The organism is Xenorhabdus bovienii (assembly GCF_024721015.1).
GTDB classification, from domain to species: domain Bacteria; phylum Pseudomonadota; class Gammaproteobacteria; order Enterobacterales; family Enterobacteriaceae; genus Xenorhabdus; species Xenorhabdus bovienii.
Map to the genome: position 1 here is coordinate 1 of NZ_JANAIF010000025.1, position 54,155 is coordinate 54,155.

Consider the following 54,155-nt stretch of genomic DNA (forward strand, 5'->3'; position numbering starts at 1 on the left):
GGTGGGTCGTGCAGGATTCGAACCTGCGACCAATTGATTAAAAGTCAACTGCTCTACCGACTGAGCTAACGACCCATTTTAAATATCAATGTGATACTGCGAAACAATCTGATGAAGTGGTGGGCGATACCAGATTCGAACTGATGACCCCCTCCTTGTAAGGGAGATGCTCTACCAACTGAGCTAATCGCCCACTTCAATGACTACAACGACATCAATACCACTGATTTATGATTGGTGGGCGATACCAGATTCGAACTGATGACCCCCTCCTTGTAAGGGAGATGCTCTACCAACTGAGCTAATCGCCCAATCAAAAAATCATTTTTTATCACTACATTTATCACTACGAGAGAGATGGTGGGCGATACCAGATTCGAACTGATGACCCCCTCCTTGTAAGGGAGATGCTCTACCAACTGAGCTAATCGCCCGTCGTGATGGAGTCGCATTATAGGGATAGTTCAAGGTGAGTCAACGGTTTTTATTATTAAAATCTTCGTTCGTCGTAAAATTAAACAGAATGAAACAATTATAATCACGTTAGGGTATCATTTAAGCAATAGATATTGGCTTTTCTCAATAACCTACTGTTAACGCCATTGAGGAATTGAAGTGCAGTGATAAAATACCCCCCACTATTGTTACTTTGACCATCCAAAACGTTCTCTAAAAAATGAAACGTAATTAAGGCAATTCCCGATGAGTAAAATGAAAACCCGTTTTGCACCAAGTCCTACTGGCTATCTCCACGTTGGTGGTGCGCGTACTGCTCTTTATTCCTGGTTATACAGTCGCCACAACAAAGGTGAATTTGTACTACGAATTGAAGACACCGATCTGGAGCGTTCCACTCAAGAAGCCATCGATGCAATTATGGACGGAATGAACTGGTTAAATCTGAATTGGGATGAAGGCCCTTATTATCAGACCAAACGTTTCGACCGTTATAACCACGTTATTGATGAAATGCTGGAGCAAGGTACTGCTTACCGCTGCTACTGTTCCAAAGAGCATTTGGAACAACTGCGCGAAACCCAGATGGCGAATGGCGAAAAGCCACGTTATGATGGCTGCTGCCGTGATAGCGAGTGCCAGCATAGCCATGATGAGCCACACGTTGTGCGTTTCCGCAATCCTCAGGAAGGTTCCGTCATTTTTAATGACAGCATCCGTGGCCCAATTGAGTTCAGCAACCAGGAGCTGGACGATTTGATCATTCGCCGTACCGACGGAGCGCCAACTTATAACTTCTGTGTTGTGATTGATGACTGGGATATGGAAATCACGCACGTTGTACGTGGTGAAGACCACATCAATAACACGCCACGCCAGATTAATATTCTGAAAGCCCTAGGTGCTCCTGTTCCAGAATATGCCCACGTTTCCATGATCCTGGGTGATGATAGTAAAAAACTGTCCAAGCGTCATGGCGCGGTCAGTGTGATGCAATACCGTGATGATGGCTATCTGCCGGAAGCGCTGTTGAACTATTTGGTTCGTCTGGGTTGGTCACATGGCGATCAGGAAATTTTCAGCGTTGAAGAAATGGTCAAGCTGTTCAGCCTTGATGCCATCAGCAAATCAGCCAGTGCATTCAATACTGAAAAGCTGCAATGGTTGAACCATCACTACATCAATACCCTGCCAGCTGAACAAGTCGCGGTTCATTTGGCATGGCACATTGAGCAGCAGGGTATCGATACCCGTACTGGCCCAGAACTAGTTGCTCTGATCAAACTACTGGGTGAGCGCTGCAAAACACTGAAAGAAATGGCAGGATCCTGCCGCTACTTCTACGAAGAATTTGCAGAATTTGATGTTGATGCCGCGAAGAAACATCTGCGCCCGGTTGCCCGTCAACCACTGGAAGTTGCGCGTGCGAAACTGGCTGCTATCACTGAATGGACACCAGAGAATATCCATCACGCCATTCAAGCAACGGCTGACGAACTGGAAGTAGGCATGGGTAAAGTCGGTATGCCACTGCGTGTCGCGGTCACCGGTGCCGGCCAATCGCCAAGTGTTGATGTCACTATTCATGCCATCAATCAATCACGTTCATTGTCTCGTATTGATAAAGCATTGACCTATATTGCCCAGCGTGAAGCGCAATAAAACAGCACCGTAAATCGTCATTTATCTAAATGACAAAAAATAATAAAGGCACTCAATTTATTGCAGTGCCTTTATTTTTTACTATCGCAGACGAATATTGATGACTTTTTCAGCACTTACGCAGAGAATATTAATGAATTCGTTGACAGAATTCTCTGGGTTTCATATTATGCGCCCCGTTCCACAGGATTTTGATTTGGGGCTATAGCTCAGCTGGGAGAGCGCTTGCATGGCATGCAAGAGGTCAGCGGTTCGATCCCGCTTAGCTCCACCAAATACTTATCCTTTTCGTAATGAAACACGATAATCAATACTTGGAATTCAAAACCTGAACCACATTTGTGGGGCTATAGCTCAGCTGGGAGAGCGCTTGCATGGCATGCAAGAGGTCAGCGGTTCGATCCCGCTTAGCTCCACCAAAATTTTGAATCCCTGAAGACGCAAGTTTTCAGGGATTTTTCTTATGTGCTTATCTCTGGCGTGTTTATCTCTGCTTGTTATTGTACTGTATGTTTGAGAAGGACAAATGCCGGAGACAAAGAGTGTTTTAGTCACAATTTTTCAATGGCTTGACCAACGAATCCAACCCTTCAATTTTGATGGCAAAAGTCATCTCCATTAACGCCCCAAGTTTGCCTTGTGGAAACTCTCCCTTACGGGCAAACCAGAGTAAATATTCTTCTGGGAGGTCTATCAGCATCCGCCCCTTATATTTTCCGAACGGCATGGCCGTGTTGGCAATCTCCAGTAAATTTTCTTTATTCATCATGTCAGCCTTTTTATAAAGATAGCTCGATATAGATATAAAAGAAAAAGTGGCATCTGCCAAGACGCCACTTTCTATTATCGCATGTGGATGCGAATCAAACTCAATCTACTGAGTCGATTACATGCTTAACACCAACCCTGTAATTGCCGCAGATAAGAAGCTTACCAGCGTTGAACCGAACAGCAATTTCAGACCAAAACGTGCAACAGTATTCCCTTGTTTCTCATTCAGGCCTTTAATAGCTCCAGCCACAATCCCAATTGAGGAGAAGTTTGCAAAGGAAACCAAGAATACTGACAGAATACCTTTTGAACGTTCGCTCAATTGTGCTGCAATATCTTGCAGACCCTGCATTGCGACGAATTCATTGGAAACGAGTTTAGTTGCCATAATGCTGCCTACTTTAAAGGCTTCATCGCTAGGAATACCGATGATCCATGCCAATGGATAGAATACATATCCCAGACATTCTTGGAAGGAGATACCAAATATCATGTCAAAAATCGCATTGATAGCCGCAATCAATGCGATAAAACCAATCAGCATGGCCGTTACGATTAAAGCTATCTTGAAACCCGCCAGAATATATTCGCCCAGCATTTCAAAGAAACTTTGCCCTTCGTGCAGGTTGTTCATTTGGATATCCCCTTCGCTCTCGACAGAGTAAGGGTTGATCAGTGACAGAACGATAAAGGTACTGAACATGTTAAGTACCAGTGCAGCGACTACGTATTTTGCATCCAGCATCGTCATGTAAGCGCCTACGATAGACATAGAAACCGTAGACATTGCCGTCGCCGCCATCGTGTACATGCGACGCTCAGACATCTTATCCAGTACATCTTTATAAGCGACGAAGTTTTCTGACTGCCCCAGAATCAATGAGCTAACCGCATTGAAAGACTCCAGTTTGCCCATGCCATTCACTTTGGACAACACAGTACCAATCACACGAATGATAATTGGCAGCACTTTAATATGTTGCAGGATACCAATCAGAGCAGAAATGAAAATAATCGGGCAAAGGACATTCAAGAAAAAGAAGGCCAGTTTCGCTTCTATCATACCGCCGAAGATAAAGCGGGTTCCTTCCGCTGCATAAGACAACAAGTGGACAAAAAGGTTATCAAACCCTTTGACAAACCCTAACCCAACATCAGAATTCAGGAAAAACCACGCCAGAACGAGTTCAATAACAAGCAACTGAATGATATAGCGAACCCGTATGTCTTTTCGGTTATTACTCGCAAAAATCGCCAGACCGCCAATAACAACTAGAGCAAGGATAAAATGAAAAATATGAGACATAAAAAGAACTCCAGACATGACGAAGTACAAATTTATAATTGCATTTTATGTAATGCATAATAGTAAATTGTGATTATTATCACAATAATTCACTATGTAAACGGAAATAAATTCCCATTTAGCAAACTCGCTCACACTTTAGTCAGGAACGTGTTGGCTGCAATTTGAAGTCTATTGGGTATATTTATTCACCTAACAGACGAAGCATTTCTTCTTCATCAATGACTTCTATTCCCAATTCCGTGGCTTTGACTAATTTAGAACCCGCAGCTTCGCCAGCAATGACTAAATCCGTTTTCTTGGAAACACTGCCTGTCACTTTCGCGCCCAGCGCTGTCAGCTTATCTTTAGCCTCATCCCGGGATAAACGGCTTAGCGAGCCTGTCAAAACCACAATCTTACCAGCAAATGGGTTACCAACTGTGTCTGACTGCAGCGTTTCAACTGATTCCCAGTGAATTCCGATATTGTCAATGAGGTCATCAATCACAGTCTGATTATGCAGTTCGTTAAAGAAATTCACGACGTGGCTAGCAACTACACCCCCCACATCCTGCACCGCGATTAATGCTTCAGTATCTGCTGCTCGCAGTTTTTCTAATGTGGCAAAATATGAAACCAAATTAACTGCGGTCGCTTCCCCGACTTCACGAATTCCCAGAGAATAGATAAAACGAGCGAATGTAGTTTTCTTGGATTTCTCTAAGGCATCAATCACATTCTGAGCAGACTTAGGCCCCATTCGCTCAAGACCCGTTAATTTTCCAGCGGTCAGACGGAAAAGATCGGCAGGTGTTTTGACATATTCTTTATCGACAAGCTGCTCAATGATCTTTTCTCCCATACCATCAACATCCATGGCTCGACGGGAAACGAAATGTTTGAGCGCTTCTTTGCGCTGCGCACCGCAAAACAACCCACCAGTACAACGCGCCACAGACTCCCCTTCGACTCGCTCAATATCCGAGCGACAAACTGGGCAGTATTCAGGAAAAATCACTTCCTGACTTTCGGCTGGCCTTTTATCCTGTACAACACTAACAACTTTTGGGATCACGTCACCCGCACGACGAATAACCACGGTATCCCCAATACGCAGCCCCAAACGTTCAATTTCATCCGCATTGTGCAGTGTGGCATTACTGACTATTACCCCTGCAACTTGCACCGGCTCCAAACGTGCAACAGGTGTGATAGCGCCAGTACGTCCCACTTGAAATTCAACGTCACGCACGATGGTTATCTGTTCCTGAGCAGCAAACTTGAAAGCCGTTGCCCAACGGGGCGCTTTGGCAACAAAACCCAGCGTTTCCTGTAATTCAAGGGAGTCCACTTTGATAACAACGCCATCAATATCAAAACCCAATATCGGGCGCTGCTGCTCAATGTTATGGTAGAAATCGATGACTTGCTGAGTCCCTTGGCATAATTCCACTTTGTCACTGACTGGCAAACCCCATTGTTTGAACTGCATCAGGCGTTCGTAATGGCTCGCCGGCAATTCTCCGCCTTCCAGAACACCTACGCCATAGCAACAAAAGGTCAATGGCCGCTTGGCCGTGATACGAGGATCAAGCTGGCGCAGTGATCCTGCGGCTGCATTACGTGGATTAGCGAATACTTTGTTGCCCTTACGACGCGCTTCGTCATTGAGTTTTTCAAACCCGCCCTGCTTCATGAAAACTTCACCACGAATTTCAACACGAGCTGGAATATTATTCCCCTTTAGGCGCAGAGGAATGGCATGAATAGTACGAACATTGGCGGTGATGTTTTCCCCCGTCGTGCCATCACCACGAGTCGCAGCCTGTACCAATTCACCATCTTCGTACAGTAAGCTAACCGCCAGTCCATCGAGTTTCAATTCACAGCAAAACACCAAATCCCGACTATCTTTCAGACGATCGCGAACACGCTTGTCAAATGCCAGATAACTTTCTTCATCAAAAACATTGTCCAAAGACAGCATCGGGATCTCATGACGAACCTGTTCAAATGCCGTTAATGGTGCCGCACCAACACGCTGGGTTGGAGAGTCCGCCGTAATCAACTCTGGATGCTGCTCTTCCAGTACTTTTAATTCTCGCATTAAGCGATCATATTCTGCATCAGGGATCTCTGGCGCATCCATAACATGATACAAATACTCGTGATGACGCAATGTTGCTCTTAGTTTGTTGATTTTTTCGATAATATTTTCCATAACTTCTCACCAGACATGAAAAACCCCCGGCTAGCGGGGGCTTGGTACTAAAAAAGAAGATTTATTCGCAGGCATTGAGCGTATTGCGAATACGCGCCTTATAGCGTTCGATCATTTGTGGCGTGAGCATTTTTCGCTCACCATCCAACACAACGCCACCCACATCAGAAGCAATCCGCTGTGCTGCCTGCAACATCAGTTTAAAGTTCTGATTAGCATCACCATATGATGGCACAAGCATAAACATGGAAATTCCAGGGGTGCTGAAATCGTCCATGAGTTCTGGATTGAACGAGCCTGGTTTTACCATATTAGCCAGACTGAACAGCACCGCTCCACTGCCCGCCGGGTTCAAATGACGATGAAAGATATTCATATCACCAAACCGGAAGCCAGATTGCAAAATGCTTTGAAGCAGTGCTTCGCCATCAAGCTCCTGACCATGATGGGCAGAGACATGTAATACCAGCACTGTTTCTTTTTTGACTTGCTCAACTTCGCCCACAGTTTCATTTTCCAATACGTTCAGCTGTTCTTCCACAACTGCCGTATTGACAACCGATTCTGCTGCCTCAGCACTCTGCTCAGTAGACTCAAATAAGCTAAGCTGTGGCTCTTCCTGATATTTCTCAACGGTTTTTACTTTTGCCCCTGGTGCTCCAGGTTGCTGATTTGAAAGCAAAGGATCAAAAACCTCATCAAGCGCTACCGCTGATAACTCAGGTGCAGAGCGTTTAATAACAGGCTCTTCGCGATGTTCATTACGAGGCTTGACTGACTCTTGAACATACGATTTTGACGAATTATCAAACAGTTCATCGCCATCATTATCGTCGAGCTCTTCCTGACGCTCCTGTTTATGACGTTTAACTGGGCGATCACGAAAGAGTGACGAACGCTCTTTGCAGCTGGTCCACAACCCATGTAATAGCAAAGCTATTATGGCTATCGCACCAACAACGATTAATATCAGACGCAAATCCTGCATCATTGCTATCTCTGTTGTTTAAATTAATTGCCACCACGGCGGAATATTCTTTAGATAAGAGTATTTGTCAAATAGCACAAGTGCAAGTCTCTACATACTTTTCTTACCATAAAGGAGATATACCCTGTTTTTTCGGATATTTTTTACACACAAAACTACTGGTCAGTAGAAAATCCTGCCTATATCATACCGTCTCAATCATCTAGGAGAGAATAAGAAAATATGACGAATTCGACAAAACTGCCAAAACATTTGAGCGGGTTTCATTATATTGCACAAGGTTGGCATCTGATAACCCGCCCCGGCATCAAGAGATTCGTTTTATTACCCTTACTGGCCAATATCTTATTGCTGGGTGGTTCATTCTGGTGGTTGTACCATAAACTGGATGGCTGGATACTATGGGCGCTCGATAAAATACCAGATTGGATGCAATGGCTGAGTTATTTGCTGTGGCCACTGGCTGTCGTCTCGATTTTGCTGATTTTTACCTATTTTTTCAGCATGCTGGCTAATTTTATTGCTTCACCATTCAATGGATTACTGGCCGAAAAATTGGAAGCTGAATTAACTGGCATTCCAGCGCCGAACACTAGCATGGTCGATTTGATAAAAGATACGTCCCGTATTTTAAAACGCGAGGTAGTAAAGATCCTCTACTATATTCCGCGTGCGCTCGTACTGCTGTTGCTATATTTCATTCCAGGTATTGGTCAAACCATCGCTCCTGTCCTCTGGTTTATTTTCAGTGCCTGGATGTTGGCTATCCAATACTGCGATTATCCGTTTGATAATCACAAAGTTAGTTTTTCTACTATGCGCAGTACCCTGCGACAAAACAAAATTGACAATCTTCAATTTGGTGCAGCCGTTAGTGTATTGACCATAATCCCGGTAGTAAACCTGTTCATTATGCCCGTTGCAGTCTGTGGAGCTACAGCCATGTGGGTTGACCGCTATCGTGCTCAACACGCTTGACACCATAACGCATCCCATTAAACCACTTTTTCCTTTTTAAATAACACCATGCCCTGATGTATCAAAAATACACCGGGGTTTTGTGTTAGCCATTACCTTTAATTAACTGTAACCATCACGGCGCAGAAATAACTATATAAAATCATAAATGGCGGAATAGTTATTCTTATCATAAACAAAGTAAATAATATAAAAAATCAACGAATATTCTTTTATATAATAAGAATAGACTTAAACTCTATTTCCATAAATAAGATGTTAGCGTATGGTTATCCGATGTTTAAGGGTATTTAAGGGGCAATCGAATAATGAGCAAAATTTATGAAGACAATTCGTTGACTATTGGTCACACTCCACTCGTACGTTTAAAACATTTTGGTAATGGCCGCATTCTGGCAAAGATAGAATCCCGCAATCCAAGTTTCAGCGTGAAATGCCGAATCGGTGCCAACATGATTTGGGACGCTGAAAAACGTGGCATCCTGACCAAAGATAAAGAACTTATTGAACCAACCAGTGGCAACACCGGTATTGCTCTTGCTTACGTTGCGGCTGCCCGTGGCTATAAGCTGACCCTTACTATGCCTGAAACCATGAGTCTTGAGCGCCGCAAGCTGCTGAAAGCGCTGGGAGCCAGTCTGGTGCTGACCGAAGGCGCGAAAGGCATGAAAGGTGCCATTGATAAAGCTGACGAAATCCGTGATAGCGATCCAGACCGTTATATTCTCCTACAACAATTCAGTAATCCGGCGAACCCTGAAATTCATGAAAAAACCACAGGCCCAGAAATCTGGGAAGCTACCGATGGCGATATCGGTGCTTTCGTTGCAGGCGTAGGGACTGGAGGCACAATCACAGGGGTTGCTCGTTACCTGAAAAATACACAAGCCGCACAAGTCACTATCGTTGCTGTAGAGCCAGAAGATTCTCCTGTGATCGGCCAGAAACTTGCTGGTGAAGAACTTAAGCCTGGCCCACACAAGATACAGGGAATTGGGGCTGGTTTCATCCCTGATAACTTGGATTTAACATTAGTTGACCGTGTGTTTAAAGTCAGTAATGAAGAAGCCATTAAAACAGCGAGAGAACTCGCTGAAAAAGAAGGAATTCTTGCTGGAATTTCCTCAGGAGCCGCTGTCGCTGCCGCCGTCAGGTTATCTCAGGAAGACGAATATAAAGATAAAAATATCGTGGTTATTTTGCCTTCTTCGGCTGAACGTTATCTCAGTACCGCCCTGTTTGCCGACTTAGCCAATGATTAAAAATCACTCTGACTTTTTTCAATTTCATTGACAAAAAAGCACCTTAAGGGTGCTTTTTTGTGCATCAGATCAAAGTTTAAAACTTTCCTAGATGATTTATTCAAGTAGCTTTAGTATTTAACCAGTAATTATTTTGATGCACGAAATTAATCGCTGAGCCAGAATGAAAAGCACCATCCAATTCAACAAATACTCGGATAGTGTGTATTAACATAAAACCAACAATTGAATGCATCGAGTGTGTTAATTTTTTGATAATGCCTAAATACACCTTATTTCATTATCAATTTAACGGTTGTACAAGCCAAAGCGGGTTCAGCTACACTAGCTTTAGAATTTTCTAGGGCTTATCAACGAATATTTAAGTTATTGAGGAAATACTATGTTCCAGCAAGAAGTCACTATTACTGCACCAAATGGCCTCCATACTCGCCCTGCTGCGCAGTTCGTCAAAGAAGCAAAAGGTTTCTCTTCTGACATCACTCTTACTTCTGGTGGCAAATCTGCCAGTGCGAAAAGCCTGTTTAAGCTGCAAACGCTGGGACTGACTCAAGGTACTGCTGTAACAATTTCCGCTGACGGCGAAGATGAACAGCATGCTGTTGAACATTTAGTTAAGCTGATGGGTGAATTGGAATAATTGCCCGCTTAATAAAGCCAATTTGTTTCATTTCACCGAGTTCCATCCCCAGATAAATAAAATCTGGGGATATTTAGAGCCTCCCCCTTGAAGGCTTAATGGAAGGTAATCACCCGCAGTAAGGTCATATAGTATGATTTCAGGCATCTTAGTATCACCAGGCATTGCTTTCGGCAAGGCATTATTGCTGAAAGAAGACCCCATCATTATCAATCAGAAAAAAATTACTACAGAACAAACCGAACAAGAAATTTCCCGTTTTAAACAGGGTCGAGACAAATCTTCCGTACAGTTAGAAATAATTAGAAAAACAGCCGAAAAAAATCTGGGTGCAGAAAAGGCTGAGATCTTCGAAGGCCATATCATGTTGCTGGAAGACGAAGAGCTGGAACAGGAAATTGTTACCCTGATTAAGAAAAATCTGGCAACAGCAGATGCCGCTGTTTATTCCGTTATTGAAGATCAGGCCAAAGCACTGGAAGAACTAGATGATGAATATTTGAAAGAGCGTGCGGCCGATGTTCGCGATATTGGTAAACGCCTGCTGAAAAATATTCTGGGTATGCCGATTATCGATTTAGGCACTATTGAAGAAGAAGCTATCCTCATTGCCAATGACTTAACTCCATCGGAAACCGCCCAACTCAATCTGGATAAAGTGCTGGGTTTCATCACTGATTTGGGTGGCCGAACATCCCATACCTCGATTATGGCTCGCTCTCTGGAATTACCCGCAATCGTCGGTACTACCAACGCAACAACTCAAATCAAAAATGGCAGTTACCTGATTCTGGATGCGGTTAATAACCAGATTTATGTGAACCCGTCTAATGCCGAAATCGATCAACTGAAAAAGGCAAAAAACGAGTATCTGTCAGAAAAAACAGAACTGGCAAAACTGAAAGATTTACCTGCTATTACACTGGATGGCCATCAAGTTGAAGTTTGTGCCAATATCGGTACAGTTCGTGATGTCATGGGTGCAGAGCGCAACGGCGCCGAAGGTGTAGGCCTATACCGCACCGAATTCCTGTTTATGGATCGCGATACGCTGCCTACTGAAGACGAGCAGTTTGAGGCATATAAAGCGGTTGCAGAAGCCGTTGGCAACCAAGCCATCATTATCCGTACTATGGATATCGGCGGTGATAAAGATTTGCCTTACATGAACCTGCCAAAAGAAGAGAACCCATTCCTTGGCTGGCGTGCAATTCGGATTTGCCTTGATCGTAAAGAAATCTTACATTCTCAATTGCGTGCTATCCTGCGAGCCTCTGCATTTGGTAAACTCCGCGTTATGTTCCCAATGATTATTTCAGTTGAGGAAATTAGGGAGCTAAAAGCAGAACTGGCGTTGCTCAAAAACCAGTTACGTGATGAAAACAAAGCATTTGATGAATCTATTGAAGTCGGCATCATGGTGGAAACACCCGCTGCTGCAACCATTGCTCATCATCTTGCAAAAGAAGTTGACTTTTTTAGTATTGGGACAAACGATCTAACTCAGTATACTCTTGCGGTAGACCGTGGTAATAAGCTGATTTCTCATCTTTATAACCCAATGTCACCAGCGGTGTTAAGCCTCATCAAACAGGTTATTGATGCCTCACACGCAGAAGGTAAATGGACGGGCATGTGTGGAGAGCTAGCGGGTGATGAACGCGCTACGCTGTTGCTTTTAGGCATGGGATTGGATGAGTTCAGCATGAGCGCGATATCAATCCCGGGCATCAAGAAAATCATTCGTAATACTAATTACGATGATGCGAAAGCGCTGGCAGAGCAAGCCTTATCTCAGCCGACTGCACAGGAATTGATGGATTTGGTTGACACCTTTACCAGAGAAAAAACACTCTGCTAGCTACGTCAGCCAAAACACGGTCCCATTAAAACAATTAGGAGAAGATTCATGGGTCTGCTTGATAAACTGAAATCTCTGGTTTCAGATGATAAAAAAAACAGCGGCAGTATTGAGATTATCGCCCCATTGTCAGGTGAAATAGTCAATATCGAAGATGTTCCAGATGTTGTTTTTGCCGAAAAAATCGTTGGGGATGGTATCGCGATTAAACCTGCCGGCAACAAAATTGTCGCTCCTGTTGATGGCACCATTGGTAAAATCTTCGAAACTAACCATGCTTTTTCTATCGAATCTGATAGCGGGGTTGAACTGTTCGTTCATTTTGGTATTGATACCGTTGAGCTGAAAGGTGCAGGCTTTAAACGCATTGCCGAAGAAGGTCAACGAGTACAGAAAGGCGATCTGGTTTTAGAGTTTGATCTGGCATTTCTGGAAGAAAGGGCTAAATCAACATTAACTCCTGTTGTTATTTCTAACATGGACGAAATTAAAGAATTGTCTAAAGTGAGTGGATCTGTAGTTGTAGGTGAATCTGTCATCATGCGTATCAAAAAATAACAGAAAAATCATCGGGAACACGTTTTCCGCTCTTTTCCTGTTTGCAGATCCTGCTTATTTGCGGATGGTTGATGAATCGCCACTGTTTTATCAGGTATTTTACCGATTAAGCCTAATAATACAGGGGCGATTTTTTTGTGGTTTGCTGCTCAGTCAAAAAACGACGTTTAATGCCAAATAACATATACCCAAAGGGGGTAGGCGTTTAATTAAATACCCCAGTAGATAAATACCTGTCACCACGATCACAGACAATCGCTACAATGACCGCCCCTGGATTTTTAGCCGCAATGCGCAGTGCCCCTGAAACAGCACCGCCAGAACTGACACCACAAAAAATGCCTTCTTTCTGCGCCAATAGCCGCATTGTCGTTTCGGCTTCCATTTGCGTGATATCCAAAAGCTGGTCCACCAACTCTTTTTTGTAAATACCGGGCATATAAGCGGGAGACCAACGGCGAATACCGGGGATCTGGCTATTTTCTGCAGGCTGCAATCCCGTAGTGTGCACTTTATCTGATTGAGATTTCAGGTAGCGGCTCACTCCTATAATTGTCCCCGTCGTTCCCATACTGGAAACAAAATGCGTTATGCGTCCCTGCGTTTGCTGCCAGATTTCCGGGCCAGTTGTATTGAAGTGCGCCAGTGCATTATCCATATTATTAAACTGGTCAAGAACCTTCCCTTCTCCCTCTTGTTCCATTTTCTGCGCTAAGTCCCGTGCACCTTCCATGCCTAATTCTTTACTGACCAAAATCAATTCTGCACCGTAAGCCCGCATTGATGCCTGCCGTTCAAGACTCATATTTTCAGGCATTAATAATTTCAATTTATAATTTTTAACTGCCGCAATCATAGCCAGTGCAATGCCAGTATTGCCACTCGTTGCTTCTATGAGCACATCTCCCGGCGCAATTTCTCCCCGTAATTCAGCCTGCTGGATCATTGAAAATGCAGCCCTGTCTTTCACGGAACCAGCAGGATTGTTACCTTCCAGTTTTACCCAAATTTCCGCATCAACACTTTCAGTGAGTCGTTGTAATTTAACCAGCGGAGTATTGCCTATAAAATCTTCCAAGCTTGCCACAGCATTACCTAATTCATATGAGAGTGGACAACAAAATAATCATATTCAGAAAACTGTAGCAAGATCTTAAACAAAAAATACCCGCTCCCCCAAATGACGAGAGACGGGTTGACGGTAATAAAATATAGTTAAATCAAGCTGATTCAGCGAGTCTGAGCACTTTTAATGACAAGTCACCTGCATACAGTCTAGCTCCAGTACCCCCCATAAAATACTGATTTCCCCTAACTGGAACGGGTGAATTACCCTGCCAGATAACCGATAAGAGGTCTTTTCCCCACCCCACCGGCAAGACAGACAACAAAGAAAAATGGCCACGCGGACTGATTTCCACAATTTGAACAGGTAAAGGACAAGATGCAGTTTGTTGGGTACTAAGAGTCATTTCCCATGGGCGGAAAAACACGTCAACATTCCCCTGATGTAATGGTGTCACATTCAATGGAAAAATTTTTCCCCCAATCCATAATTGGGAACCTTTGATTTCACCGTGTAATTGATTGACCTCTCCCATGAATTCAAGCACAAAACGGCTTTCTGGCTCTCGCCACACCTGTTGCGGCGTACCAACTTGCTCAATACACCCTTGATTCATCACCACCACTCTATCCGCTACCTCCATCGCTTCTTCCTGATCATGGGTAACGAATACACTGGTAAATTTCAGTTCTTCATGAAGTTGCCGTAACCAGCGGCGCAACTCCATGCGTACCTGTGCATCCAAAGCACCAAACGGCTCATCCAGCAACAGGATCTGCGGTTCCACTGCCAATGCTCTTGCTAATGCCACACGCTGTTTCTGCCCACCAGACAGTTGTGACGGGTAACGATCAGCAAGGTGGGATAACTGAACCATATCAAGCAATGCCATCACCTTACTGCGGAGCGCCTCACCACTCAGGCGTTGACGACGTGGAAGCACAGTCAAACCAAAAGCGACGTTATCAAAAACGTTCATATGGCGAAATAGGGCGTAATGCTGGAATACAAAGCCAACTCGCCGATCTTTCGCATGCACTCGACTGACATCCTGACCATTAAACTTCAACTGCCCTGCACTTTGCTGCTCAAGCCCCGCGATAATCCTCAGGAGCGTCGTTTTACCAGAACCGGACGGGCCAAGTAGTGCAACCATTTCACCAGATTCAATACCTAGTGAAATCTCACTCAGTATCTGGACTCGGCCAAAAGACTTGTTGATTTTACTGATTTCAATACTCATATCTTGCTCCTGATCTCCCGTTACTGGTGGCTTAAGCGCCACTGAACAGCACTTTTGACCATCAGAGTGATAATCGCCATCACTGCCAATAAAGCCGCAGCCGTAAATGCACCCACGGTGTTGTAATCCTGGTACAGCAGCTCAACCTGCAAAGGCAGCGTATAGGTTTCACCCCGAATCGCCCCTGATACCACAGAAACTGCGCCAAATTCCCCAATCGCCCGAGCATTGGTCAAAACGATGCCATATAGCAATGCCCAGCGAATATTCGGTAATGTCACACGCCAGAACATCTTCCAACCAGAAGCGCCCAGCAATATTGCAGCCTCATCTTCCTGACTACCCTGACTTAACATCACCGGCACCAACTCACGGACAACAAATGGGCATGTCACAAATACCGTCACCAGTACCATACCCGGCCATGAAAACATTAATTGAATGTCATAAGAACCCAGCCAGCTCCCCATCCAACCATTGACACCGTAAAACAGCAGATAAAGCAGCCCTGCCACAACAGGCGAAACAGCAAACGGAATATCGATCAGTGTCAGCAATAACTGCCTGCCGGGAAACTGGAATCGAGTGACTAGCCAAGCGGTCATCACACCAAAAATCAGATTGATAGGGACTGTGATAAGCGCAATCATCACCGTCAGCCAGATAGCATGCAGCATATCGGGATCAAAAAGATTCTGTTTAACGAGATCGAACCCTTTCGAAAAAGCGGTCAAAAAAATCCACATTATCGGGATTACCAGCATCAGAGTAGAAACGAGTATGCCCGTACCAATCAGTACCCATTTTCCCCAGTTGATAGAAGAGCGCTGTGCCACTGTGTATTCAGAGAATTCAGTCATCAATGCCCACCGATCCGTTTACCAAACCGACTCTGCAATATATTGACGCTAAACAGCAGTAACAACGATGCCGCAAGGATCACCGAAGCAATCGCGCTAGCAGCCGGATAATCAAATTCTTGCAGACGGACGAAAATCATCAGGGAAACCACTTCTGTTTGCCATGCAATATTGCCTGCAATAAAAATGACTGCCCCAAACTCCCCCAAGCTGCGAGTGAAAGAGAGTACGGTTCCGGCCATCAATGCGGGTGAAACTTCAGGCAGGATAACTCGCCGGAAAGTCTGCCAGCGGCTAGCGCCCAATGTCTGCGCCGCTTCCTCATATTCGGGGCCAAGTTCTTCAAGAACGGGCTGCACTGTGCGGACGACAAACGGTAGGCTTGTAAATGCCATCGCAACTGCAATTCCCAGCCAAGTATTCACTACCTTGATGTTAAAATTGCTCAGCCAAGCGCCATACCACCCTGTTGCAGAGAACAGGGTGGCCAGAGTTAAGCCTGCCACGGCAGTCGGCAAAGCAAATGGCAAATCCATCAACCCGTCAAGCAAACTGCGACCAGGAAAGTGATAACGAGTCAGTATCCACGCCATCAACATCCCGAAAACCATGTTGAACAAACTGGCCGCAGCAGCGGCCAGCAATGTAACCTGATAAGCGGCAACAACCTGCGGATTTACAATCACCTGCCAATATTGAGCCCATGTCATACTCGAAAGCTGTACGGCCAGAGCGCTTAATGGCAATAACAAGATCAGACAGGTATAAAACAGGCTACTGCCCAAACTCAGCCCAAATCCGGGCAGTACGCGTTTACCGGATGCCACTAACATCATTTATGTCCTTCCGCCAATAACTGATCCAACATACCGCCCGTGTTGAAGTGTGTTTTCATCACCTGCGGCCAGCTACCGAATTGTTCTTCCAGACGAAACAGTCTGGTTTCAGGAAAACGAGGTTTCTGTGCTTCCATGACGTTTTTATCATTTACACGATAATTGAAGCTCACAATGATCTGCTGCGCTGCGGGGCTATAAAGGTAATTCAAATAAGCTTTGGCCACGGCTTCAGTTCCATTTTTGCGAACATTTTTATCAACCCAAGCCACAGGAAACTCAGCCAAAATATCTACCGGAGGCACAATGATTTCATAATTATCTGCACCATACTGTTTACGAATGTTATTGACTTCAGATTCAAAACTAATCAAAACATCGCCCAGACTCCGTTCAATAAATGAAGTCGTTGCACCCCGCCCCCCAGTATCAAATACCGCTACGTTTTGCAAAAGACGCCGCATCAGTTGGCGAACTTTCACCGGGTTCTGCTCATTTTGCTGTTGGAAAGCGCCCCATGCCGCCAGATAGGTATAACGCCCATTACCCGACGTTTTCGGGTTTGGAAAAATCAACTTCACATCATGACGCACCAAATCATCCCAAGTATGGATCTGTTTGGGATTATCTTTGCGAACCAGAAAAGTCATAGTGGAATAGTAAGGTGAACTGTTACTTGGCAGGCGCTGCTGCCAGTCAGCAGGAATAAGATTGCCGCGATCATGCAGGATCTGAACATCCGTCACCTGATTGTACGTCACGACATCAGCCCGTAACCCCTGTAGAATACTCAATGCCTGTTTGGATGAACCTGCATGGGATTGCTTAATAATTAATTTATCCTGTGGATGCTGTGCATTCCATTGTTTTTCAAATTGAGGGTTCAAGGTAGAAAATAACTCTCGCGAAATATCGTAAGAACTATTCAATAATCCGACAGCATAAGCGTTGGCACTATAGGCGCTGATAAGACCCAAAAGTGCTACTGCAACCAACCCGCTCAATAATTTATTGTTTATTGCCACTGTTTTCATCCAACACCTTACCCGTGACGCCTATTCAACAACGATTTCTTCATACTGTATCCAGAATATTTATAACAGGGTAGTTTACTATCCCCTGTTTTATATACCGAGTTTTTATGAGAAATGATGAAACGCGATAAGCTATAGGAAATGTAGGGGTTATCAATTCAAAAGATAATATATAAACGGATGAAAAGAGAGCTCTGCTTCATCACAAACTCTCTTTAAAGCTTCGTCAGGATTTCCAAATAATCCGCGAAATTTTCCAATTTTTCAGGACATCATCAGAAGGCATTAACCCTTCTGGGCCATCCCACGTTCCGGTAAACACGTAGCTGATATGCTGGCTTTGCGGTGCAATACAAATCACGGTTGGCTGCGTAGTGAAATCACTGGAACGATGACACACACCAAACGCTTTGTCATACAGCTCGGAGAAAGGCGTGCCTATTTTTGTTCCCCACACGGTTTTCGCCCCGTCATCCAACACATCAATACGATCAACCTTCCCCTTAGCCAAACCAGATAATTCGATTTTTACCTGATTCCCCTCCATTCCCTGAATGATGCTGACGAATTTGCCATTTTGAGTTTCCATCCCACTGCGCAGGCGGTATTTGCCTTTCAAGCCTTGTTCAATCGCAGATTGAACCATGTCTGTCTGTTTATTAACTTCCCCAACACCTTGTTCGGAGACGCGTAAGGTACTGCCAAACCACTCCAAAGGTGATAACGAAGACCATGAAAATTCTGATATTCCAGCACAGGCACTTAATAACAGCGAACTTCCCAATAAACTACTAACGGCTACAACTCGCTGTTTCGACAATAAATTAAATACAAAAAATTTACCCATTACTGTTTTACCTTTATATCTATTGACGGGTTATGTAAACCACACTCTTAAAAAAACATTCATTTGTGAATATGAAACATTTCATCAACAAAAATGCCAAAAAAACAAGAACGATACAACATTGACGATAGGTTGACACAATGATCGATAACATCACTTTCATCTAAAGAATGATGTTACGGTAGAATATGATGAATGAAAAGGTGATTATTACGGTATTTATTATCTCTTTAAGCGTATCTGTCATGGCGAGAGCCTCAGATCAAAAATTGGTTTTGCCTTCTAATATTCATGACAAGTTGAATCACACTACAAATCAGGAAAAAATCACGATATCTCAGGAAAATAAATCTCATATTCAATCTCCTTGTCTCTTTATTATATTAGAAGGGAAACCAGAATCTCCCATCCATGATCATTATCAACTATATCTAGATAACGAAGGGAAAATTCAAGTTAGAATTATCTCTAGTATCGGAGATAATATCCCCATTACGTCAAAGAAATTATTTACTTTGCAAAATAAATATCAGAGATGCTTGAGCCATTTTATAATAAAGATAATTAATTTAGTACTGTATAATTCAATAATGGCCGAATAAAATAATACTGTTCAGCCATTTTATCTTTAATCAATAATCAGACGCTTACAAAAAATAGTATTTTCTTGCCCCAAATAATCATATTCCATTTTTTCACACATACAAATCGTTGCATCATTTTCTTCTGAAACCAGAATCAAAATACTCGGACAACCTCTCGCCAATAATTTTTTTTCCAAACGGGATATCAGAGCATTAGCAATTCCCCTGCCCCTGAATTCAGGGTGAACGCTTAGATAATAAGCATGTCCACGATGCCCATCATAGCCGCCCATAACTGTACCAACCACTTCTCCCGCAACTTCAGCAACTAGAAATAAATCAGCATCATGGGTTAACTTACGCTCAATATCTACTTCTGGATCATCACCGGGATTAATCAAATCACAGCGTTCCCAAAGTGTGGTGACGGCCTCAAAATCATCTTGCCGAAATACCCGAATTTCCATAGTTAGTCAGCCTATTTAATAAACGGTTGAATCAACGTTAATTATCACTACTTTTATTTTGGAATCAATATGAAAATGCGTTTACTGAGACTAACAGGTATACTGTCTATCGCCATAAACTAACCCAAATGAAAGCAGAAATGAATATACCTAATATATCCCAAGTTAAGGATTTTTTCCTCTCATTACAGGATGAAATCTGCAAACAACTTGAGCGACTTGATGGTCACTCCAATTTTATGGAAGAGTGCTGGCAGAGGGAAGAAGGCGGTGGTGGTCGTAGTCGCGTATTAAAGGCAGGCAACGTTTTTGAACAGGCTGGCGTGAATTTCTCCCATATCACTGGGGCTTCACTTCCTCCATCAGCAAGCGCCCACCGCCCTGAATTAGCGGGTCGTAGCTATCAAGCAATGGGCGTTTCCCTTGTTATCCACCCACTCAATCCCTATATTCCGACCAGTCATGCCAATGTTCGCTTTTTTATTGCGGAAAAAGAAGGTGAAGCACCAGTGTGGTGGTTTGGCGGCGGTTTTGATCTCACTCCTTATTATGGCTTCAACGAAGATGCCATTCATTGGCATACCGTCGCCAAAACATTATGCCAACCTTTTGGCGACAATGTTTATCCTGATTATAAGAAATGGTGTGATGATTATTTCTTTATAAAACACCGTAATGAACCACGCGGAATTGGTGGATTATTTTATGACGATTTAAATACCCCTGATTTTGAAACTTGCTTTAACTTTACGCAAGCCGTCGGTAATGGTTTTTTGGCCGCATATTTGCCTATTATAGAAAGAAGGAAAAATATAAACTGGGGAGAACGTGAAAGAGAATTCCAATTATATCGCCGTGGCCGTTACGTTGAATTTAATTTAGTTTGGGACAGAGGAACATTATTTGGCCTGCAAAGCGGTGGACGCACTGAATCAATATTAATGTCCATGCCGCCATTAGTACGCTGGGAATATAATCATTCTCCTGAGCAAAACTCTCCAGAAGCTGAACTTTATACCTCCTTTCTAATAAAAAAAGATTGGGTATGATAATTAAAAACAGGAATATCGGATAACGCCTGTATTCCTGTTCTATATCAGACACTAATAATTTAATTTATTATTTTTCATTGGCAATACCCTGACATAAAAAATCAATATTTACCCTAGTGACTAACTCAATTATTATAGTTAGTATTCAAACGTGTCCAAAAAACACAAACACAACATCTAATAATAAAGGGGATAATCATGAAAAATAATGAAATCAACAGATATAGCTTAATCCCTCCATTTGTTTTAGAACATATCTCTAATGATTGTGATGAGCGCTCTAATCAATATGTATTAAAAACATTAGATCATGTTCATCACTTAATGAATATCTCTATTGGAGAAGATCTCTTACAACAGGAAAATGATGTAGAATTTGATGATGAATTAAATCGAACTATCTACGATGCAGAACATGAAGAGATATTTCCAGGTGATAGGGTAGCGCGACGCGAAGGTATGCCTGAGAGTGAGGATGTTGCTGTCAATGAAGCCTATGAGTATCTCGGTAAGACCCATGAATTCTACAAAAAAGTTTTTGGCCGTAATTCACTCGATAACAAAGGAATCAAGCTAGTCGCAACTGTACATTATGGCCAAAACTACATGAATGCATTTTGGTCTAGAAAACAGATGGTTTTTGGCGATGGCGATAAAAGTGGAAAATATTTCAATCGCTTCACTTCTGCCATTGATGTTATAGCTCATGAATTAACGCATGGCGTGATTGAGAGTGAAGCAAGACTTTTTTATGCTTATCAATCTGGCGCGTTAAATGAATCCATTTCAGATGTGTTTGGCATTATGGTAAAACAGTATTTCGATAAACAAAAAGCCAGTGAATCCGATTGGCTTATCGGAAAAGGGCTACTTGGATCTAATTTTAATCCAGACAATAAACCGGATGTTGCCTTACGTACATTTGTAAATCCGGGAACGGCTTTTTCCGGGGACAAACAAGTTGGTCATATGGATCAATATAAAGAGCTACCGTTTACAAAGGACAATGGTGGGGTTCATATATATTCTGGTATTCCTAACAGAGCCTTTTATCTACTGGCAGTGGAACTAGGTGGTTATTCATGGGAACGGGCGGGTAAAATCTGGTATGAAACTTTACTCGACGAACGTTTATCTTCAGATGCCAATTTTGATGATTTTGCAGAATTAACCATTAAAAACGCTGAAAAATTGTTTGATAAAGAAGTTTCAGATATCGTGAATAATTGCTGGAGCAAAGTTGGAGTTATCATTCCAACAAAATAATTAACACCAACATCAATATAATCATTAATACAATATCAATTATTCTTAAACAGAGTAAGATTAAGATAATCCTATAATAAACAAGAAAGGGCTGAAAATAGCCCTTTCTTATATTCATAGCTCAATACATTTTAGATTTATACCGCATTTGCATTAATATATTGATTTTAATCAAAAATATAATAATATAATAAATTTACATTTCTACCAGTGACTAACACGATTATTTTAGCTAATATCTAAGTACCCTAAAGCAGATACACATAACAACATACAAACTGGCTAATATTATGCGTAATCGTAAAATAGACAAGTACAATATCATTCCTCCCTATCTACTGGAATATATTGCCAATAATTGTGATGAAAATGACAAGGAATGTGCGCTAAGGACGTTAGAACATGTTAATAGTCTAATGAAAAATTCAGCTAAAGAAGAAAAGGTTTCACAGCCGGAAAATAATTTATCAGTTGGTAAAAAAAGATAACTAAACTTGACGATTTACAATAATAGAAATCATTACATATTAATAAATTGAATTAGTTTTGGCTGAAAAATGATAATAAATTTTCATTCAGGCAATAGTAATGAAATTATTTTATTACCTTACAAAGAACCAAAAAATAAATTCATAAGATAGTTAAAAAATTAACTAAACCAGTAATAATAAAGGGCTAAAATAGCCCTTTATTTCATACATATTTATTTTAATATTTAGCGCTTTTTCAAATGCGCCATTAAACGTTTACGCTTACGAAGCTGTGTAGCCGTCAAGGTATTTTTCTTATCTGCATAAGGGTTAGACCCTTCTTTAAACTGAATGCGAATAGGTGTTCCCATGACTTTTAAAGAGCGGCGGAAGTAGTTCATCAAGTAACGTTTATAAGAATCAGGCAAATTTGTCACCTGATTGCCGTGGATCACCACGATAGGTGGGTTATATCCCCCTGCGTGGGCATATTTCATTTTGACCCTGCGTCCACGTATCATCGGCGGCTGATGATCTTCTTCTGCCATATGCATGATACGAGTCAACATGGAAGTACTAACGCGATGGGTAGCACTTTCGTAAGCTTCCAGAATCGAGTCAAATAAGTTGCCAACCCCACTGCCATGCAGTGCAGAAATAAAGTGAACACGGGCAAAATCGACAAAGCCGAGACGCAAATCCAGCATATCCTTAACGTGATCTCTGTCTTCCTGGCTCATGCCGTCCCACTTGTTGACCGCAATAACCAGAGAGCGCCCACTATTGAGAATAAAACCGAGCAGAGAGAGATCCTGATCAGAAATCCCTTCACGGGCATCAACTATCAGCAAAACAACATTAGCATCTTCAATGGCCTTAAGCGTTTTGATAACAGAGAATTTCTCAACCGTTTCGGTTACTTTGCCACGTTTACGAACCCCCGCTGTATCAATCAGGATATATTCGCGGCCATCACGCTCCATTGGAATATAAATACTGTCTCGGGTGGTTCCCGGCATGTCATAAACAACGACTCGCTCTTCGCCCAGAATACGGTTGGTCAATGTGGATTTACCCACGTTTGGACGACCAACAATCGCCAATTTCAGCGGTAAAGTGGTAGGATCAAAAGCTGCCTCCTTCTCTTCCTCTTCAGCAGCTTCCAATTCAGCCTGCTCTATCTCAGCCCAATAAGCTGCATTGGCTTCTTCTTCCGTTAATTCAACTTCTTCCGTTTTCTCTTTTTCGGAGAATGGCAACAACACATGCTCAATCAGTTGTGTCACACCACGGCCGTGGGAAGCGGCGATGGAATATATATCCCCCAACCCCAGTGAGTAGAATTCAGGGATAGCAGTATCGGTATCAATACCATCGGTTTTATTCGCTACCAAAAAGGTGGCTTTTTCACGGCTACGCAGATGTTTTGCAATCCCGTGATCGGCTGGCATCATTCCTGATCTGGCATCGACCATAAACAGGACTATATCCGCTTCTTCAATTGCCATCAGAGATTGTGCAGCCATATGCGTTTCTACGCCATCTTCCGTACCATCGATACCACCGGTATCAATGATGATGAATTCCTGCCCTTCAACTTCTGCCCGTCCATATTTACGATCACGGGTCAAACCAGGGAAATCCGCTACCAGCGCATCTCGGGTTCGGGTTAAACGGTTAAATAAGGTGGATTTTCCGACATTCGGGCGCCCAACCAGCGCAACAACAGGTATCATTTTTTTGATGCCTCATAACTAGATGTAAATCGATATCCTGCTGAAAGTGATCCACTCGAAGCTCCACTACAACAGATACTAAAAAGACGAAACGGCTCCTGTTACTGTCAGCACAGGAGCCGTGTTATTCCGTGTTGCGTTAAAACACGTGATGAAATTAGCGGGTATACAGGTAAACCTTACCGTCCTTCGCCTGTACCATCAGCTTATCTCCGGCAACAACCGGGCGACTCAACAAGCCAGAACCATCAACTTTATGCTGAGCCACAAATTTACCATCAGCCATATTTAACCAATGCAGATAACCTTCAGCATCACCAACAACCAGATAGCCATTGTACATTTCCGGTGCTGTCAGGTTACGGTGCAATAAATCGCTTTGCGTCCACAGTGTTACCCCGTCACTTTTACGCAGGGACAGAATACGGTCGTTTTGGTCAACAATGAAAATATGGTCATCCGTCACAACCATCTCATTCACAGAACCGATATCGCGTTTCCAGATAAGCTGGCCGGAACGCATATCCATTGCCACCAAATTGCCATTATAAGCAATAGCATAAATAATATTATTAGAAATGACCGGAGTCATATCAACATCATTCAGGTGGCCGATTTCAGTTGAACCTGTCATCTGAGCAATACGCTGCTGCCAAATCAATTGCCCTTGTGACATCAGAACCGCACTAATACGGCCATTATCACCACCGACAATCGCAGCACCATAGGCTACGGCTGGAGCAGATTCACCACGGACTGACAATGAAGGTGTATCCATATTGACTGACCAGACTGCGGAACCATTGGTTTCATTCAATGCCTGCAACAGACCGTTACCCGTGTGGATTAACACAAGGCCATCACTCACCACGGGACGTGATAACGCTTCACCCGCAACGCTTGATTCCCATTCAACTTTACCGTTAGTGGTATCCAGTGCGATGACTTTTGCCTGTTCTGTACCGACATACAGGCGCTCGCCTGATACGGTCAAACCACCAGAAAGCAATGCAGGCAAGCGGGATGACAGAAAGCCTGCTTTTTCCGACAGGTCTGTAGCCCACAGTTCTTTACCCGTATCTACCTCAAATGCTTTAACGACACCGGTGCGATCAGCAACATAAACCGTTGAACCCTGCCAAACAGGTGACAAGTGAGAATAATATTGCCCAACACCGCTTCCGACTGATTTATCCCAAATTACACGGGGATTAAATTGATTTTCAACCTTCGGCAGCGGTGACATTGCTAGCGTATCCTGTTCGCTTGAACAACCAGCCAACAGAACAGAAGCAACCAGTCCAACCAAGAGTGTTTTTCGCAGTTGCATTAAAGTTAGCTCCCTTAGCTGGATAAATTATTAAGTTTAATTTGAATACTACTTTTCAAAGGCTGTGAGCCATCGGCTTCCAGCCCCCTGGAATAGGCTGCACGCGCACCCGCAATATTCCCTTTTTTCGTCAGAATATCACCACGAATGTTCTCAACGGCTACCAGCCAACCTTTCCCCTTGACCTGTTCCAGCGTTTTCAGTGCAGCATCCGTTTTATCTTCTGCGAATTGAACTCGAGCCAGACGAATATTGGATAAAGCCTGCATATCCTCGTCTTTGGCTTTGCCAGCGGCGGCCAGCAAGCGCTTTTCTGCCTGAGCCAAATCATTCTGTTCAACAGCACGCTTTGCCAAATCCACATCGGCCATGACACCATAGATATTATTCGTTTCATTAGCGAATTTTTCTGTGGCAACAACGCTTTCTTTCGAGCCCGATTCCAATGATTTATTCAATTTCTCAAACGTCGCCGCAGTATCCTGCAACTGGTTTGTCTGATGAGACTGCCAGTAATGCCAGCCAGCCAGCGCCCCAATGCCCAGCACCAAGCCAACAGCAAGATATTTACCATTGTTGGCAAAAAAACGCTTTATCACATCAATTTGTTCAGTTTCAGTGGTATAGACTTCCACAGAGTCTCTCCTTAGCCTAACAGTTCGCTCAAACGTGCTGCAATCGCTTGTTGTGACAACGTCTCTTGTTCACCATTACGTAAATCTTTCACAGTGATATTACCTGCACGAATTTCATCTTCTCCAAGGATCAGGGCAACTTTGGCACCATGCTTATCTGCACGCCCCAACTGTTTCTTGAAGTTGCCACCACCATGATTGGTCATCAAGCGTAATTCAGGCAATTCATCACGGATCTGCTCCGCCAGAATCAATGCCGCCTGCTGGCTACCTTCACCAAAGGAGGAGAGATAAACATCCGCAACAGCCAGATCTGCAACGAACTCAGGATTGACTTCCTGAACTAACAGAACCATACGCTCCATTCCCATTGCAAAGCCTACTGCTGGTGTAGATTTCCCACCTAATTGCTCAACCAGGCCATCGTAACGACCGCCCGCACAGACTGTTCCCTGTGCACCCAATGCAGAAGTTACCCATTCAAAGACAGTACGATTGTAATAATCAAGGCCACGAACCAGACGCTGGTTGAGGTGATACTTGATACCTGCGCTATCCAGAATCCGGCACAACCCATCAAAATGTTCTTTTGATTCGGTATCAAGATAGTCAAACAGTGCCGGCGCATCGTTAAGAAGAGCCTGAATTTCAGGATTTTTGGAATCCAGTACACGCAGCGGGTTGGTATACATACGGCGCTGACAGTCTTCGTCCAGCTTCTCTTTATGCTGTTCAAGGAACGCCACCAAAGCTTCACGGTAATTCGCACGGGCGTCCAGTGAACCAATGGAATTTAATTCAAGTCTAACGTGTTCAGCGATGCCCAGTTCACGCCACCAGCGAGCCGTCATTAAAATCATTTCAGCGTCAATATCCGGCCCTTGCAGGCCAAAAACTTCAGCACCCAACTGATGGAATTGACGGGAGCGGCCTTTTTGTGGGCGTTCGTAGCGGAACATTGGCCCAATGTACCACAAGCGCTGTTCCTGATTGTACAGCAGACCATGCTGAATACCAGCGCGGACACAACCTGCGGTATTTTCTGGGCGCAGGGTCAGGCTTTCCCCATTGCGGTCGTCAAATGTGTACATTTCTTTTTCGACCACATCGGTAACTTCACCAATTGCGCGTTTAAATAACGGGGTCTGCTCTACAATCGGCGTCCTGATTTCACTGAAACCATAGCCTGCCAACACACGCTTAACCGTAGACTCAACACGTTGCCAGATGACCGTTTCAGCAGGAAGGCAATCGTTCATGCCACGAATAGCTGGGATATTTTTTGCCATGTTTTATCTCTTATTAATATTTCTACAATAGCGTCGATTATAAAAGCGAAAGCTCGCGGGGTTCAATCAGCAATCAGAAACAATACTGGCTCATGATAGCATGAGCCAGTATCAGGTATATTATTCATCAAGCTGATTGATGTTAATCCGGTTACTAGCATCAAGGATCGTGGCCTTGGCACGGATCTTCGTTTCAAGTTGATCAATCAAATTATTATTGTCAAAACGCTCTTTCTGACGGATGCCATCTTCATAAAAACCGCTTTTATTTTTTGCACCAGTCACGCCGATTGTTGAAACTTCTGCTTCCCCGGGACCATTCACGACACAGCCAATAATGGAAACATCCATCGGCGTAATCAAGTCCTCAAGGCGCTGTTCAAGCGCATTCACGGTGCCGATAACGTCAAATTCCTGACGGGAGCAAGTCGGGCAGGCAATGAAATTGATGCCCCGCGAGCGAATGCGTAATGCCTTAAGGATATCAAAACCGACTTTAACTTCTTCCACCGGATCAGCCGCCAGCGAAATACGTAATGTATCACCAATCCCTTCAGACAACAGAAGACCCAGACCAATTGAGGATTTCACCGCACCTGCGCGAGCGCCCCCCGCTTCGGTAATACCCAAATGCAATGGTTGATCGATTTTCTGTGCCAGCAAACGGTAAGCACCGACAGCCAGAAAGACATCTGACGCCTTGACGCTCACCTTGAATTGATGAAAGTTCAAGCTATCAAGTATATCAACATGCCGCATTGCCGACTCAACCAAGGCTTCTGGTGTTGGTTCTCCGTACTTTTCCTGTATATCCTTTTCCAACGATCCACCATTGACCCCAATACGAATGGGAATATTGTAGTGACGAGCGCAATCCACAACCTGACGGATGCGTTCTTCATTGCCAATATTGCCGGGGTTAATACGCAGGCAGTCAACGCCATATTCTGCGACTTTCAATGCGATACGGTAATCGAAATGAATATCAGCAACGAGAGGAATATTGACCTGCTGTTTGATGGATTTGAACGCTTCCGCAGCGTCCATGGTTGGAACAGAAACACGGACGATATCAACACCTACACGCTCCAGCGATTTAATCTGCCTGACCGTCGCTTCTACATCATTTGTCCGTGTGTTCGTCATTGATTGCACCGCAATAGGTGCGCCATCGCCAATGGGCACATTACCGACATAAATACGTGTGGATTTACGTCTTTTTATCGGTGATTCATTATGCATTTTTACATTACTCCCCTACATCCCTGTATTTTGTTTATAAAAATTACAACTATGCTGTGGTGAATAATACACACAGGCGAACTTGAATTTCTATTCAATATTCGCCTATAAATGTTCGCCAATTTGCCAAAATAGTTAATTATTTTCTGGCAGTTTCAGTTGGGCAATACGGTTCACCTTGACAAAACGAGTCATGTCCACGGTTTTTCCCTGAAACTGGATATCAACCGCCGCAGGTGCGCCAATTTTCAGCTTATAAGGCAAGGCACCTGAAAGTTTCAGACTGCTGCCTTTATCTTTTGTGCCCATGAACAAAGTCTTACCATTGGCATCCGTGATCTGTAACCAGCATCTTGCCTTAAAATTCATCACCAGTTCATCACTGTTAACCGTACTGATATTATTCACATCAGCCGATGACGTATTCACAGCAGAATTTGGTGCTGTATTAGTTGTCGCTGGTACTGAATTTACAACCGATTGATTGCCCGGCGATGATGCATTGCTGTTTGCTGCCGGATTTGCTAACGCTGGAGAGGTTTCTTCCTGAGCGGCCGCGACTGAGTTATCATCTTTAGCATGGTCAGATAGTTGACCTAGATCTGTTGTTGAAGTGCCCAAGTCACTTTCATCGCCTTGCGCCTGGGCGTTATAAGCATCAGATTGTGTTGTCATTGAAGCTAAGTCTTTTTGCTGCGCGGTGTAATTCTGCCACCACCACCACCCAGTCATTCCCAGCAGCACAATGAGCACGCCCCACGTTATTTTCATCAACCAACCATCACGTTTTTTCCGCTTTTTTCCTGACGAAAAGCTTTGCATCGGGGAAACTTTCCCAGCCTTAGCGGGCATTTGTTTATTTAATGTGCTTAAAATATCGGATTCAGGGACTCGGACAAGTTTCGCATAAGCCCGAATATATCCACGTAAGAATGTCAGGGCAATATTTGACTGCGTATTATCTTCTTCAATATCACGAACAGTGGACAGTTTGAGACACAAACGATCTGCCACAGTTTGCTGAGAAAGCTCAAGTTTTTCACGAGCCTGGCGCAGAATCTGACCCGTTGTCAGATTAGCTTCTTCTGGGTAAGTTTCAGTCTTCATTAGCTAAGGGCACTGGTACTGTTCAGGTTAAAGTATTTACGCAAATTAATTTGATAGAACATCCAACTTAATTTGTGCAGCGAAATCATTTCATACTGCGTCGAACGCAGAAAATCATTTATCACAAGTGTAGTGACTTGTGTTGTTTCCCGTGACCAATTTTTTAGCCTCTTCATCCCGCTTTTGTTCACAGAGAAAAGCAGCATAATGACGTATTACAGTATCATTTCCTGCCGCATACTGCATGGCCATTCTATAATGCTGATCGGCAGCTTTGGGTTGACCTGCATAATATTCATACAGCGCCATACCCAAATGCGCTTCTGGGTGGCGAGGTTTCGCCAGCAAAACCTTTTGAAAATGATATTTGGCAGCCGATAAATTTCGCTCCGCTAAATAGGCTTTCCCTAGCTGTAATCGAGTATCTATTGCGACGACCTGATGACCGTGATGCGGGGAACGTTCCGCACAACCCGTGATCAGGCCAAAACAAACTATAGACCAAATTATTGATTTCCGTATCATACCGTTTTCATTTATAAGGTTATGTTAAACTTCACCAGATTTTTAACCATTAATCGCGATTATACAAACAAATTAGACTGGTTTTACCTGAATTGGTTCACCTGCCAGACGTTTTTTCAGTGTCCGTTTTGTTCTATCAATAACATCACCAGCAAGCTGCCCACATGCGGCATCAATATCATCCCCTCGCGTTTTACGCACAATAGTCGTAAAACCGTATTCCATCAGGACTTTCGAAAAACGGTCAATCCGGCTGTTGGAGCTACGCCCATAAGGTGCCCCCGGGAACGGGTTCCATGGGATCAAGTTGATTTTGCTTGGTGTATCTTTCAGGCATTCCGCCAATTGATGTGCCTGTTCCACGCTGTCATTGACGTGATCAAGCATCACATATTCCACCGTAACCCGCCCTTGATTGGCATTGGATTTTGCCAAATAGCGACGCACTCCCGCCAGAAATTCTTCGATATTGTACTTGCGGTTAATCGGTACGATTTCGTCACGAACATCATCGGTAGGTGCATGCAGGGAAATTGCCAGTGCAACATCAATCATATCGCCCAATTTGTCCAATGCAGGCACTACGCCAGATGTTGACAACGTCACGCGGCGTTTTGACAATCCAAAACCGAAATCATCCATCATGATTTCCATGGCCGGCACGACATTGTTTAAATTAAGCAATGGCTCTCCCATCCCCATCATGACGACATTGGTGATTGGGCGGCGACCACTGGATTTCAGCGAACCAATGATTTTAGCGGCACGCCAGACTTGACCAATAATTTCAGAAACCCGCAGGTTACGGTTAAATCCCTGCTGGGCAGTGGAACAAAATTTACACTCTAAAGCACATCCGACCTGAGATGAAACACACAATGTCGCGCGCTCATCCTCTGGGATATAAACCGTTTCGACCTGTTGATCACCAACAGTAATTGCCCATTTAATGGTGCCATCCGCAGAACGCTGTTCTTCTGCCACTTCAGGTGCCTTGATTTCTGCCACCTGCTGCAATTTCGTCCTGAGCACTTTATTGATATCGGTCATCTGCTCAAAGTCGTCATAGCAATAGTGGTACATCCATTTCATAACCTGATCGGCACGAAACGGTTTTTCTCCCATATCGAGAAAAAATTGACGCATTTGTTTACGGTTAAGATCAAGCAGATTGATTTTGCCGTTTTTCTTTTCAGGAGTGACAGATACAGCGGCAGTTGAAGGTTGTACGGTTTCGTTAAGTTGGGACATTTTTACATCGCCTCGTTGTTACACTTTCGGCTCTGTGCTGATTTAATTTCAGCACTAAGTTTTGATTCGGTGACTATCAATTCAATAACCACTATATGCAGTGATAATTGAGTATTGAGATAAAATAATAAACGCCCCACTAAGTCAAATCAGTGAGGCGCGACATTGTACAAACTTTACTGTTCAGATGCTACGAGTAACTGAATATCAGTGGCGGGGGAAGATTTCATCATCACTGAAAAAATAAGCAATCTCACGGTTTGCAGATTCAATGGAGTCTGAACCGTGAACCGCATTTTCAGTAAAACTATCTGCATAGTCCGCACGCAGAGTACCTGCCAGGGCATTGTCCGGATTGGTAGCGCCCATCAGGTCACGATGACGCTGAACCGCATTTTCACCTTCCAGAGCCTGTACCACGATTGGGCCAGAAGTCATAAATTCTACCAGACCATCAAAGAAAGGACGGCCTTTGTGCTCAGCGTAAAAACCTTCAGCCTGCTCACGTGTTAAATGCAGCATTTTGGCTGCGATGATTTTAAACCCTGCACTTTCAAAACGGGCATAGATGGAACCGATAGCATCTTTCTTCACAGCATTAGGCTTAATAATGGAAAAAGTACGTTCAATCGTCATTGGATAACCTCTTTGGCACTTTCAGCGATGATTCATTTTAATTTTTTATTCTCCCTTTGCTAAAACAGGGAGACGAAATTTATCCTGTACCTGACAGGAATAAAAATAGGCGTTGATTATAGGAGGAGACTTTCTGCTTGCCTACAAAAAACATAACATTTTATTAAAACTTTCTTAGCCAAAATTATCATTTTTTAGCATAAATCACATTTTTACTATACAGACACTTTAAGACAAAGCGAGTTAAGCTGTTTTTTACACTAATCCAGAACATTGGAGATCACTTACTTTCTGCCAATTCGTACCATCCTGCCTGGTTAATTCTATAAAATAATGCCTATTCAGGCGATGAAATCCCAAATAGGCATTCTGATCAAGATCATTGATTCGGCGTTTTAATGCAGTTCCAATTACAGAACAGTCTCTGTTACGCATTGAATAAAAGGTTTAATCTCTTCATTTCTTTTCTTATCCAGTGGCTTTTTACTTCCACTAGAGAGTTTAAATTCCCCTTTGAACTGCTTATTGACCTCTTTTGTTGTCTTATCGGATATACCAATAATGCTAATGGTATATTTATGTCATTCAGGCAATAGGTGTGTACATTTTCTCAACGCTCCTTGATTACCTGATTGTTTATTCTACATTTTATTATCAACACCTTTTGCTGATGTATCTGCAAAAGAAACAGGAATATAAAATAGCCCCAGCAATAAAAAATATGAAAAAATTTTCATCTTTTTTCCTCACTATTTAAATTAATAGAACCACCGACATGATTTACTGATTAATCATCTTTGGATTCCAATATATCCCCAGGCTGACAATCTAAATATTGGCAGATGGCATCAAGAGTGGAAAATCGAATCCCTTTAATTTTTCCCGTTTTCAGTAAAGAAAGATTTTGTTCAGTAATACCAATGGCTTGTGCTAATTCTTTAGATTTAACCTTTCGTTTTGCCATGAGCACATCTAGAGTGATATAAATTGCCACAGTATCTCCTATATAATACTCTTATTTTCGTCATAGATATCACATGCTTGGTAAAGAATACGCGAAATGACAGCCAGGCAAACCGAAATAAAAATAGCAACAAGATGGCTAGGGCTTAGACTCAATGAGAAAAAGTGCTGACCCGCTGGCGCTCCCATAGTGAACCAAACAGTTAATAAAGGTTCAAAAAGAATATCTAACATAGCCCAGATGATGACCCCCCAACCTGCATATTCCAAATATTTCACCGTATTCTTGGAAAAATAATCACCCTTCCGATAATTGCCGAATAACTGATGAAAAGCCCAGAGGCTCCCTCCCAAAAACAATAATGGGATTGTCGATATAAATATTCCACTGGTCAGTTTCCACGGGCTAAGAGTATTCTCACTAAAATGCAATAATATTCTATTTGTCAACGAAAATCCTAACCCATATTTCTCTAATATTAACTTTGGCTCCAGCCAGCTATAAATATTAATTACTATCAATATGATGATAATCAATAATGATAATTTAGATATCACCAGACTGAGAGCCGTCATTCTTGTAAGTTTTGAAGAGTGCATCATGTTTATGATCCATTATTAAGCGTGATCAAATTATAGCTTTAAATTATCGTAAAACAATAATTTTTTATTGTTTTACGATAAAAATAAAATATTGGGATGTAAAGGATATGGTTAACACCTTGTTTTAAAAACAAAATATGCCTTTAATCAAGGTCACAAACACACCATTAATCACTTAAAAACAAAATTGATTGCGCTGATCTGCCCACTCAAATCTAAAACACTAAGCTGGTATTTCCCTGGTTGTGATAAGGTTTTTACCCACGACTGGTTATTTTTTGTCACAGAAACTTGTTCACCATTCAAAAACCACCACTGCTGACCGCTACCCCCCTGCGTTGTTATCCGTAAGTCCAGCGTATTTTTGCCCGGAAGGCGTTTCAGAATATCCCCTTCGCGAACTCCCACAATGAGTAAGGGAGCCTCATCCGTTTTCAGAGGAGGACATTGGGGATTAATCGGTGGCAACCGATTCGACCGACGTTCTTTTGCCGGTAGCCATGCTTCCAGAGTAATCGGCCACAAAGCTACGGTTTCAGGCCGGGCATCAGGACAATCAGAAGCAACACGTAGACCATTTTTATCTATCCATATCCGTTCGTTAATACCCGAAGTCCCTTCCTGCCCAATGGCAGACAGCGTTGGCGGGATTGTATTATCCAAAATCCAGCTTAAGCGACGCTGACGGCAATTGCTGATGTCTTTAGCTATTATTTCTTTAGTCAGCATTGTCCCGCTCGGCCAGCAAATGGTCGCCTGACTGACACTTATCGGTCGCGGATCGACAGGAATACGCTGTGAGCTATAGCGTAAATTTTCCATTAACAGCCCGTTGATCTGGTTCATAATGGGGATCGCCGTAGCATAGCCAAATTGCCCTACTACGGGCGTGCCATCTGGCCTGCCGACCCACACGCCTATGGTGTAACGGGCATTCAGGCCAATCGCCCATGCATCGCGATAACCGTAACTCGTACCTGTTTTCCACGCCAAAGGGACTTCGGCAGACAGGCTATCATCAGGTTTTGGTCGTCCTTCACCTGCCATGATCCTCCTGACAATCCAAGCTGCCCCTGCTGAGAATAATTGTCTGTCACGAATTCTCTGCTGTGGTGTAAAACGCAACGGCGAAACTTTCCCCTGACGGGCGAAAGCGCTGTAAACAGATACCAGTTCATCCATCCGAGCCGCCGTTCCTCCCAAAATAAGCGATAAGTTCGGCTCACTGCCAAGCGGGAAACGCAGTACCATTCCTACATTACGCAAATTAGCGGTGAACCGTTTAGCACCATAAGATTCAAGAAGTTGTACCGCTGGCAAATTCAACGACCGCGTCAGCGCTTCACTGGCACTGACAGGCCCATTAAAATCACTGTCAAAATTTCCCGGACGGTAATCATTAAAACGGCGGGGAACATCCTGCAATAAGGATTCTCCGTGAATCAATCCATCATCCAGCGCCATGGCATATAAAAAAGGTTTGAGCGTGGAGCCCGGTGAACGCCATGCGCTTATCATATCCACATGCCCAAAACGACTGTCATCCTGAAGATCTACCGAACCAATATAGGCCTTAACGGCCATATCCGTATGATCAACAACCAGCACCCCAATCGATGTTTTGTCCGCCAGTTGGTATTTCCAATTGAGAACCATATCCTCCAGTTGGCGCTGTAAGCCTGTATCAATGGTTGTCTGGATCACTTCCTGCGGGTTTCCGTTTGCCACTCGCCTTGCCAGTAAAGGCGCAAGGTGAGGAACCTGACGAGGAGCCAGCCATACATTTTCTTCTTTGATATCAGCGACGTTTTCCGCTGGCCAGACATTGTATTGCTTCAGTCGCTGTAATACTTTGTCTCGAGCAGCCTGCGCACGTTCTGGGTAGCGATCTGGCCTTAAGCGACTGGGAGCTTGTGGTAATACTGCCAATAATGCCGATTCACCCGGCGAAAGTTCTGACGGCGGCTTGCCCAGATATGCCCAGCTTGCTGCTCCAACCCCCTGCAACGTACCACCGAATGGTGCACGGTTCAGGTACATCTCCAAAATTTGATCTTTTGAGTAATGCCATTCAAGTTGCAACGTGCGCCAAATCTGCCTGAATTTTCCGGTGAAGGTGCGCGGATGTGGATCAATCAATCGAGCCACTTGCATGGAGATTGTGCTGCCCCCCGACACAATTTTTCCTGCGCGGATGTCCTGCCATGCCGCCCTCAGCAAAGAAACAGGATTGATACCCGGATGTTTGTAAAACCAGCGATCTTCGTAGGTCAGCAATGCCTGAATATATTCAGGAGAAACCTGTTCTAAAGTGACAGGATAACGCCAGATCCCCTCATTGTCGGCAAAACGCCACAGTGGCGAGCCATCTTCTCCCACCACAACACGCGCCATTTTGACATTATGCAATGGCAGCGGCCAGATTTTATCTGCCAGCCACACTGCCGCAAAGAGTGTGAATAAAATAGCCAACGCAATCAGGTAAATGCGGGAAGACAATCTTCTCATTAAAACCGTATCCGAAAGGGAACAGCCCCTATCACTAAGGATAGGGGCGGGTAGTGATTAGCGGACAACTTCCAGTTTTTCGTTTGTTTCACCCACGGCACGCCAGTGAGGAACATACATGGATTCGACCTGTGGTGCGGGTACCTGATAGACACCCGGCGCAACCGCACGAGCAAGATACAACAGTGTCACGGTCTGGTGAGGCTGGACGGCAACAGCAGCGACAAAACGATCATCGCGGTATTCTATGTGACGAATATTCGCCTGTTGCATGCCTTCGACAATATCCTGCAACCCCGTAGCACTTTCGCTCAAGCTGGCACTGCTACTTGCCAGATTCTGATTCTCAATTTCCAACCCTGCCGGCAGTAGATCCACAACTAATGCATCCGGCACTGACTGTGTCGCATCAACCTCAAGTTTCACAATCACCATTTCACCACTTCTCATACGCTCGGTAGGGAAATAGTGACCCTCCAAGTCAAGATAAGTACGCTTAATTTTCAAAACATTTGAGGAAGGTTCCGGGGTGGCCAATGGATATCCCACCACATTCAGACGCGAATACAATGTGCTATCACCACGATTGCTGATATCGATGCCTTCTAGGATCTGTTTTGCTGTCAATGTTTCAGTCAATGCACTATCACGGTTAAGGGGTGGCATTTGCTGATTAATCGCAGCCTTCCAAGATTGTTCAGAAGCGTCAATAAAGTAACGCCCCGCCAGATAAAGCGAATTACTTTCCTGTGTCGAGAAGTAATGGCGAGTTGACAATTCATTGGATAAGTCGAGCAGCTTTTCATCACGCTCTTTCTGCAACATTTTGTTCTCCGTCAGTAGAGAAACAATCAATGCGTTATCACGAATTGTACTGCCATAATCACCTAATCCATAGCCAGATTGGCGTGCCTTATTAACCCCTAAACGAACAGCCTCATTACTACGGGTATTATCCCCCATCATTTTCAGTGCAATGCCCAACTGAACCAGAGATAAACCATTTCCTGCCTGTTGATGGCGTTCATAAAGCTGTCTCAGACCGCTCAACGGCGCTTTTTGCTGACTTGCCAAGACCAAACCCGCATAGGCCTGCACAGAAAATTGTGTTTCGATGCGGGAACCACTGTAACGATCAGTAATGACACTTTTATCCTGTAAGTAGCGTAGCAGGCGACTATTGGCCGACTTCAGGGCATCAGCAGGAACGCGGTAACCTTGTTGAGTTGCGCGGAACAGGAAATCTGTCGCATAGGCGGTCAACCAAAACTCTTCATCGCCATTACGGTTCCATAGAGAGAAAGCACCATCATGACGCTGCATACTCAGCAGATGGGTAATACCTGCATCAATGGCAGACCGACGTTTTTCATCAGTTTGCGTATCGATGCCCAGTTTTTTCAACTCAGCTTCATTGGAATAGAGTGATGGATAAAGCCCGCTGACTGTTTGCTCCAAACAGCCATAGGGATAAGCATACAATTCGCGGATATAACGTGCGATTTGCAGTGGCGGCCGACTGGTCAGCAATAATTGTCCCTCTAGGGTATCCAGTACCAGACCAGCAGTGGCTGTCTGCGGTAATTGCCAGTTTTTCCCTTGGTGAATCACATCTGCAAACTGAATGGTCTTGGCCGGGTGCGCCGGACGAACGCCAATTTTCCAGCTATTTTGGTACTGTTTCAGCTTTTCATCGGGCAAGTTCAATCCATCGATGGTCAGGAAAACTTCTCCTTGTCCAAATCCATAATCAGCCTTGACCGGAATTTGAATGGTGGTTCGCTTTCCTGTCTCCAGAATGATTTTTTTGCTTATCGGGTCTTGTAATTTGATCAGCCCCTTCGCCTCGAAATTCACGGTAAGAACCTGCGGCTGTTCAGTCAGATTGGTAAGATCCAGCGCCAATTGGGATTGATCGCCACCTGCCATGAAGCGAGGTAATGACATCTGAGTAATAACGGGAGCAGCCACGATGATTTTGCGTTCACTGTGACCAAATTCCTCACCACCCCACGCCTGAGCCATCAGTCTGAGCTCACCGTTGAAATCAGGAATAGGTAAGGTAATTTCCCCTTCCCCATTAGCATCCAGAGTAATCGGTTTAGCCTGTTCTGCGATGATTTTTACTTCCGTCAGAGGCTTTTTACCGCCTCTATCGAGTGCATTTTCATCACCATCTCCCCCAAAACGCAAATTCGCCTTACGCCCTTCGGCTTCAATCAGATGGCCATAAACATCATACTGATCAACACTGTAACGCTTACGCCCAAAGAAAGCGTCATAAGGGTCGGGGGTTTTAAAATCAGTAATGCTCAGAACGCCAGAATCTACGGCAGAAAGCAGGACATAAACTTGTTTAGGCAGTTTTTGCCCCTGCTGAGAAGTCGCTTTGATTTTAACGGTGAGATCCTGATTTGGACGCATCTTATCAGGGGCATTCAAGGTCAGATTCAGTTTGCGCTCTTCATCCATAAGCGGCAAGTGTAATACCCCAATCGCCCGTTTCGGCGTGGCCTGACGGGATTTATCCCCTGGACGCACGATAACTGCGGTCAGATACAAATCATGACGAGCCCATTCCTGATTGATTGGTACATCAATATCCAGACCTTTTTCCGGTACATCAATTTCCTGCCACCACAGTGGGCCATCACTGGATTCCACCAGCAAATAACCTTTACCTTCCTGTGGTGCAACCATGTGCAATTTCACTTTATCACCCGGTTTATACGCGGGTTTATCTAATGACATCTTGACCTGATCCGGACGAATGGCACCTGTACCTCCGGTATTATCCTGCCATGAATAACCTGCCCAGAAATTCAGGCTGGTAACGAGCTGATTTTCTGGATTCACCACTTCAATGCGATAAGAACCCCATTCAACAGGGAAACTGACTTTGGCTGTGCCATTTTCCGCAATTTGAATAGTGTTATCAGCCATGACTAAATCTTTCTGGTCATACCCTGAATCCCAGCCAGTACTGTCTGACCAACGCCAATAATAATCCCGGCGCTCATATATCAGACGGGTTCTTAAATCGTTCGTGGCATATTTTTTACCGCTGGCATCCGCATAAACCACTTCAAACTCTGCCAATGAATCTTCATCGACGTTATAGCGGTTTTCATCACGCCCTGTTCGGTAGTTGTAAATAGATTTCTTATTGAAAAGTGGGCGTACACCAGCCAGTTTTTCGGCTGGCCACACCGCCTGCTCAGCACGGCGCGTCACCGGACGTCCACCGGATTCAAGCAGACTGGCCTGAACGATAACTTTCACGGGGGATGTCACCTGTTTCCATTCATCCTCACTGACTGAAAGATTGGCCTTTCCCTCGGCATTCAGCGTGAAATCAAATTCGTCCAATGTTCGGCTCAAACCCTCTTCTTTTGAAGAACCAAATTCATATCCCGGTAATTTTGCCACTGCATCACGGGCAGGACGCAGAAATAGTTGCCCTTGCAGGCGATTATCAGCAGCAGGCGCACCATATAGGTAACGACCTGTTATAGCGAAATTAACGTTTTCATTCTTCAGCACTGACTGATTATTAGATGCACCTTTAATTTCCAGTGCCATGCGTTCAGGCATGAAATCTTCGACGTGGAATTTGTAATAACGCGGGGTGTTATCACCTAAATCGAATCGCAGTGACCATATCCCCGTTTCAGCCTCGCGGGGGATCGGGTAACGGTATTGGTACAGTTCATTTTCAGGTTGCCAGACAAAACTGCGAACGACCTGATTATCCGTTTTCAATATATCAACCTTGACGGGTTGTGGCTTAAGCGGACGGCCATCCGCATCACGCAGTAAGCCATTGACAATCAACATTTCTCCGGGACGGTAAAGATCCCTTGAGCCAAATACAAAGAATTGCTTGCTATAACCCTGTGGGCCGCCGATATCAAATTCAGACAGATCAAGCGCAGGAGATGTCAGGTCTATCATGCTGGTTAGCCCACCCTGGATCGCCAGCAATAATTTTGCCTTAGCATTTTTTTCCAGTGTGGCATGTCCATCACTATCTGTCGTGGCTTTTGACAGAAGTTGCCCCTTTGCATCCAGCAGACGAATTTCAACACCTTTCAGACTGGAACCTTTCTCCAATGACTGAGTGAATACATCTACCCTATTCAGATAACTGTGCATCGAAACACCAATGTCACTCAGGGTAAACAGAGTGCTCGGATTACTATAGGTATATTTTCCTGCCTGCTGCATGACTGCCAGATAAACACCCTCTCTTTGCAGCTCTTTGATGTCACTTAATGGCAGCAATAATTTTTCACGAGTATTAGCAGTAGGATTAAGGTCGAAGCGGCCAGTGTAGACTAACTCAGTATTTTTCAGTAATTCGCTGGAATTCCAGTAATTCATGTTGTTGCTATATTGCCAATCAGCAATGAATAACGGCAGAGCCTCATCTTTTATACGGAAAAAATTTACATCTACACTGTCAACATTGAGCACCAGAACAGGCAGGCCTTCTGCTGCTTTGCTTGGCAAAAGCAGCCCTTTGCTGGCAAAACCAACAGTTGGTGTAATTGGAGCAGTCTTGAATTTTTTCTCATATGCTGTTGCCAATTGGCGTTCATTTATACCCTTCACGCCTTCATCCACGGTTAGCTGCAATTCACGGGCAGGCGGTAAATGACGGAGTCTAAGCTCCATCTGGTTATTGGACAGTTCCCATGCACCCTCTAATTTCCCCGATTTCACATCAACCAGATGTATTTTTTGTGAAAAATCTTGATTAGGGTCTAAAGGAACGGAAAATGTCACAACCATCGCACTGGCGCCATCCAATTGTAGATCTGATGCATCCCGGATCGTGACGTCTTTACCCGCATAGCGCTGTGCTGACGATGGGGGTTCCTGTTTTTTTGCCGTGGCTTGTTTCTTCTCGGGCGATGTCGCTGCCGATTTTGCATGACTATTGGCAGTATCACTACTCTTAGACAATGATGCCTGTCGTTCTTCTGTGTTTTCTTTCGCAGGATTTTCGGATTGATCGCATCCAGGCAGCGCGAATAGCGTAAATAACGTGGCAAGCATGACCGCAAGATATCGCTTTTTCCTTGCCGACCATTGCCAAAATTGACGTTGAGACATAACCATAACCCTTGTAGTTTGCCGGATATTTAGAAATATTATTTTTTATAGATAGTTATTATGATACTTCCTATTTCGCATAACCAAAGCGCAGAAAAAATAACGGAATTTTCATCTAGAACAAAATTCTTCCTGCATTTATTCCCGATTAACAACAGGAATGGTATCGCGCAGCCAGCTTCCTAATTTTCGCTGGTAGAAAGGCTGAGTATGCTGAATCAGATAATGACTAATGCCCCTTTCGTTTTCATTGAGCAGACAAAAATCTACCGATTCATCTTCCGTAAGGTATTCACAGGCCGCTTCCCCGGCTTCTTGAATGAGCGCATTGATCTCATTGTCTGTCGGTGCGTCACTCAATTCCAACCCAATTAATAGATTGGGTTTCTCATCCAGACTTTTATCGTGAGCCATGACCAGAAAAGCCCGCCGCACAGGTTTATGCTGCTTAAATAAACCACTCAAGGCGTCAATAAGCTGGCTTGGTTGTTCCTTTGGCTGGCTGAGGGTAATGCGACTTCCACTGGAAACCTCCATTTCGGTGGCAACGGACCCATTTGACAAGCTCATGAAAATCTCCGAACAGTGATATTTGAATTGAAGTTAAAGGCTATTGAAAGGTTCAATCATAGTCTCCCCCTTTTTAAGGGAGACTATGAAGAAAGGTAATCTTAAATCTATTGGGTATCGCTGTTTATTTTGCTTTAGCCAGCAATAGATTAGCAATTGTGCGCACACCATACCCTGTTGCACCCGCCGCCCACTGCTCAACAGCCGATTTGCGGTAAGTTGCTGAACAGTCAATATGTACCCAGCCTTTTTTGTAGTTTTCCACAAAATGAGACAAGAAAGCCGCTGCTGTACTTGCGCCTGCGGTATGAGAAGGAGAAGCAATATTATTCAGGTCAGCAAAATTGGATGGCAGTTGGCTACGATGGAATTCAGCCAATGGCAGACGCCAGAACAATTCATTTTCAGCATCAGCCGCTGCCAGCAAGTCTGCTGCCAATTGATCATCAAAACTGAATACAGAGTGGTAATCGTTACCTACCGCCATTTTCGCCGCACCGGTTAAGGTTGCTGCATCAATGATAAGTGGTGCTTTTTCCGCACTGGCATCAATCAAGCCATCAGCCAGTACCAAACGCCCTTCCGCGTCAGTATTCATTACCTCAACGGTTTTACCATTGCGATAACGAATGATGTCACCCAACTTGAAGGCGTTACTGCTCACCATATTGTCCGCAATACACAAGAATAATTTGACCCGCTGCTCTAAGCCCCGGCTGATCGCCAGTGCCAATGCGCCCGTCAATGTTGCAGAGCCGCCCATGTCTGATTTCATGGAATCCATGGAATTAGACGGTTTCAGGCTGTAACCCCCTGAATCGAAGGTGATACCTTTACCCACCAGACAGGCAAATACGGGGGCGTTTTTCTCTTTTGTCGGATTGAAATCCAACGCCAGAAAAACCGGATCACGGGAAGAACCACGGCCAACGGTATGCACCCCAACATAACCCTGCTCACGCAGATCGTTGCCTTTTATGATGCGATAACTAATGGCATCACCCGCTACACCATTCAGTAAGTCAATCGCTCGCTGAGTAAGTTGCTCTGGCCCTAATTCTTCTGCCGGCATGTTGATGGTATCTCGCACCCAATCAACGAATTTGATTCTATTATCCAGTTCTTGTTTGTCTGCCGCAGGTAATTGTGGCCATTCAATGGTACGCAGCCCCTTTGAGCCACGAAGTCCTTGCCAGAATGCCCAGCTTTTTTCCAGATCCCAACCTTCACCTGTCAAAGCGACGTTGTGGATACCCTGCCCATTAATTTTACGTCCAGCACGTTGGATCGCTCCGGATTTACCATTACCTTCCAAATGGATGGTAATTCCCTGCTCACTTGAACTAATTAGCGCTTTTTCACCCCAGCAAGCGTTAGCTGGCTCATAAGACAGTGTTATCGGCATGATTTGCTTTGATATAGCTTGCTTTGTCATTTTTTCTCACTTCTTATCTTATTTTCACTGTTTTCACAGTAAGGGTTTATTAATGTAAAAAAACTGGCGATTGCCAGTTTTCCATTAAATGCAGATTATGCCAAGCTATTGAGCAATGATAGGTGAACTTGTGCTGTTTTTTTCACACTTCATTTGACTACTCAAATTCATCCAACCAAACCAGCAAGATAGCTTCTAGGATTTTTTCGTTGGATTTCTGCGGATCGTCATCAAAACCATCCAGTTCACAAACCCACTGGTGCAAATCGGTGAAACGCACCGTTTTGGGGTCTACATCCGGAAATTTATCATACAGTGCTTCACCAATGTCACGACTGTCAGCCCATTTCATTTTCCATTCTCCTATCAGTGCTCGCGCGCGTGGTTAATGGAGTATTTAGGGATTTCAACAATCAAATCCTCATCAGTGACTTTGGCCTGACAACTCAAACGGCTTTCTGGCTCCAGCCCCCATGCCTTATCCAGCATATCATCTTCCAACTCAGTGCTTTCCTTTAGTGAGTCAAAGCCCTCTCTGACAATGCAGTGACAAGTGGTACACGCACAGGATTTTTCACAGGCATGTTCAATTTCGATACCATTGCGCAGTGCAACATCCAGAATCGATTCGCCTTCTTTGGCTTCCAATACTGCACCTTCAGGGCAAAGTTCGTTATGAGGTAAAAATACAATTTTAGGCATAATTAAATCTCATCCACAGAATGACCCGCCAAAGCCCGGCGGATTGATGTGTCCATGCGACGCGCTGCAAATTCCTGCGTTTGTTTGTCCAATTGTTTAATTGCACTTTCAATCGCATCAGAAGAGGTTCCCTGTGCGCTCTCGATTAATACTTCTACGGCAGCATCAATGGCAACCTGTTCTTCCTGACTCAGCAAGTCGGCATCTTTTTCCAGTGCGCTGGTTAAACTTTCCAGCACCCGCGCCGCTTCTACTTTTTGTTCAGCCAGTTTACGCGCCTGAATATCTTCCTGCGCATTGGTCATTGAGTCTCTGAGCATTCGGGCGATTTCCGCATCGGACAGGCCATAGGAAGGTTTAACCTGAATGGAAGCTTCAACACCCGTGGATTTTTCCAGGGCGCTGACACTCAGCAAACCATCCGCATCGACCTGAAAGGTCACACGAATATGCGCACCACCCGCCGGTAATGGAGGAATACCACGCAGCGTGAAACGAGCCAGTGAACGGCAATCATTCACTAATTCTCTTTCTCCCTGAACCACATGGATGCTCATCGCCCCTTGGCCGTCTTTGAATGTGGTAAACTCCTGCGCTCTTGCAACAGGAATGGTGGTGTTACGTGGAATGACTTTTTCGATCAGCCCACCCATAGTCTCCAGACCGAGTGATAACGGGATAACATCCAGAAGTAGCATTTCGCTATCAGGCTTATTACCTACCAGAATATCAGCCTGAATCGCCGCCCCAACAGCAACGACTCTGTCAGGATCGATAGAGGTCAGTGGTTCACGGTCGAAAAATTCGCCCACCATGCTGCGTACCAATGGTACGCGCGTTGAACCGCCGACCATCACTACCTGCAAAACTTCACCCGTTGTGACACCCGCATCTTTCAGGGCTCGACGACAGGCCAGCAATGTGCGTTTGACCAGAGATATGATCAACTCATTAAATTCGGCACGAGTAATATTGCCCTGCCAGCCTGCAATGCTGATCTCGGCCGTATCTGCATCACTTAAAGCAATTTTGGCCTGCGTCGCAACATCCAACAGTTGACGCTGTAACCCGTGATCACTATCGCTGATCCCGGCCTGTTCACGGATCCAATTTGCCAGCAACAGGTCAAAATCGTCACCGCCCAGTGCGGTATCACCACCGGTTGCCAGAACTTCAAATACACCACGGCTCAGGCGGAGAACAGAAACGTCGAATGTTCCGCCACCAAGGTCGTAAACAGCAATAATACCTTCCTGACCAGAATCAAGACCATAAGCAATGGCAGCGGCAGTCGGTTCATTTAAAAGGCGCAGGACGTGCAGACCCGCTAAACGCGCAGCATCCTTTGTTCCCTGTCGCTGTGCATCATCAAAATAGGCCGGAACGGTGATAACAACACCATCAAGTTTGCCATCCAAGGTTTCTTCTGCCCGTTGTGCCAACGATTTCAATATTTCAGAAGAAACCTGAATAGGATCCACCAGGCCTGCCACAGTATTGAGCAACGGCAGCCCGTTTTCACTTGCCTGAAGCTGGTACGGCAGATTTGGGTAACGCTGCTGGATGTCAGCCAAAGAGCGTCCCATCATACGTTTGACGGAAATAATGGTATTAACAGGATCGGATGCCGCTTGCTGACGCGCCTGCCAGCCGACCTGAGTTTCATCTTTGCGATATTGTACAACGGAAGGAAGTAAGTGACGGTTTTCACTGTCTGCCAAGGTTTCTACCTGACCACTGCGAACTGTCGCAACCAGAGAGTGTGTTGTACCAAGATCAATCCCCACGGCCAGACGACGCTGATGTGGTTCGGCAGATAAACCAGGTTCACTGATTTGTAATAAAGCCATGTGTGCCCCTATAAAAACTATTCAGCCAAAAGCGATTTACTCAAAAGCTATCCAGCTAAAAATCATCCAGCAACCGCTCTTCCAGTTGTTCAACCTGCTGTTGCAATTTATCCAGAAAGCGTAATTTACGGACGGTATCGGCTGCAATTGGCCATTGTGCAGCATCAAGCTGCTGTTCCATCTGCTCACTGCGTGTTTTGATCATTTTACTCAAGCGAGATGAAAAATCGGCCAATGCGATTTCTGGCTCCGCGCTATGCTCAATGGCATCAAGCTCTTCGCGCAACTCCAACTGTTGCATCAGGAACGCGGTATCCTGCATGGTATGCTGCTCGCCGGACAAATTGAACCCTTGCAGAGACAGCATATATTCTGCACGTTTCAAGGGATGTATCAGAGTATAAAGAGCATCATTAATGATGGACGCTTGCTGAAGAGCCTGCGCTTTTTCACGTTCTGGCTGGTTAGCAAAACGATCAGGGTGAAACTGACGCTGCAATTCCCGATAACGGATCGACAATTGTTCACGGTCAATCACGTAGCGTACAGGCAGCCCGAATAAAGTAAAATAGTCCATAAGTTACTCTTGTTTTGCAAATACAGATATTTCGTAAAGTGCTCAGTCAAAAAATGGGTTAAACGTGAAAACTTTCCCCACAACCGCACTCGCTGGAAACATTGGGGTTATTGAATTTGAAGCCTTCGTTCAGACCTTCTTTAGAAAAATCCAACTCAGTACCATCAAGGTAAACGATGCTTTTACCATCAACGATGACTTTCACGCCCTTGTCTTCAAAAACTTGATCTTCTTCGTTAACGGTATCAGCGAATTCAAGTATATATGCCATACCAGAGCAGCCGGATGTTCTCACTCCCAAACGCAACCCCACACCTTTCCCACGATTGTCAAGAAAAGCCAAAATACGCTGGGCTGCACTTTCTGTCAGGGAAATTGACATACAACACCTCACTTTTAAAACTAGTAAAGGTGGATATTGAATCAATATCCACCAGAATTATGTCTTTTTGTTAAAAGAATTATTTAGCTTCGCGCTTGCTTTTGTAATCCGCAATCGCTGCTTTGATAGCATCTTCTGCCAAAATAGAGCAGTGAATCTTCACGGGTGGCAATTCCAGCTCATCGGCAATCGCTGTATTTTTGATAGCCCCAGCCTGTTCCAGCGATTTTCCTTTCATCCATTCTGTTACCAGAGAACTGGACGCAATCGCAGAGCCACAACCATAGGTTTTAAAACGTGCGTCTTCGATGATACCCTCGTTATTGACCTTGATTTGCAGTCTCATAACGTCACCACAAGCAGGTGCACCAACCATGCCACTGCCAACTGAAGGATCTTCACTGTCAAATGAACCAACATTACGTGGGTTCTCGTAGTGATCAATTACTTTATCGCTGTAAGCCATTTCGTTACTCCTGAAACCGTTTGATTAATGATGAGACCACTCGATGGTACTGATATCCACACCTTGCTTGAACATTTCCCATAATGGAGAAAGATCGCGCAGGTGACCAATCGCGTTGTGAATCAATTTGATTGCATAGTCTATTTCTTCTTCTGTGGTAAAACGCCCCAAAGAGAAACGAATAGAACTGTGTGCCAGCTCATCATTCATGCCCAGCGCACGCAGGACATAAGAAGGTTCCAGACTCGCGGAAGTACATGCCGAGCCAGAAGAAACAGCCAAATCTTTCAACGACATCATCAATGATTCACCTTCAACATAGTTGAAGCTGACATTCAGAATGTGTGGTGCACCCAGTTCCAAATCACCGTTCAGGTAAACTTCTTCAATATCTTTAATACCGTTCCACAAACGCAGGCGCAAACCGTGCAGACGCTCTGATTCTGTTTCCAGCACTTCTTTTGCGATGCGGTAAGCTTCACCCATACCCACGATCTGATGAACAGGCAATGTACCGGAACGCATACCGCGCTCATGACCACCACCATGCTGCTGAGCTTCAATACGGGCGCGTGGTTTACGGCGAACATACAGTGCTCCGATGCCCATTGGCCCATATAATTTGTGAGCAGAGAAAGACATCAGGTCAACTTTCAGTTTGCTGAGATCGATAGGTAATTTACCAACGCTTTGGGTTGCATCAACGTGGAACATGATGCCACGGCTGCGGCAAATATCACCAATGGTCACAATATCCTGAATGACACCGATTTCGTTGTTCACATGCATGATGGAAACCAGAATAGTATCGTCGCGCATGGCGGCTTCCAGTTCTTTCAGATCAAGCATGCCATTGCTCATCGGCGCAAGATAAGTCACTTCAAAACCTTCACGCTCTAACTGGCGACAAGTATCTAAAACGGCCTTGTGCTCAGTTTTGCAGGTAATAATGTGCTTGCCTTTTTTCTGATAAAATTTTGCAGCACCTTTGATCGCGAGGTTATCTGATTCTGTTGCACCTGAAGTCAACACGATTTCACGCGGGTCAGCTCCAACCAAATCTGCAATTTGATTACGCGCAATATCAACCGCTTCTTCAGCCTGCCAGCCAAAACGGTGTGAACGGGAAGCCGGGTTGCCGAAAACCCCGTCCATAGTCAGATGGTTCATCATCTTTTCAGCAACACGCTGATCAACCGGTGTGGTTGCTGAATAGTCCAAATAAATGGGTAATTTCATTGCTCACATGCTCCGTAAAACACTTTTAATACTTCTGTTTGCCGCAAAGTTTACGCACGCAGGTTAACGTTAATCGTCTCTTGAGGCCTGCCGTTAGGTGTACGGCGCTTATCGCTGTCTTGACGATCAGCAACGTCTAAGACTTCTTGATTTTTAACTAATTCTTCTAAACTAATGCTGCTGAGGAAACTCGTGATGCGATCGCTGAGATCACGCCATAGCGTATGAGTCAGACAACGATCACCGCCTTGACAGCCTTCCCTGCCCTGACAGCGAGTTGCATCAACAGATTCATCAACAGCAGAAATCACTTCGGCAACGAAAATATTACCGGCATCTCTGCCTAGTAGATAGCCGCCACCTGGACCACGGACACTAGAAACCAAACCATTTTTACGCAGGCGGGAAAACAATTGCTCAAGATAGGAAAGGGAGATTCCCTGACGCTCAGAAATGTCGGCTAATGGCACCGGCCCTTCTTGTGAATGCAACGCCACATCTAGCATGGCTGTTACCGCATAACGTCCTTTTGATGTCAGTCTCATAACAAAAACTCCATGGTGAAATATGAGTGAAATTGTGGCATTCCTGAGTGTTTTAGTCAACTATTTAACCTACTAATTTAGTCAACTATTATTTTGGTTACCTTTCACTTTTTTTTCACCTGCTATCCACCCGCTTTCTGGCTGTTTCCTGCTATTTCGGTTATTTTCCAGACCATTTTCCCATAGAAGTCAGTATACCACGCAGAATATTCAGCTCCTGAGTTTCTGGACGTGCACGGGTATAAAGACGTCTTAACTTGTTCATTATTTGGCCTGGATGCGCCTTGCGAATGAAACCAGAATCATTCAATACCTGCTCAAGGTGCTGATAAAAACGTTCCATATCCTCGACAGGAGGATATTCTACCTCATGTTCCGTAGATTCCACGTGTTCTGACTTTTCCTGAACTGCGAGATAAGCCATGCGAATCTCATAGCTGGCCAATTGAACAGCCATTGCCAGATTTAGCGAACCATATTCTGGGTTGGTCGGAATATAAAGGTGGTAATTACACTTCTGTAATTCTTCATTTGTCAGACCAACACGTTCACGGCCAAACACAACCGCAACCGGGGAATGGCCGGCTGCCTTAATACAGCGTTCTCCACATTCACGTGGTTCAACCATCGGCCAGGAAAGCGTACGGGAACGGGCACTGGTTCCGATGACGAGCTCACATCCAGCCAATGCTTCATCCAGTGTATTCACAATTGTTGCATTACCAATGACATCACTGGCACCTGCTGAAAGTGCAATGGAGTGAGAGTCAGGTTGAACGAGCGGATTCACCAGATAAAGGTTGGTTAATCCCATTGTTTTCATGGCCCTGGCAGCTGACCCCATGTTGCCCGTGTGGGAAGTTTCTACCAGAATAATGCGGATATTCTCTAACATGACGGCTTTTAGATTCGGTATAAGAGCCGAATATCTTAACACAGCATTAGTCATTTTGCCGAACTACTGCTATAGTACGACCCGATTTATTTCCCGTTCTTTAACATCCCGGTGGAAGATACCCCATGCATCCGATGCTAACCATCGCTATACGCGCTGCGCGTAAAGCCGGCAATTACATTGCCAAAAGCTACGAAACACCTGATGCCGTCGAAGCTAGCCAAAAAGGCAGCAACGATTTTGTAACCAATGTTGATCGTGAAGCAGAAAGGCTGATCATCGATATTATCCGTAAGTCTTATCCTAAGCACACCATTATCACTGAAGAAAGCGGTGAGCACTTAGGTGAAGAAGACGATTTCCACTGGGTGATCGATCCACTGGATGGCACCACCAACTTTATTAAACGTCTTCCCCATTTTGCTGTTTCCATTGCTGTGCGCATCAAAGGCCGTACCGAAGTGGCTGTAGTTTATGATCCAATGCGCAATGAACTGTTTAGCTCAGCCCGTGGTCAAGGCGCACAATTAAATGGTTATCGTCTACGTGGCACCAATGCCCGTGATCTGGATGGCACTATCCTTGCCACTGGTTTCCCATTCAAGGCAAAACAGCACACTACCCCTTATATTAAAATACTGGGCAAATTATTTGACCGCTGTGCAGACTTCCGTCGCACTGGCTCTGCTGCTCTGGATATGGCGTATGTTGCCGCCGGGCGTGTAGATGGTTTCTTCGAGATTGGTCTGAAACCTTGGGATTTTATGGGCGGCGAATTGCTGGTGCGTGAATCGGGTTGCATCGTTACCGATTTTGTCGGGGGTCACAATTATATCAACTCCGGTAATATCGTTGCAGGTAGCCCGCGTATCGTTAAAGACATGCTGTCTGAAATGCGTGAAGAATTAAGTGAAGCATTAAAACGCTGATTTTATTATTAAAATAATGACTATGTGAGCAATGTTATTTTCAGGGCACCATCTGGTGCCCTTTTTATGGTTACTTAGGTAATGGATACACTCGTGCTTCTGCTTTAGGCCTCAGGAAAAGCACCGGAAATGCCACTAACGCCATAACCCAATAGATGCCATTTTGCATATATTCATATAAGAAGCCAGCAATCACACTCATAACGGCAATACCTCCCCCCATCGCCAACCCGGAGTAAATTGCCTGCAAACGAATAATTTCATTTTCTTTTCTGGCGCCAATAAAACGCATAGCCGCCAAGTGGCAAACCGTGAAAGTTCCGCAATGCAGGAGCTGGATGATGATCAGCACTGGCAATTCAGTTGATGTGCCCATCAGCCCCCAACGGAGAATCCCACAAATAGCAGAGAGCAACAGTAAGTTACGGGCATTCCAACGACGGAACAACTGCTTACTGAAGGTAAAAATAATGACTTCTGTCACAACGCCCAGCGACCAGAGATAACCGATGGTTGCTGAAGAATAGCCTGCATTTTCCCAATAAATGGAACCGAAGCTGTAATAACCCGCATGCGCCCCCTGTAATAAGGTGACACACAATAAAAACTGCCATACAGACTTCTCAGACAGCAGTTCTTTAAACGATACCGTATGAGTATTTGCGGCTTTGATTTTTCCCGCAGGCATAATGGATGGTTTTAACATCATACCCAGTAACATGACAGAAAGGCTGAAAATCAAGAAGGCAAGAATGATATGGTGATGGCCAAACAGATTGCTTCCAACCCAATTATTTATTCTGTCAAAAGAAATACTCAATTCTAAATTGCTGATTGAGAAGTTGATGCCATTGGAAGACATCAATATACCTGTTAGCGAAGAACTGATAATAAAGGCAATAGACCCCCAGACCCGCACCTTGCCATAATCAAAAGTAAACTGTTTTTGCCACGTTCCCGCTAAGGCATCCGATAAGGGAACTAGTGGCGAAAAGAATAGGTTGAAACCTATCATGACAGAGAAAATCCATGCCCAATGGCTACCAAATGCAAAACCAATGGCAAAGAGCAGCGCCAATAGTGACAATAATCGCAATGCAATGATTAATTTTGAAGGATCTTTAACCGTAGGTGAAATGAACATACTACCGAGGAAACGGGCAACCAAGCCTACTCCCAACAATATTCCGATCATGGCTGGCTCAATTCCCTCTCCTTTCAACCAGACCGCCCAAAATGGCAAAAAGATGCCAAAAGAAAAAAAGTAAGTGAAATAACTTAACCCCAGCCAAAATGTCGATGGAACAACCATCAAACCCCCCATTTTTTAAATGCAAAAAAACCCGCTCAAAACTAATGTTATGAGTCGGGCTTAGTATTAGTGATATTTTTATTCTAAATTATGCGTAAACCGGGTATTTAGCGCAGATTGCCAAAACTTTTTGTTTAACGTTTTCAATGATCGCTTCATCATTGATGTTATCCAGCACATCACACATCCAGCCAGCCAGTTCGCAAGTTTCTGCTTCCTTGAAGCCACGGCGGGTAATTGCAGGAGTACCAATGCGGATACCAGAAGTCACAAATGGACTGCGAGGATCGTTAGGAACGCTGTTTTTGTTAACTGTGATATTAGCGCGCCCTAATGCAGCATCAGCGTCTTTACCCGTAATATCCTTATCCACCAGATCCAGCAGGAACAAATGGTTTTCAGTCCCACCCGAAACGACTTTATAACCGCGCTCTAAAAACACATCGACCATTGCTTTGGCATTTTTAGCCACTTGCTGCTGATATGTTTTGAATTCAGGTTCCATCGCTTCTTTCAGTGCAACCGCCTTGCCCGCGATAACATGCATCAGCGGGCCACCCTGGCCACCTGGGAAAACAGAAGAGTTCAATTTTTTGTACAGTTCTTCATCGCCGCCTTTCGCTAAAATCAGGCCGCCACGTGGGCCAGCCAGTGTTTTATGCGTTGTCGTTGTGACGATATGAGCATGAGGAACAGGGTTTGGATAAACACCTGCTGCGATCAGGCCAGCAACGTGAGCCATATCAACAAACAAATAAGCCCCGATTTCATCGGCAATTTCACGCATCTTCGCCCAATCAACAACACCGGAGTAGGCAGAGAAGCCGCCAATGATCATTTTTGGCTGATGTTTCTGTGCCTGAGAGCGGATATCGTTGTAATCGATTTTGCCACTCTCATCAATACCATAAGGGACTACGTTATAGAGTTTACCGGAGAAGTTAACTGGAGAACCGTGAGTAAGATGACCACCATGAGCCAGATTCATTCCTAAAACGGTGTCGCCTGGTTTCAACAGAGCCATGTATACTGCCGCATTTGCCTGAGAGCCGGAGTGTGGCTGGACGTTGGCATAATCTGCACCAAACAGTTCTTTTGCACGGTCAATTGCAAGCTGCTCAACTACATCAACATATTCGCAGCCACCGTAGTAACGCTTACCCGGATAGCCTTCCGCATACTTGTTGGTGAGTTGAGATCCTTGAGCCTGCATAACTCTTGGGCTGGTGTAGTTTTCAGAAGCAATCAGTTCAATGTGTTCTTCCTGACGACGAACTTCCTGTTCCATCGCTTGCCACAGTTCGGGATCGTAATTCGCAATATTCATTTCACGCTTTAACATTAGGTTCTCCTGACTCAGCTACATCTCTAAAAAAATACCCCTGAGGGCCAGAATGTCACACAGTGTAAACTCTTTTTATCAAATGAGATAGCCTTGACAGGATATTTTACGCAAACGATTGCATGCAGATGGCAACAAGGTACCAGGACTGGGTGTCTGGTCATACGAGTTACTGATTTCCAATTTGTTATTGATATTTGTGACCTTAGTCAGACCTTGTGGTGATACAAATCGCTTTTCCACAGATATAGAGGCGTGTGTTTACCCCTGATCTTGCTTTTAGATTGGCATTTTCACTTAATTCACATGTGACAAATTTCACTATCACTTGAAAAAAATTCAAGTGCTTTGCTGTAATGAGAATTTGAGCCTCTGCTTTATAATAATTGTTGCTACCTATGCAAATGTAGCTCCTATTCCATAAGAGTATATTCAAACACAATTATACATTACAAAATTCTTCAATCTGATTATCAGATTAGTTAAGTTAATCAATGAAATTATCTGCACTTTTGTTATAGTCGGTAATACAATACACTGACTTACCGCGTCCACTAA

The 54,155-nt window shown here is 44.3% G+C and carries 48 protein-coding genes and 6 tRNA genes; 13 read left to right on the forward strand and 41 right to left on the reverse strand.

The genetic code is table 11. The features are described 5' to 3' along the window. Positions 1-2: 2 nt before the first annotated feature. From NXS07_RS08570 to NXS07_RS08585, 4 genes are all read right to left on the reverse strand, one after another. Positions 3-75, reverse strand: a tRNA-Lys gene (locus NXS07_RS08570). Positions 76-117: 42 nt separating this feature from the next. Then, a tRNA-Val gene (locus NXS07_RS08575) sits at positions 118-193 on the reverse strand. A 42-nt stretch (positions 194-235) separates the two neighbouring features. Further along, positions 236-311: transfer RNA gene (locus tag NXS07_RS08580), tRNA-Val, on the reverse strand. A 47-nt stretch (positions 312-358) separates the two neighbouring features. Continuing rightward, positions 359-434 (reverse strand) — tRNA-Val (locus tag NXS07_RS08585). Positions 435-702: 268 nt separating this feature from the next. Between NXS07_RS08585 and gltX the strand changes: the two genes are divergently transcribed. From gltX to NXS07_RS08600, 3 genes are all read left to right on the forward strand, one after another. Continuing rightward, complete coding sequence (gene gltX / locus NXS07_RS08590; protein ID WP_046336588.1) at positions 703-2,118, forward strand: glutamate--tRNA ligase; 1,416 nt, start codon at positions 703-705, stop codon at positions 2,116-2,118. A 198-nt stretch (positions 2,119-2,316) separates the two neighbouring features. Further along, positions 2,317-2,392 (forward strand) — tRNA-Ala (locus tag NXS07_RS08595). 69 nt (positions 2,393-2,461) lie between these two features. After that, positions 2,462-2,537, forward strand: a tRNA-Ala gene (locus NXS07_RS08600). A 128-nt stretch (positions 2,538-2,665) separates the two neighbouring features. On the opposite strand, the gene NXS07_RS08605 is transcribed toward NXS07_RS08600, so the two are convergent. From NXS07_RS08605 to zipA, 4 genes are all read right to left on the reverse strand, one after another. Then, a complete protein-coding gene (locus tag NXS07_RS08605) occupies positions 2,666-2,884 on the reverse strand; it encodes a DUF3820 family protein (RefSeq protein ID WP_258086550.1) in 219 nt (72 codons plus the stop codon). A 120-nt stretch (positions 2,885-3,004) separates the two neighbouring features. Next, entirely contained in the window at positions 3,005-4,195 is a 1,191-nt protein-coding gene (locus NXS07_RS08610) for a NupC/NupG family nucleoside CNT transporter (RefSeq protein WP_238125617.1), read from the reverse strand. A 184-nt stretch (positions 4,196-4,379) separates the two neighbouring features. Beyond that, on the reverse strand, positions 4,380-6,398 hold the full coding sequence (gene ligA, locus NXS07_RS08615; RefSeq protein ID WP_258086551.1) for an NAD-dependent DNA ligase LigA: 2,019 nt from the start codon (positions 6,396-6,398) through the stop codon (positions 4,380-4,382). Between the two features lie 61 nt (positions 6,399-6,459). Continuing rightward, positions 6,460-7,389 carry a cell division protein ZipA gene (zipA, locus tag NXS07_RS08620; RefSeq protein ID WP_258086552.1) on the reverse strand — a complete coding sequence of 310 codons (930 nt, stop codon included), beginning with the start codon at positions 7,387-7,389 and terminating at the stop codon, positions 6,460-6,462. Between the two features lie 219 nt (positions 7,390-7,608). Here zipA and cysZ point away from each other — a divergent pair, with 219 nt between their 5' ends. From cysZ to crr, 5 genes are all read left to right on the forward strand, one after another. Beyond that, positions 7,609-8,364, forward strand: a complete 756-nt coding sequence (gene cysZ, locus NXS07_RS08625; RefSeq protein WP_038224424.1) for a sulfate transporter CysZ — start codon at positions 7,609-7,611, stop codon at positions 8,362-8,364. Positions 8,365-8,672: 308 nt separating this feature from the next. Continuing rightward, a complete protein-coding gene (gene cysK, locus NXS07_RS08630; RefSeq protein ID WP_038224426.1) occupies positions 8,673-9,626 on the forward strand; it encodes a cysteine synthase A in 954 nt (317 codons plus the stop codon). A gap of 382 nt (positions 9,627-10,008) precedes the next feature. Further along, entirely contained in the window at positions 10,009-10,266 is a 258-nt protein-coding gene (gene ptsH, locus NXS07_RS08635; RefSeq protein WP_038196259.1) for a phosphocarrier protein Hpr, read from the forward strand. Between the two features lie 133 nt (positions 10,267-10,399). Continuing rightward, positions 10,400-12,127, forward strand: coding sequence for a phosphoenolpyruvate-protein phosphotransferase PtsI (ptsI, locus tag NXS07_RS08640; protein WP_038224429.1), 1,728 nt, complete (start codon positions 10,400-10,402; stop codon positions 12,125-12,127). A 48-nt stretch (positions 12,128-12,175) separates the two neighbouring features. Beyond that, entirely contained in the window at positions 12,176-12,685 is a 510-nt protein-coding gene (crr, locus tag NXS07_RS08645) for a PTS glucose transporter subunit IIA (protein ID WP_038186854.1), read from the forward strand. Positions 12,686-12,890: 205 nt separating this feature from the next. On the opposite strand, the gene cysM is transcribed toward crr, so the two are convergent. The 6 genes from cysM to NXS07_RS08675 all read right to left on the reverse strand — a co-directional run bounded on the left by cysM (position 12,891) and on the right by NXS07_RS08675 (position 18,571). After that, positions 12,891-13,772, reverse strand: coding sequence for a cysteine synthase CysM (cysM, locus tag NXS07_RS08650; protein WP_038205513.1), 882 nt, complete (start codon positions 13,770-13,772; stop codon positions 12,891-12,893). 133 nt (positions 13,773-13,905) lie between these two features. Continuing rightward, positions 13,906-14,994 (reverse strand): sulfate/thiosulfate ABC transporter ATP-binding protein CysA, encoded by a 1,089-nt coding sequence (gene cysA, locus NXS07_RS08655; RefSeq protein WP_238125623.1) that lies wholly within the window; start codon positions 14,992-14,994, stop codon positions 13,906-13,908. Between the two features lie 20 nt (positions 14,995-15,014). Continuing rightward, positions 15,015-15,854: a sulfate/thiosulfate ABC transporter permease CysW gene (gene cysW, locus NXS07_RS08660; protein WP_238125624.1), complete on the reverse strand. Its 840-nt coding sequence runs from the start codon at positions 15,852-15,854 to the stop codon at positions 15,015-15,017. Next, a complete protein-coding gene (gene cysT, locus NXS07_RS08665) occupies positions 15,854-16,687 on the reverse strand; it encodes a sulfate/thiosulfate ABC transporter permease CysT (RefSeq protein WP_258086563.1) in 834 nt (277 codons plus the stop codon). The genes cysW and cysT overlap by 1 nt, the downstream gene beginning before the upstream one ends. Next, entirely contained in the window at positions 16,687-17,724 is a 1,038-nt protein-coding gene (locus tag NXS07_RS08670; RefSeq protein ID WP_038224437.1) for a sulfate ABC transporter substrate-binding protein, read from the reverse strand. Before NXS07_RS08670 ends, cysT begins: the two co-directional genes overlap by 1 nt. Positions 17,725-17,950: 226 nt before the next feature. After that, complete coding sequence (locus NXS07_RS08675; RefSeq protein WP_051863094.1) at positions 17,951-18,571, reverse strand: RpoE-regulated lipoprotein; 621 nt, start codon at positions 18,569-18,571, stop codon at positions 17,951-17,953. 188 nt (positions 18,572-18,759) lie between these two features. Here NXS07_RS08675 and NXS07_RS08680 point away from each other — a divergent pair, with 188 nt between their 5' ends. Then, positions 18,760-19,173, forward strand: a complete 414-nt coding sequence (locus NXS07_RS08680) for a hypothetical protein (RefSeq protein ID WP_155271871.1) — start codon at positions 18,760-18,762, stop codon at positions 19,171-19,173. Between the two features lie 26 nt (positions 19,174-19,199). Here the strand turns inward: NXS07_RS08680 and NXS07_RS08685 are convergent, their stop codons facing one another. Continuing rightward, the gene (locus NXS07_RS08685) at positions 19,200-19,622 is read right to left on the reverse strand and encodes a GNAT family acetyltransferase (protein ID WP_038186872.1); all 423 of its coding nucleotides are present in this window, start codon (positions 19,620-19,622) and stop codon (positions 19,200-19,202) included. A gap of 140 nt (positions 19,623-19,762) precedes the next feature. On the opposite strand from NXS07_RS08685, the gene hemF reads away from it, so the two are divergent. The 3 genes from hemF (at position 19,763) to NXS07_RS08700 (ending at position 22,428) form a co-directional block, all read left to right on the forward strand. Next, the gene (gene hemF, locus NXS07_RS08690) at positions 19,763-20,671 is read left to right on the forward strand and encodes an oxygen-dependent coproporphyrinogen oxidase (RefSeq protein WP_238125628.1); all 909 of its coding nucleotides are present in this window, start codon (positions 19,763-19,765) and stop codon (positions 20,669-20,671) included. A 201-nt stretch (positions 20,672-20,872) separates the two neighbouring features. After that, the gene (locus NXS07_RS08695; protein ID WP_038195465.1) at positions 20,873-21,940 is read left to right on the forward strand and encodes a M4 family metallopeptidase; all 1,068 of its coding nucleotides are present in this window, start codon (positions 20,873-20,875) and stop codon (positions 21,938-21,940) included. Between the two features lie 290 nt (positions 21,941-22,230). Next, positions 22,231-22,428: a protealysin propeptide domain-containing protein gene (locus tag NXS07_RS08700; protein ID WP_258086553.1), complete on the forward strand. Its 198-nt coding sequence runs from the start codon at positions 22,231-22,233 to the stop codon at positions 22,426-22,428. A gap of 227 nt (positions 22,429-22,655) precedes the next feature. Here NXS07_RS08700 and der read toward each other — a convergent pair whose 3' ends face one another. From der to trmJ, 24 genes are all read right to left on the reverse strand, one after another. Next, positions 22,656-24,146 carry a ribosome biogenesis GTPase Der gene (der, locus tag NXS07_RS08705; RefSeq protein ID WP_038208414.1) on the reverse strand — a complete coding sequence of 497 codons (1,491 nt, stop codon included), beginning with the start codon at positions 24,144-24,146 and terminating at the stop codon, positions 22,656-22,658. A gap of 157 nt (positions 24,147-24,303) precedes the next feature. Beyond that, positions 24,304-25,476 (reverse strand): outer membrane protein assembly factor BamB, encoded by a 1,173-nt coding sequence (bamB, locus tag NXS07_RS08710; RefSeq protein ID WP_258086554.1) that lies wholly within the window; start codon positions 25,474-25,476, stop codon positions 24,304-24,306. A gap of 14 nt (positions 25,477-25,490) precedes the next feature. Continuing rightward, complete coding sequence (locus NXS07_RS08715) at positions 25,491-26,111, reverse strand: YfgM family protein (protein ID WP_258086555.1); 621 nt, start codon at positions 26,109-26,111, stop codon at positions 25,491-25,493. A gap of 11 nt (positions 26,112-26,122) precedes the next feature. After that, on the reverse strand, positions 26,123-27,400 hold the full coding sequence (gene hisS / locus NXS07_RS08720; protein ID WP_046336572.1) for a histidine--tRNA ligase: 1,278 nt from the start codon (positions 27,398-27,400) through the stop codon (positions 26,123-26,125). 120 nt (positions 27,401-27,520) lie between these two features. Beyond that, on the reverse strand, positions 27,521-28,642 hold the full coding sequence (gene ispG, locus NXS07_RS08725) for a flavodoxin-dependent (E)-4-hydroxy-3-methylbut-2-enyl-diphosphate synthase (protein WP_258086556.1): 1,122 nt from the start codon (positions 28,640-28,642) through the stop codon (positions 27,521-27,523). Positions 28,643-28,777: 135 nt separating this feature from the next. Then, positions 28,778-29,749: a cytoskeleton protein RodZ gene (gene rodZ / locus NXS07_RS08730; RefSeq protein WP_258086557.1), complete on the reverse strand. Its 972-nt coding sequence runs from the start codon at positions 29,747-29,749 to the stop codon at positions 28,778-28,780. Between the two features lie 114 nt (positions 29,750-29,863). Continuing rightward, a complete protein-coding gene (locus NXS07_RS08735) occupies positions 29,864-30,274 on the reverse strand; it encodes a tetratricopeptide repeat protein (protein WP_038192305.1) in 411 nt (136 codons plus the stop codon). 72 nt (positions 30,275-30,346) lie between these two features. Continuing rightward, positions 30,347-31,525: a dual-specificity RNA methyltransferase RlmN gene (gene rlmN / locus NXS07_RS08740; protein ID WP_258086558.1), complete on the reverse strand. Its 1,179-nt coding sequence runs from the start codon at positions 31,523-31,525 to the stop codon at positions 30,347-30,349. A gap of 207 nt (positions 31,526-31,732) precedes the next feature. Further along, positions 31,733-32,161, reverse strand: coding sequence for a nucleoside-diphosphate kinase (gene ndk / locus NXS07_RS08745; RefSeq protein WP_038186895.1), 429 nt, complete (start codon positions 32,159-32,161; stop codon positions 31,733-31,735). A 787-nt stretch (positions 32,162-32,948) separates the two neighbouring features. Continuing rightward, positions 32,949-33,155: a helix-turn-helix domain-containing protein gene (locus NXS07_RS08750; protein ID WP_012989405.1), complete on the reverse strand. Its 207-nt coding sequence runs from the start codon at positions 33,153-33,155 to the stop codon at positions 32,949-32,951. Positions 33,156-33,163: 8 nt separating this feature from the next. Further along, positions 33,164-33,727 carry a DUF2975 domain-containing protein gene (locus tag NXS07_RS08755; protein WP_038208400.1) on the reverse strand — a complete coding sequence of 188 codons (564 nt, stop codon included), beginning with the start codon at positions 33,725-33,727 and terminating at the stop codon, positions 33,164-33,166. Between the two features lie 171 nt (positions 33,728-33,898). Next, positions 33,899-36,235: a peptidoglycan glycosyltransferase PbpC gene (pbpC, locus tag NXS07_RS08760; protein ID WP_258086559.1), complete on the reverse strand. Its 2,337-nt coding sequence runs from the start codon at positions 36,233-36,235 to the stop codon at positions 33,899-33,901. Between the two features lie 57 nt (positions 36,236-36,292). Continuing rightward, complete coding sequence (locus NXS07_RS08765) at positions 36,293-41,353, reverse strand: alpha-2-macroglobulin family protein (protein WP_258086560.1); 5,061 nt, start codon at positions 41,351-41,353, stop codon at positions 36,293-36,295. 138 nt (positions 41,354-41,491) lie between these two features. Next, positions 41,492-41,923, reverse strand: a complete 432-nt coding sequence (locus tag NXS07_RS08770) for an enhanced serine sensitivity protein SseB C-terminal domain-containing protein (protein ID WP_258086561.1) — start codon at positions 41,921-41,923, stop codon at positions 41,492-41,494. 124 nt (positions 41,924-42,047) lie between these two features. Beyond that, positions 42,048-43,358: an aminopeptidase PepB gene (pepB, locus tag NXS07_RS08775; protein ID WP_438818385.1), complete on the reverse strand. Its 1,311-nt coding sequence runs from the start codon at positions 43,356-43,358 to the stop codon at positions 42,048-42,050. Between the two features lie 157 nt (positions 43,359-43,515). Next, positions 43,516-43,710 (reverse strand): Fe-S cluster assembly protein IscX, encoded by a 195-nt coding sequence (gene iscX / locus NXS07_RS08780; RefSeq protein ID WP_038192317.1) that lies wholly within the window; start codon positions 43,708-43,710, stop codon positions 43,516-43,518. A 14-nt stretch (positions 43,711-43,724) separates the two neighbouring features. Further along, complete coding sequence (gene fdx, locus NXS07_RS08785; RefSeq protein ID WP_038186905.1) at positions 43,725-44,060, reverse strand: ISC system 2Fe-2S type ferredoxin; 336 nt, start codon at positions 44,058-44,060, stop codon at positions 43,725-43,727. A gap of 2 nt (positions 44,061-44,062) precedes the next feature. After that, the gene (gene hscA / locus NXS07_RS08790) at positions 44,063-45,910 is read right to left on the reverse strand and encodes a Fe-S protein assembly chaperone HscA (protein WP_258086562.1); all 1,848 of its coding nucleotides are present in this window, start codon (positions 45,908-45,910) and stop codon (positions 44,063-44,065) included. 55 nt (positions 45,911-45,965) lie between these two features. Beyond that, positions 45,966-46,487 (reverse strand): co-chaperone HscB, encoded by a 522-nt coding sequence (gene hscB, locus NXS07_RS08795; RefSeq protein WP_038223266.1) that lies wholly within the window; start codon positions 46,485-46,487, stop codon positions 45,966-45,968. Between the two features lie 58 nt (positions 46,488-46,545). Beyond that, positions 46,546-46,869 carry an iron-sulfur cluster assembly protein IscA gene (iscA, locus tag NXS07_RS08800; RefSeq protein WP_038192322.1) on the reverse strand — a complete coding sequence of 108 codons (324 nt, stop codon included), beginning with the start codon at positions 46,867-46,869 and terminating at the stop codon, positions 46,546-46,548. 79 nt (positions 46,870-46,948) lie between these two features. After that, positions 46,949-47,335: a Fe-S cluster assembly scaffold IscU gene (iscU, locus tag NXS07_RS08805; RefSeq protein ID WP_038223268.1), complete on the reverse strand. Its 387-nt coding sequence runs from the start codon at positions 47,333-47,335 to the stop codon at positions 46,949-46,951. 24 nt (positions 47,336-47,359) lie between these two features. After that, positions 47,360-48,574, reverse strand: coding sequence for an IscS subfamily cysteine desulfurase (locus NXS07_RS08810; protein WP_038223270.1), 1,215 nt, complete (start codon positions 48,572-48,574; stop codon positions 47,360-47,362). A 50-nt stretch (positions 48,575-48,624) separates the two neighbouring features. Beyond that, positions 48,625-49,119 carry a Fe-S cluster assembly transcriptional regulator IscR gene (gene iscR, locus NXS07_RS08815; protein WP_038186911.1) on the reverse strand — a complete coding sequence of 165 codons (495 nt, stop codon included), beginning with the start codon at positions 49,117-49,119 and terminating at the stop codon, positions 48,625-48,627. 160 nt (positions 49,120-49,279) lie between these two features. Continuing rightward, on the reverse strand, positions 49,280-50,014 hold the full coding sequence (gene trmJ / locus NXS07_RS08820) for a tRNA (cytosine(32)/uridine(32)-2'-O)-methyltransferase TrmJ (protein ID WP_012989419.1): 735 nt from the start codon (positions 50,012-50,014) through the stop codon (positions 49,280-49,282). Positions 50,015-50,139: 125 nt separating this feature from the next. Here trmJ and suhB point away from each other — a divergent pair, with 125 nt between their 5' ends. Then, positions 50,140-50,943 carry an inositol-1-monophosphatase gene (suhB, locus tag NXS07_RS08825; protein WP_012989420.1) on the forward strand — a complete coding sequence of 268 codons (804 nt, stop codon included), beginning with the start codon at positions 50,140-50,142 and terminating at the stop codon, positions 50,941-50,943. 70 nt (positions 50,944-51,013) lie between these two features. Here the strand turns inward: suhB and NXS07_RS08830 are convergent, their stop codons facing one another. After that, complete coding sequence (locus tag NXS07_RS08830) at positions 51,014-52,255, reverse strand: 3-phenylpropionate MFS transporter (protein WP_038192326.1); 1,242 nt, start codon at positions 52,253-52,255, stop codon at positions 51,014-51,016. An 88-nt stretch (positions 52,256-52,343) separates the two neighbouring features. After that, complete coding sequence (gene glyA, locus NXS07_RS08835; RefSeq protein WP_038192327.1) at positions 52,344-53,597, reverse strand: serine hydroxymethyltransferase; 1,254 nt, start codon at positions 53,595-53,597, stop codon at positions 52,344-52,346. Between the last annotated feature and the right edge of the window lie 558 nt (positions 53,598-54,155).

Bases quoted from the DNA above. Each gene is read 5' to 3' on its own strand.
- NXS07_RS08685 (WP_038186872.1), bottom strand. From the start codon at position 19,622: ATGGAAATTCGGGTATTTCGGCAAGATGATTTTGAGGCCGTCACCACA.
- hscB (WP_038223266.1), bottom strand. From the start codon at position 46,487: ATGGACTATTTTACTTTATTCGGGCTGCCTGTACGCTACGTGATTGAC.
- NXS07_RS08830 (WP_038192326.1), bottom strand. From the start codon at position 52,255: ATGGTTGTTCCATCGACATTTTGGCTGGGGTTAAGTTATTTCACTTAC.
- rodZ (WP_258086557.1), bottom strand. From the start codon at position 29,749: ATGAAGACTGAAACTTACCCAGAAGAAGCTAATCTGACAACGGGTCAG.
- der (WP_038208414.1), bottom strand. From the start codon at position 24,146: ATGATACCTGTTGTTGCGCTGGTTGGGCGCCCGAATGTCGGAAAATCC.
- iscU (WP_038223268.1), bottom strand. From the start codon at position 47,335: ATGGCTTACAGCGATAAAGTAATTGATCACTACGAGAACCCACGTAAT.
- ptsH (WP_038196259.1), top strand. From the start codon at position 10,009: ATGTTCCAGCAAGAAGTCACTATTACTGCACCAAATGGCCTCCATACT.
- cysT (WP_258086563.1), bottom strand. From the start codon at position 16,687: ATGTTAGTGGCATCCGGTAAACGCGTACTGCCCGGATTTGGGCTGAGT.
- NXS07_RS08670 (WP_038224437.1), bottom strand. From the start codon at position 17,724: ATGAAAACAGTGGCAATAAACAATAAATTATTGAGCGGGTTGGTTGCA.
- rlmN (WP_258086558.1), bottom strand. From the start codon at position 31,525: ATGTCCCAACTTAACGAAACCGTACAACCTTCAACTGCCGCTGTATCT.
- glyA (WP_038192327.1), bottom strand. From the start codon at position 53,597: ATGTTAAAGCGTGAAATGAATATTGCGAATTACGATCCCGAACTGTGG.
- fdx (WP_038186905.1), bottom strand. From the start codon at position 44,060: ATGCCTAAAATTGTATTTTTACCTCATAACGAACTTTGCCCTGAAGGT.
- ligA (WP_258086551.1), bottom strand. From the start codon at position 6,398: ATGGAAAATATTATCGAAAAAATCAACAAACTAAGAGCAACATTGCGT.
- ispG (WP_258086556.1), bottom strand. From the start codon at position 28,642: ATGCATAATGAATCACCGATAAAAAGACGTAAATCCACACGTATTTAT.
- cysW (WP_238125624.1), bottom strand. From the start codon at position 15,854: ATGACTGAATTCTCTGAATACACAGTGGCACAGCGCTCTTCTATCAAC.
- hisS (WP_046336572.1), bottom strand. From the start codon at position 27,400: ATGGCAAAAAATATCCCAGCTATTCGTGGCATGAACGATTGCCTTCCT.
- gltX (WP_046336588.1), top strand. From the start codon at position 703: ATGAGTAAAATGAAAACCCGTTTTGCACCAAGTCCTACTGGCTATCTC.
- NXS07_RS08810 (WP_038223270.1), bottom strand. From the start codon at position 48,574: ATGAAATTACCCATTTATTTGGACTATTCAGCAACCACACCGGTTGAT.
- iscR (WP_038186911.1), bottom strand. From the start codon at position 49,119: ATGAGACTGACATCAAAAGGACGTTATGCGGTAACAGCCATGCTAGAT.
- hscA (WP_258086562.1), bottom strand. From the start codon at position 45,910: ATGGCTTTATTACAAATCAGTGAACCTGGTTTATCTGCCGAACCACAT.
- NXS07_RS08605 (WP_258086550.1), bottom strand. From the start codon at position 2,884: ATGAATAAAGAAAATTTACTGGAGATTGCCAACACGGCCATGCCGTTC.
- cysK (WP_038224426.1), top strand. From the start codon at position 8,673: ATGAGCAAAATTTATGAAGACAATTCGTTGACTATTGGTCACACTCCA.
- ptsI (WP_038224429.1), top strand. From the start codon at position 10,400: ATGATTTCAGGCATCTTAGTATCACCAGGCATTGCTTTCGGCAAGGCA.
- iscX (WP_038192317.1), bottom strand. From the start codon at position 43,710: ATGAAATGGGCTGACAGTCGTGACATTGGTGAAGCACTGTATGATAAA.
- trmJ (WP_012989419.1), bottom strand. From the start codon at position 50,014: ATGTTAGAGAATATCCGCATTATTCTGGTAGAAACTTCCCACACGGGC.
- NXS07_RS08695 (WP_038195465.1), top strand. From the start codon at position 20,873: ATGAAAAATAATGAAATCAACAGATATAGCTTAATCCCTCCATTTGTT.
- crr (WP_038186854.1), top strand. From the start codon at position 12,176: ATGGGTCTGCTTGATAAACTGAAATCTCTGGTTTCAGATGATAAAAAA.
- NXS07_RS08765 (WP_258086560.1), bottom strand. From the start codon at position 41,353: ATGTCTCAACGTCAATTTTGGCAATGGTCGGCAAGGAAAAAGCGATAT.
- NXS07_RS08610 (WP_238125617.1), bottom strand. From the start codon at position 4,195: ATGTCTCATATTTTTCATTTTATCCTTGCTCTAGTTGTTATTGGCGGT.
- NXS07_RS08680 (WP_155271871.1), top strand. From the start codon at position 18,760: ATGATGAATGAAAAGGTGATTATTACGGTATTTATTATCTCTTTAAGC.
- NXS07_RS08735 (WP_038192305.1), bottom strand. From the start codon at position 30,274: ATGATACGGAAATCAATAATTTGGTCTATAGTTTGTTTTGGCCTGATC.
- NXS07_RS08675 (WP_051863094.1), bottom strand. From the start codon at position 18,571: ATGGGTAAATTTTTTGTATTTAATTTATTGTCGAAACAGCGAGTTGTA.
- ndk (WP_038186895.1), bottom strand. From the start codon at position 32,161: ATGACGATTGAACGTACTTTTTCCATTATTAAGCCTAATGCTGTGAAG.
- NXS07_RS08700 (WP_258086553.1), top strand. From the start codon at position 22,231: ATGCGTAATCGTAAAATAGACAAGTACAATATCATTCCTCCCTATCTA.
- pbpC (WP_258086559.1), bottom strand. From the start codon at position 36,235: ATGAGAAGATTGTCTTCCCGCATTTACCTGATTGCGTTGGCTATTTTA.
- cysA (WP_238125623.1), bottom strand. From the start codon at position 14,994: ATGAGTATTGAAATCAGTAAAATCAACAAGTCTTTTGGCCGAGTCCAG.
- iscA (WP_038192322.1), bottom strand. From the start codon at position 46,869: ATGTCAATTTCCCTGACAGAAAGTGCAGCCCAGCGTATTTTGGCTTTT.
- zipA (WP_258086552.1), bottom strand. From the start codon at position 7,389: ATGATGCAGGATTTGCGTCTGATATTAATCGTTGTTGGTGCGATAGCC.
- hemF (WP_238125628.1), top strand. From the start codon at position 19,763: ATGAATATACCTAATATATCCCAAGTTAAGGATTTTTTCCTCTCATTA.
- pepB (WP_438818385.1), bottom strand. From the start codon at position 43,358: ATGACAAAGCAAGCTATATCAAAGCAAATCATGCCGATAACACTGTCT.
- NXS07_RS08755 (WP_038208400.1), bottom strand. From the start codon at position 33,727: ATGATGCACTCTTCAAAACTTACAAGAATGACGGCTCTCAGTCTGGTG.
- cysZ (WP_038224424.1), top strand. From the start codon at position 7,609: ATGACGAATTCGACAAAACTGCCAAAACATTTGAGCGGGTTTCATTAT.
- bamB (WP_258086554.1), bottom strand. From the start codon at position 25,476: ATGCAACTGCGAAAAACACTCTTGGTTGGACTGGTTGCTTCTGTTCTG.
- suhB (WP_012989420.1), top strand. From the start codon at position 50,140: ATGCATCCGATGCTAACCATCGCTATACGCGCTGCGCGTAAAGCCGGC.
- NXS07_RS08770 (WP_258086561.1), bottom strand. From the start codon at position 41,923: ATGAGCTTGTCAAATGGGTCCGTTGCCACCGAAATGGAGGTTTCCAGT.